Source organism: Streptomyces sp. NBC_00273 (assembly GCF_036178145.1).
Lineage (GTDB): Bacteria > Actinomycetota > Actinomycetes > Streptomycetales > Streptomycetaceae > Streptomyces.
The window spans coordinates 5,133,277-5,190,544 of the sequence record NZ_CP108067.1; the positions used below are offsets into that span (position 1 = coordinate 5,133,277).

General features: G+C 69.9%; 49 protein-coding genes, 2 tRNA genes and 2 pseudogenes (2 of these 53 running past the window's edge). 25 read left to right on the top strand and 28 right to left on the bottom strand.

What is annotated here, in order from left to right; translation table 11 throughout:
- Together OG386_RS22505 and OG386_RS22510 are read left to right on the top strand one after the other, a co-directional pair.
- Nucleotides 1-300, top strand: partial view of an ATP-grasp domain-containing protein gene (locus OG386_RS22505; RefSeq protein ID WP_328789640.1) — the end only. Its footprint begins 996 nt before the window's first position; the window shows 300 of its 1,296 coding nt (coding positions 997-1,296); the start codon falls outside the window, past its left edge; it ends in the stop codon at nt 298-300.
- A 20-nt stretch (nt 301-320) separates the two neighbouring features.
- Entirely contained in the window at nt 321-971 is a 651-nt protein-coding gene (locus OG386_RS22510) for a LysE family translocator (protein ID WP_328789641.1), read from the top strand.
- 29 nt (nt 972-1,000) lie between these two features.
- Here the strand turns inward: OG386_RS22510 and OG386_RS22515 are convergent, their stop codons facing one another.
- Nucleotides 1,001-3,187 (bottom strand): BTAD domain-containing putative transcriptional regulator, encoded by a 2,187-nt coding sequence (locus tag OG386_RS22515; RefSeq protein ID WP_328789642.1) that lies wholly within the window; start codon nt 3,185-3,187, stop codon nt 1,001-1,003.
- Nucleotides 3,188-3,667: 480 nt separating this feature from the next.
- Here OG386_RS22515 and OG386_RS22520 point away from each other — a divergent pair, with 480 nt between their 5' ends.
- Both OG386_RS22520 and OG386_RS22525 read left to right on the top strand, forming a co-directional pair.
- Nucleotides 3,668-4,318 (top strand): RNA polymerase sigma factor, encoded by a 651-nt coding sequence (locus OG386_RS22520; RefSeq protein ID WP_328789643.1) that lies wholly within the window; start codon nt 3,668-3,670, stop codon nt 4,316-4,318.
- Nucleotides 4,315-5,091 carry an MGMT family protein gene (locus OG386_RS22525; protein ID WP_328789644.1) on the top strand — a complete coding sequence of 259 codons (777 nt, stop codon included), beginning with the start codon at nt 4,315-4,317 and terminating at the stop codon, nt 5,089-5,091. Before OG386_RS22520 ends, OG386_RS22525 begins: the two co-directional genes overlap by 4 nt.
- A gap of 39 nt (nt 5,092-5,130) precedes the next feature.
- On the opposite strand, the pseudogene OG386_RS22530 reads toward OG386_RS22525, so the two are convergent.
- Nucleotides 5,131-5,334 (bottom strand): annotated as a pseudogene (locus tag OG386_RS22530) (ArsR/SmtB family transcription factor); the annotation flags it as partial.
- A gap of 9 nt (nt 5,335-5,343) precedes the next feature.
- Between OG386_RS22530 and OG386_RS22535 the strand changes: the two are divergent.
- Nucleotides 5,344-5,742: pseudogene (locus OG386_RS22535) on the top strand (MFS transporter); the annotation flags it as partial.
- A gap of 69 nt (nt 5,743-5,811) precedes the next feature.
- On the opposite strand, the gene OG386_RS22540 reads toward OG386_RS22535, so the two are convergent.
- Nucleotides 5,812-5,884: transfer RNA gene (locus OG386_RS22540), tRNA-Ala, on the bottom strand.
- A gap of 162 nt (nt 5,885-6,046) precedes the next feature.
- Here OG386_RS22540 and OG386_RS22545 point away from each other — a divergent pair.
- Together OG386_RS22545 and OG386_RS22550 are read left to right on the top strand one after the other, a co-directional pair.
- On the top strand, nt 6,047-6,595 hold the full coding sequence (locus OG386_RS22545; protein WP_030012999.1) for a helix-turn-helix domain-containing protein: 549 nt from the start codon (nt 6,047-6,049) through the stop codon (nt 6,593-6,595).
- 43 nt (nt 6,596-6,638) lie between these two features.
- Nucleotides 6,639-7,916, top strand: coding sequence for a serine/threonine-protein kinase (locus OG386_RS22550; RefSeq protein WP_328789645.1), 1,278 nt, complete (start codon nt 6,639-6,641; stop codon nt 7,914-7,916).
- On the opposite strand, the gene OG386_RS22555 is transcribed toward OG386_RS22550, so the two are convergent.
- From OG386_RS22555 to dnaA, 11 genes are all read right to left on the bottom strand, one after another.
- A complete protein-coding gene (locus OG386_RS22555) occupies nt 7,903-9,219 on the bottom strand; it encodes a hypothetical protein (RefSeq protein WP_328789646.1) in 1,317 nt (438 codons plus the stop codon). The two genes, OG386_RS22550 and OG386_RS22555, sit on opposite strands and share 14 nt — an antisense overlap.
- Nucleotides 9,220-9,341: 122 nt before the next feature.
- The gene (locus OG386_RS22560) at nt 9,342-9,476 is read right to left on the bottom strand and encodes a DLW-39 family protein (RefSeq protein ID WP_208809277.1); all 135 of its coding nucleotides are present in this window, start codon (nt 9,474-9,476) and stop codon (nt 9,342-9,344) included.
- 144 nt (nt 9,477-9,620) lie between these two features.
- Nucleotides 9,621-9,694 (bottom strand) — tRNA-Ile (locus OG386_RS22565).
- Nucleotides 9,695-9,812: 118 nt separating this feature from the next.
- Nucleotides 9,813-10,445, bottom strand: a complete 633-nt coding sequence (locus tag OG386_RS22570) for a DUF3566 domain-containing protein (RefSeq protein WP_328789647.1) — start codon at nt 10,443-10,445, stop codon at nt 9,813-9,815.
- A 3-nt stretch (nt 10,446-10,448) separates the two neighbouring features.
- A complete protein-coding gene (gyrA, locus tag OG386_RS22575) occupies nt 10,449-13,064 on the bottom strand; it encodes a DNA gyrase subunit A (RefSeq protein WP_385283513.1) in 2,616 nt (871 codons plus the stop codon).
- A gap of 43 nt (nt 13,065-13,107) precedes the next feature.
- On the bottom strand, nt 13,108-15,132 hold the full coding sequence (gene gyrB, locus OG386_RS22580; protein WP_328789648.1) for a DNA topoisomerase (ATP-hydrolyzing) subunit B: 2,025 nt from the start codon (nt 15,130-15,132) through the stop codon (nt 13,108-13,110).
- A gap of 280 nt (nt 15,133-15,412) precedes the next feature.
- Nucleotides 15,413-15,946, bottom strand: a complete 534-nt coding sequence (locus OG386_RS22585) for a DUF721 domain-containing protein (RefSeq protein ID WP_328789649.1) — start codon at nt 15,944-15,946, stop codon at nt 15,413-15,415.
- Nucleotides 15,943-17,079 (bottom strand): DNA replication/repair protein RecF, encoded by a 1,137-nt coding sequence (recF, locus tag OG386_RS22590; protein ID WP_328789650.1) that lies wholly within the window; start codon nt 17,077-17,079, stop codon nt 15,943-15,945. The genes OG386_RS22585 and recF overlap by 4 nt, the downstream gene beginning before the upstream one ends.
- An 81-nt stretch (nt 17,080-17,160) precedes the next feature.
- Complete coding sequence (gene gnd / locus OG386_RS22595; protein ID WP_033214929.1) at nt 17,161-18,036, bottom strand: phosphogluconate dehydrogenase (NAD(+)-dependent, decarboxylating); 876 nt, start codon at nt 18,034-18,036, stop codon at nt 17,161-17,163.
- Between the two features lie 246 nt (nt 18,037-18,282).
- Nucleotides 18,283-19,413 (bottom strand): DNA polymerase III subunit beta, encoded by a 1,131-nt coding sequence (dnaN, locus tag OG386_RS22600; RefSeq protein WP_030956769.1) that lies wholly within the window; start codon nt 19,411-19,413, stop codon nt 18,283-18,285.
- Nucleotides 19,414-20,289: 876 nt separating this feature from the next.
- Nucleotides 20,290-22,059 carry a chromosomal replication initiator protein DnaA gene (gene dnaA / locus OG386_RS22605; protein ID WP_328789651.1) on the bottom strand — a complete coding sequence of 590 codons (1,770 nt, stop codon included), beginning with the start codon at nt 22,057-22,059 and terminating at the stop codon, nt 20,290-20,292.
- A 355-nt stretch (nt 22,060-22,414) separates the two neighbouring features.
- Between dnaA and rpmH the strand changes: the two genes are divergently transcribed.
- The 9 genes from rpmH (at nt 22,415) to OG386_RS22650 (ending at nt 28,903) form a co-directional block, all read left to right on the top strand.
- Complete coding sequence (gene rpmH, locus OG386_RS22610) at nt 22,415-22,552, top strand: 50S ribosomal protein L34 (RefSeq protein WP_008741645.1); 138 nt, start codon at nt 22,415-22,417, stop codon at nt 22,550-22,552.
- Between the two features lie 22 nt (nt 22,553-22,574).
- Entirely contained in the window at nt 22,575-22,949 is a 375-nt protein-coding gene (gene rnpA, locus OG386_RS22615; RefSeq protein ID WP_078848045.1) for a ribonuclease P protein component, read from the top strand.
- Nucleotides 22,946-23,227 (top strand): membrane protein insertion efficiency factor YidD, encoded by a 282-nt coding sequence (gene yidD, locus OG386_RS22620; protein ID WP_076043740.1) that lies wholly within the window; start codon nt 22,946-22,948, stop codon nt 23,225-23,227. The genes rnpA and yidD overlap by 4 nt, the downstream gene beginning before the upstream one ends.
- A 3-nt stretch (nt 23,228-23,230) precedes the next feature.
- Nucleotides 23,231-24,334: a membrane protein insertase YidC gene (gene yidC, locus OG386_RS22625; RefSeq protein ID WP_327384343.1), complete on the top strand. Its 1,104-nt coding sequence runs from the start codon at nt 23,231-23,233 to the stop codon at nt 24,332-24,334.
- A gap of 15 nt (nt 24,335-24,349) precedes the next feature.
- Nucleotides 24,350-24,862, top strand: coding sequence for a Jag family protein (locus OG386_RS22630; protein WP_030008408.1), 513 nt, complete (start codon nt 24,350-24,352; stop codon nt 24,860-24,862).
- Nucleotides 24,863-24,998: 136 nt separating this feature from the next.
- Nucleotides 24,999-25,715: a 16S rRNA (guanine(527)-N(7))-methyltransferase RsmG gene (gene rsmG / locus OG386_RS22635; protein ID WP_328789652.1), complete on the top strand. Its 717-nt coding sequence runs from the start codon at nt 24,999-25,001 to the stop codon at nt 25,713-25,715.
- A 276-nt stretch (nt 25,716-25,991) separates the two neighbouring features.
- Nucleotides 25,992-27,080, top strand: coding sequence for a ParA family protein (locus OG386_RS22640; RefSeq protein ID WP_328793318.1), 1,089 nt, complete (start codon nt 25,992-25,994; stop codon nt 27,078-27,080).
- The gene (locus OG386_RS22645; RefSeq protein ID WP_328789653.1) at nt 27,077-28,183 is read left to right on the top strand and encodes a ParB/RepB/Spo0J family partition protein; all 1,107 of its coding nucleotides are present in this window, start codon (nt 27,077-27,079) and stop codon (nt 28,181-28,183) included. The genes OG386_RS22640 and OG386_RS22645 overlap by 4 nt, the downstream gene beginning before the upstream one ends.
- A gap of 102 nt (nt 28,184-28,285) precedes the next feature.
- Complete coding sequence (locus OG386_RS22650; RefSeq protein WP_328789654.1) at nt 28,286-28,903, top strand: GNAT family N-acetyltransferase; 618 nt, start codon at nt 28,286-28,288, stop codon at nt 28,901-28,903.
- Between the two features lie 67 nt (nt 28,904-28,970).
- Here OG386_RS22650 and trxA read toward each other — a convergent pair whose 3' ends face one another.
- From trxA to OG386_RS22685, 7 genes are all read right to left on the bottom strand, one after another.
- Complete coding sequence (trxA, locus tag OG386_RS22655; RefSeq protein WP_328789655.1) at nt 28,971-29,312, bottom strand: thioredoxin; 342 nt, start codon at nt 29,310-29,312, stop codon at nt 28,971-28,973.
- Between the two features lie 59 nt (nt 29,313-29,371).
- The gene (gene trxB / locus OG386_RS22660; RefSeq protein WP_033214950.1) at nt 29,372-30,331 is read right to left on the bottom strand and encodes a thioredoxin-disulfide reductase; all 960 of its coding nucleotides are present in this window, start codon (nt 30,329-30,331) and stop codon (nt 29,372-29,374) included.
- A gap of 128 nt (nt 30,332-30,459) precedes the next feature.
- Complete coding sequence (locus OG386_RS22665; RefSeq protein WP_443053317.1) at nt 30,460-31,386, bottom strand: anti-sigma factor family protein; 927 nt, start codon at nt 31,384-31,386, stop codon at nt 30,460-30,462.
- Nucleotides 31,387-31,400: 14 nt separating this feature from the next.
- Complete coding sequence (gene sigM, locus OG386_RS22670) at nt 31,401-32,102, bottom strand: RNA polymerase sigma factor SigM (RefSeq protein WP_030008400.1); 702 nt, start codon at nt 32,100-32,102, stop codon at nt 31,401-31,403.
- A 147-nt stretch (nt 32,103-32,249) separates the two neighbouring features.
- Nucleotides 32,250-33,983 (bottom strand): protein kinase family protein, encoded by a 1,734-nt coding sequence (locus OG386_RS22675; RefSeq protein WP_328789657.1) that lies wholly within the window; start codon nt 33,981-33,983, stop codon nt 32,250-32,252.
- Between the two features lie 117 nt (nt 33,984-34,100).
- Nucleotides 34,101-36,275: a murein biosynthesis integral membrane protein MurJ gene (gene murJ / locus OG386_RS22680; protein WP_327384351.1), complete on the bottom strand. Its 2,175-nt coding sequence runs from the start codon at nt 36,273-36,275 to the stop codon at nt 34,101-34,103.
- A gap of 46 nt (nt 36,276-36,321) precedes the next feature.
- On the bottom strand, nt 36,322-38,586 hold the full coding sequence (locus tag OG386_RS22685; RefSeq protein ID WP_328789658.1) for a DUF6049 family protein: 2,265 nt from the start codon (nt 38,584-38,586) through the stop codon (nt 36,322-36,324).
- Between the two features lie 186 nt (nt 38,587-38,772).
- Between OG386_RS22685 and OG386_RS22690 the strand changes: the two genes are divergently transcribed.
- Nucleotides 38,773-40,239, top strand: coding sequence for a CCA tRNA nucleotidyltransferase (locus tag OG386_RS22690; RefSeq protein WP_328789659.1), 1,467 nt, complete (start codon nt 38,773-38,775; stop codon nt 40,237-40,239).
- Between the two features lie 66 nt (nt 40,240-40,305).
- On the opposite strand, the gene OG386_RS22695 is transcribed toward OG386_RS22690, so the two are convergent.
- The 3 genes from OG386_RS22695 to OG386_RS22705 form a co-directional block, all read right to left on the bottom strand.
- Entirely contained in the window at nt 40,306-41,574 is a 1,269-nt protein-coding gene (locus OG386_RS22695) for an MFS transporter (protein ID WP_328789660.1), read from the bottom strand.
- 104 nt (nt 41,575-41,678) lie between these two features.
- Complete coding sequence (locus tag OG386_RS22700) at nt 41,679-42,761, bottom strand: inositol-3-phosphate synthase (RefSeq protein WP_328789661.1); 1,083 nt, start codon at nt 42,759-42,761, stop codon at nt 41,679-41,681.
- A gap of 49 nt (nt 42,762-42,810) precedes the next feature.
- The gene (locus OG386_RS22705) at nt 42,811-43,413 is read right to left on the bottom strand and encodes a PadR family transcriptional regulator (protein ID WP_030383938.1); all 603 of its coding nucleotides are present in this window, start codon (nt 43,411-43,413) and stop codon (nt 42,811-42,813) included.
- Between the two features lie 275 nt (nt 43,414-43,688).
- Here OG386_RS22705 and OG386_RS22710 point away from each other — a divergent pair, with 275 nt between their 5' ends.
- On the top strand, nt 43,689-46,298 hold the full coding sequence (locus OG386_RS22710; RefSeq protein ID WP_328789662.1) for a transglycosylase domain-containing protein: 2,610 nt from the start codon (nt 43,689-43,691) through the stop codon (nt 46,296-46,298).
- Nucleotides 46,299-46,391: 93 nt separating this feature from the next.
- Nucleotides 46,392-47,852, top strand: a complete 1,461-nt coding sequence (locus tag OG386_RS22715; protein WP_328789663.1) for a glycosyltransferase family 87 protein — start codon at nt 46,392-46,394, stop codon at nt 47,850-47,852.
- A gap of 10 nt (nt 47,853-47,862) precedes the next feature.
- On the opposite strand, the gene OG386_RS22720 is transcribed toward OG386_RS22715, so the two are convergent.
- The 3 genes from OG386_RS22720 to OG386_RS22730 form a co-directional block, all read right to left on the bottom strand.
- Entirely contained in the window at nt 47,863-48,894 is a 1,032-nt protein-coding gene (locus OG386_RS22720; RefSeq protein ID WP_030008390.1) for an alanine racemase, read from the bottom strand.
- 76 nt (nt 48,895-48,970) lie between these two features.
- Nucleotides 48,971-50,089 carry a lipid II:glycine glycyltransferase FemX gene (locus OG386_RS22725; RefSeq protein WP_189737947.1) on the bottom strand — a complete coding sequence of 373 codons (1,119 nt, stop codon included), beginning with the start codon at nt 50,087-50,089 and terminating at the stop codon, nt 48,971-48,973.
- Between the two features lie 141 nt (nt 50,090-50,230).
- On the bottom strand, nt 50,231-50,533 hold the full coding sequence (locus OG386_RS22730) for a hypothetical protein (RefSeq protein WP_327384359.1): 303 nt from the start codon (nt 50,531-50,533) through the stop codon (nt 50,231-50,233).
- A gap of 251 nt (nt 50,534-50,784) precedes the next feature.
- Here OG386_RS22730 and rpsF point away from each other — a divergent pair, with 251 nt between their 5' ends.
- From rpsF to rplI, 4 genes are all read left to right on the top strand, one after another.
- The gene (gene rpsF / locus OG386_RS22735) at nt 50,785-51,075 is read left to right on the top strand and encodes a 30S ribosomal protein S6 (RefSeq protein ID WP_004950685.1); all 291 of its coding nucleotides are present in this window, start codon (nt 50,785-50,787) and stop codon (nt 51,073-51,075) included.
- A gap of 72 nt (nt 51,076-51,147) precedes the next feature.
- Nucleotides 51,148-51,741 (top strand): single-stranded DNA-binding protein, encoded by a 594-nt coding sequence (locus tag OG386_RS22740; protein WP_150258234.1) that lies wholly within the window; start codon nt 51,148-51,150, stop codon nt 51,739-51,741.
- A 43-nt stretch (nt 51,742-51,784) separates the two neighbouring features.
- Nucleotides 51,785-52,021 (top strand): 30S ribosomal protein S18, encoded by a 237-nt coding sequence (gene rpsR / locus OG386_RS22745; RefSeq protein WP_005315025.1) that lies wholly within the window; start codon nt 51,785-51,787, stop codon nt 52,019-52,021.
- Nucleotides 52,022-52,039: 18 nt separating this feature from the next.
- The gene (gene rplI, locus OG386_RS22750) at nt 52,040-52,486 is read left to right on the top strand and encodes a 50S ribosomal protein L9 (RefSeq protein WP_030008386.1); all 447 of its coding nucleotides are present in this window, start codon (nt 52,040-52,042) and stop codon (nt 52,484-52,486) included.
- A gap of 131 nt (nt 52,487-52,617) precedes the next feature.
- On the opposite strand, the gene OG386_RS22755 is transcribed toward rplI, so the two are convergent.
- Nucleotides 52,618-53,955, bottom strand: a complete 1,338-nt coding sequence (locus OG386_RS22755; protein ID WP_328789664.1) for an MATE family efflux transporter — start codon at nt 53,953-53,955, stop codon at nt 52,618-52,620.
- Nucleotides 53,956-54,407: 452 nt separating this feature from the next.
- Here OG386_RS22755 and dnaB point away from each other — a divergent pair, with 452 nt between their 5' ends.
- Nucleotides 54,408-55,874 carry a replicative DNA helicase gene (gene dnaB / locus OG386_RS22760; protein ID WP_328793319.1) on the top strand — a complete coding sequence of 489 codons (1,467 nt, stop codon included), beginning with the start codon at nt 54,408-54,410 and terminating at the stop codon, nt 55,872-55,874.
- A 9-nt stretch (nt 55,875-55,883) separates the two neighbouring features.
- On the top strand, nt 55,884-57,268 hold the 5' portion of the coding sequence (locus tag OG386_RS22765; RefSeq protein WP_328789665.1) for a serine hydrolase domain-containing protein. It continues 1 nt past the right edge of the window; the window shows 1,385 of its 1,386 coding nt (coding positions 1-1,385); its start codon is at nt 55,884-55,886; its stop codon straddles the right edge of the window (only 2 of its three bases are visible, at nt 57,267-57,268).

The window sequence follows — 57,268 nt, forward strand, 5'->3', positions numbered from 1 at the left end:
TACGAGCTGCTCGTCCACCAGATGTGCGTCTTCCACATCGCGCCCCGCTCCGGAACCGTCCGCGGCACGGCCGCCCTCGACGTCGTCCGCGACCTGCCCAGCCACCACTTCTCGATCCAGAACCTGGCCGACGGCGACCAGGTCCCCGCCACCCGGGACCTGGTCGACAGCCTCAACTTCGGGTTCGTGATCCTCGCCCACCCCGACGCCGAGCAGATCCAGCGGGACTACGAGGCTGTCCGGGCCGCGGAGCGCCTGCTCTCCATCGAGGAGCAGCGATCAACACCGCCGCTTTCCTGATCAGTTCCCTGGTGGTGATCATGACGCCCGGGCCCGACCTCGTCATGATCACCAACCTGGTGCTGAACGGCTCCCTGCGGGTGGCCACCGCCGCCGCGCTCGGCATGATCACCGCGGGAGCCGTCCAGGCCGGGCTCGGGGCGGCCGGGCTGGCCGCGCTCCTCGCGGCCAGCCCGGGGCTCTTCGCGGCCTTCCGCTGGGCCGGCGCGGTCGTGCTGCTCGGCTGGGCCGTGCTCGCCCTGCGGCGGGCCACCGGCCGGGCCGGCGCCGAGGCCCCGGCGCCCCGGGCCGCGGTCGCGGTCCCCGCGCACGCGACGGGTCAGCCGCCGGCCGGCTCCCCTCCGCCCGGACCAGCGGCCGGCGACGCCGGTCCCTCGGTGCGCCAGGCCTTCGGGCAGGGCCTGTTGTGCACCGGGTCCAATCCCAAGGTGGGCATCTTCCTGATGGCCTTCCTGCCCCAGTTCGTGCCCGCGGGCATGGCCCCCGAGATCGGCGTCCCGCTGCTGGCCGCCTGTTACCTGGCCCTGGGGCTGCTCTGGCTCCTCACCTGGATGAGGCTGGTCCACCGGCTCGCCCCGCACTTGCGGTCCCCGCGGGTGCTACGGATCACCGACGGCCTCACCGCCGTCGTGTTCGGGCTCTTCGCCGTCCGACTGGCACTCGGCGGGTGACCCCGCCGCCCGCCTGCGCCCCGCTGCGGTCACACCGACCGCAGCGGGCACTGCGCGTCCTCCCCCAGCGCCAGTCTGCGCGCATAGCGCAGCAGCGGAGCGGGGAGGGAGAACCGGTTGGGCGCGCACTCCCGGAGCAGGCTCACGCCGACGAGCCGGCGCAGTGCGCGCGTCGCCTCCAGCGGGGTCGTTCCCGCCAGGTCCGCCATGGCGTAGCCGCTGACGAGCCGCCCCTCGGTCCGCGCGAACAGCCTGAACCAGCGGCGCAGGGACTCCGGCAGGGACACGTAGGAGAGTTCGAACGCCGCGTGGACCGCGGTGAACAGGTCGTCCGTCTCGACCGGCAGTTCCCGGAACGCCCCGGCCTCCTGCAACTCCACACAGAGCTGGGCGATCCCGACCCGGGGATGCTCCTCCAGACGGGCCGCGAGCAGCCGGATCGCCAGGGGCAGGCCTCCGCACTGCCGGTTCAGCGCCCGCGCGGCCAGCGGTTCGGCATCCGCCCGCCCGCTGCGCAGCAGCCGGGACAGCAGGGTGAGCGCCTCGTCCTCACCGAGCACGTTGAGGTCGAGCCGCGGCACGCCGTCCCGGGCCACCAGCCCCGGCAGGGTGTCGCGACTGGTGACGAGGACCGCACAGCCGGCCGCGCCCGGAACGAGCGGCCGGATCTGGCTCTCCTCGCGGGCGTTGTCCAGCACGATCAGCATCCGCCGGTCCGACAGCAGGGTGCGGTACAGGTTCGCGGCTTCGTCGAGGGACCGGGGGAGCTCCCCGTCGGGAACGCCCAGGGCGCGCAAGAACGAGGCGAGGGCCTCTTGCGGGTGCAGCGGCCGCCGGTCGGCGTACCCGTGCAGGTCGACGTACAGCTGCCCGTCCGGGAAACGTTCGCGCACCCGGTGCGCCCAGCGCACGGCCAGCGCCGTCTTGCCCACCCCGGGGAAACCGGTGACCAGCACGGCCGGGACCTGCCCGACCCGCTCGCCGGTGGGCAGGAGCAGCCGGTCCAGCCGTTTCAACTCGGCGGCACGGCCGACGAAGCCCGTGCTCGCCGCCGGCGTCTGGGACGGCCGGGGCCTCGGCGGGGGCGCGGCCGGCCGGACCGGGGGCGCGGCCGGCCCGTCGAACGCGGCCCACGCGGCCGCCGGTCCCGTCCGCGGCCACGGCAGCTGTTGGTGCAGGATCCGCAGGTGGGCGCGGCGCAGTTCGTCACCCGGCTGGACCCCGAGCTCCCGGTCGAGCCTGCGGGCCACCTCGGAATAGATCTTCAAGGCCTCCCGCTGCTCCCCGCAGCTCGCCAGCACCAGCATCAGCCGCGCCTGGAGCCCCTCGTGCAGCGGTTCTTCCTCCGTGGCACCGCGCAGGGCCCCCAGCACCCGCTCGGGCCGCCGCACCTGGAGGGAGAGGTCCGTGTAGAGCAGCAGGCTCTCGACCCGCTGCCGGGCGGCCGCCATGGCGGCGGGATGGTGCGGCAGCAGCGGCTCGCCGGCCAGCAGCGGGCCGCGCCAGCAGCCGTAGGCGCGTTCGGCCAGCTCGTGGGCGGCTTCCGCGTCCCCGGCCCCGTGCGCCTGCCGCGCCCGTGCCCACAGGTCCTGGAACTGGGTCAGGTCGACCTGGTCGCGCTCCAGTTCCAGCACGTAGCCCGTGTGCGTGCGCGCCAGGAACGAGGGGGCCGGTGCCCCCGCCGGGCCGCCGGGGAGCAGCAGCACCCGACGTGCCTGGCTGACGTAGGTGTGCACCAGGTTCTGGTACGAACGCGGCGGGTCCTTCGGCCACAGCGCGTGGGTGATCTCCCCCAGGCCGGCCGCCTCGGGGTACCGCAGGGCGAGCAGGGCCAGCAGGCGCCGCACCTTCGCCGCGTGGACGTGGGTCTCGACGCCGCGGTACCGGACGGACAGCGGGCCGAGGATGCCGATGTGGAGCCGCTCGCTCCCCGGCCGTACGGCCTCACGCGCGGGCGGCGCCAACTGCCGTGCGGTGTCCGCGTCGAGGCCCAGCACGCGGGCCAGCAGCCGCACGGTCCGCGTCTGGGGCCGGTGCACCCGGCCGTGCTCGATGTCCCGCAGGACCCGCACGCTCACCCCGGCGCGTTCCGCCAGCTCGCGCTGCGTCAGTCCCTCCCGTCCCCGGAACGAGAGGAGCCGTTCACCGAACGACCAACTGCCTCCGCTTAAGTCTTCGTCCGCGGTCGCCGTGCCGCGGACGGGGTTCCCCATCATGTCCGGAATGCGGGTGCGACAGAAAGGAAGGCAAAAAGAAAATGTCTTGTGAATCGTTTTTCCATTGCTGTGCGCAGAACGGTCGCCACCACGCCTCCCCCGAGACCTCGCCGGATCTTGAGCATCCGAGCCGTGAGCGATCAACCGAGCACCCACAGCTCGCTCGCAACTCTAGCTTCGCGGTGCGACCACTGGTCAAGGGGCTCGCCCCCTTTGTTCCGAACCGGTCACATCGCACCCCTTGCACCTCCGACTTTCGGAATCCCGCGCATATCGGCCAGTTGGCGAGAAATGGCCAGTCCGGCCAGGGAGCGCGGGAACACGATCTCCATCGGGCCCCGAGAAGATCACGCGGACGCGTCCGATATGCGGATGACATAAAGGGAACCGAATATCGCACCGAATGCGAATGGCAGGCAAAGTAAAAGAACTTTCGGGTGAGGTGCAACGTTCTCACTCGGCCCGGTGTTCACAAGGGGGATGGACGAGACGACTCTGCCACTGACGGAACTGCTCGCGACCGACCTGGACGACGGGTTCACCGAACTCGTGCGCACCCAGGCCGGCACCGTGCGTTCCGTCCTGCTGCGCCTCTCCGGCTCCGCGCGGGACGCCGACGACCTGGGCCAGGAAACGTTCCTGCGCGCCTACTCCGCCCTGCGCGACTACCCGCCCGAGCGCCGCGGGCAGCTCCAGCCGCGCGCCTGGCTGCTGACCATCGCCGCGAACGTGTGGCGCAACCACGTCCGCACCCTGAGCCGGCGGCCCGGAGTCGCCGACGGCATCGAAGTGACGGCCATCGAGGTCCCGGACGGCTCCCCCGGGCCGGAGCAGCGCGCGCTCGACGGGGCGCGCCGGGCCCGGCTGGTGGCCGCACTGTCCGGGCTGCCGGACCACCACCGACTGCCCGTGGTCCTGCGGCACATCGGCGAGCTGAGCTACCAGGAGGTGGCCGGGATCCTGGACTGCCCGGTCGGCACGGTGAAGGCCCAGGTGTCGCGGGGGCTCGCCGCCCTGCGCGCGGAGCCCGGCCTGGCCGCCGACCGCACGACGTACGGAGCGGCCGGGGGAACGACGGCGAAGACGGCACGCGAAGCGGCCCGGAAGGAAAGGAAGGAGGCGACGGGATGAGACTGCCGGACGAGTTGGACACGTTGCGCGAGGCGGCACCCGCGGGGTTCGCGGCGCGCGTGCTGGACCGCGTCGGCGTTCCGGCACATCGCTACGACTGCTACGTGCGGGCCGACTCCCCGGTCGGCCCCCTCTACGTCGCCCACGGGCGGGGCGCGGTGACCGGCGCCGCCGCCACGGACTGGTACGCCGACGACCGGGCGTTCGAGGACGCCTACCGGGCCCGGACCGGGCGGTCGGCGCTCTCCGGGATCAAGCCCCCGCCGGGTCTGGCGCGGGCGCTGCGCGGCCGGGACCGGACCCTGCGCTACGCGTTCGGGCCGCTCGCCGACGAAGCGCGCGCCGTCCTGCAGGCGACCCGGGCCATCCCGTTCGGGCAGCTCCGTCCGGCGGCCTGGCTGGCCCGCGAGGCCGGAATGCCGGGTCTCGCACCCGAGGCGGTCGTGGCGGCGGTCCGGGCCAATCCCGTCCCCGTGCTCGTGCCCGCCCACCGGCTGTGCACGGACGACGGGCTCCCGGCGGACTGCGGGCTGCCGGCCGGGTTCGAGCGGCGGCTGCGGGAGTGGGAGGGGGTGGACGCCGAGCGGGTGGAGCGGTTCGTACGGGCCGGCGCCCGGTTCCTGGGCAGCGGCACCACGCGGATCTTCTGCTACCCGACGTGCGCGCACGCGCGCCGCATCACCGCCCGCCACGAGGTGCCCTTCACCTCGGCCGACGAGGCGTCCGCCGCCGGGTTCCGGGGCTGCCTCAGCTGCCGGCCGGCCGTCGTCTGACCGCCGGCCGGCGAGCCGGTCCGGGCCGTCGACGCGCGCTCAGCGGTCGGCGGCGATCAGGTCGAGCAGGCCGGGGAAGCGCAGGTCCAGGTCCGCGCGGCGCAGCGTGGCCGCCCGGCTGTTGCCCCGGTCCACCTGCCGCACCAGGCCCGCCTCGCGCAGGATCCGGAAGTGGTGGGTGGTCGTCGACTTCGAGACCGGGAGGTTGGAGGAGGCGCAGGTGCGCGCCGTGCCCGCCGGCTCCCCCAGCAACTCGTCGACGGCCAGGCGCTGGAACTGGTCGACCCGGCCAGGGCGGGCATGGCGGCGGGCTTCCTCAACACCCTGCGGCTCGGCAGCGAGGCCATCGCCGTGGCGGCGTACGGATCGGTCCTCGCGACCGTGCTCCGCTCCCGCGTCGAGAACGGCATCGGCACGTACGCCGGCGCCGCGCGGGCGGACCGGGTCGCCGACCGGGCGGCGGGCGGCGACCTCGCCCGGGCCACCGAACTGTCCGGTGCGGCGGACGCCGAGGGCTTCACCCACTTCCTGGCCGGGGCCTACGACTCCGCCTTCCACAGCGTCCTGTGGGGACTCGCCGCGATCTGCGCCGTACTGTGCGCCGCGATCGCCGCCCTGCTGCGCGGCGGCCCCGCCAGGAGCGCCGCCTGACCCCCGCCGACGGGCATGAAAAATGCCCTCCGAGACTGCGTTTCCGCAGGTCGGAGGGCATTTATAAAGTGGAGCCTAGGAGATTCGAACTCCTGACATCTGCCTTGCAAAGGCAGCGCTCTACCAACTGAGCTAAGGCCCCATGGAAGTGGACGCACCCGTCCCGTGCGGGCGGTGTGGTCGTTCCGCAGAACAGAGTACCGGGTGTACCCCCTCATCTCGCAAAATGATAGGGACTCCCGCCGTGCGACCACTCTCCGTAAGATGCTCGCGAGGTTCGCACCAGCGAAGGGGAGTAGTAAGAGTGGACGCAGTACAACAAGAGGCCACGGCCAGAGCCAGAGAGCTTCAGCGCAGTTGGTACGGGGAGCCGCTGGGAGCGCTCTTCCGCCGGCTCATAGATGACCTCGGTTTGAACCAGGCCCGCCTCGCTGCCGTCCTCGGACTGTCGGCGCCCATGCTGTCCCAGCTGATGAGCGGCCAGCGCGCCAAGATCGGGAACCCGGCCGTGGTCCAGCGCGTCCAGGCCCTCCAGGATCTCGCCGGCCAGGTGGCCGACGGAAGCGTCAGCGCGGGGGAGGCCACCGACCGGATGGACGAGATCAAGAAGACCCAGGGGGGCTCCGTCCTCAGCAACAGCGGTCAGACCACCACCAGTTCCGGCGCGCCCACGGTCAAGCGGGTCGTCCGCGAGATCCAGTCGCTGCTGCGCTCGGTCTCCGCGGCCGGCGACATCATCGACGCGGCGAACACCCTCGCCCCCAGCCATCCGGAACTGGCAGAGTTCCTCCGGGTGTACGGCGCGGGCCGCACCGCCGACGCGGTCGCCCACTACGAGGCCCACCAGAACTGACACGCACGGGGCGGACGACGGGGGACGGGGGACGGGCGCAACGATGGGTGAGGTCTTCGCCGGTCGGTACGAGCTGATCGATCCGATCGGACGCGGTGGCGCGGGTGCCGTATGGCGGGCCTGGGACCACCGCCGTCGACGCTACGTGGCCGCGAAGGTCCTCCTGCAGAGCGACGCCCACACGCTCCTGCGGTTCGTACGGGAGCAGGCGCTGCGGATCGACCATCCGCACGTACTGGCTCCGGCCAGCTGGGCGGCCGACGACGACAAGGTCCTGTTCACCATGGACCTGGTCGGCGGCGGCTCGCTCGGCCATGTGATCGGGGACTACGGTCCCCTACCGCCCCGGTTCGTGTGCGGCCTGCTCGACCAGCTCCTGTCGGGGCTCGCGGCGGTGCACGCCGAGGGCGTGGTGCACCGCGACATCAAACCGGCCAACATCCTGATGGAGGCCACCGGAACCGGGCGGCCGCACCTGCGGCTGTCCGACTTCGGCATCTCCGTGCGCAAGGGCGAGCCCCGGCTGACCGAGACCGACCTCGTGGTCGGCACGCCGGGCTATTTCGCTCCCGAGCAACTACTGGGCGCCGAGCCCGACTTCCCCGCCGACCTCTTCGCCGTGGGGCTGGTCGCCCTGTACCTCCTCCAAGGCCGCAAGCCCGATTCCCGGGCGCTGGTGGAACACTTCCTCGCCCACGGCACCCCGGGCGCCCCCGAAGGCGTTCCCGCACCGCTCTGGGACGTCATCGCCGGCCTCCTGCAACCAGACCCCCAGAGCCGCTTCCGGACGGCCACAGGGGCGCGCAAGGCCCTTGTCGAGGCCGTGGAGCTGCTGCCGCCGCCCGCCCCGGACGAGGATCCGGTGGAGGTGTTCGACCAACTCGGCCCGCTGCCGCCCGGATTCGGCCCCCAGGGCCCGCCGAGCACGGCGGCCGGGGCCCCGCAGGCTCCCGCCGCCGATGCCCCGGCGCCGGCGGCCGCCGCCTCCGTGACGGTGCCCGCGGAGCCCGTCCGGACCGACCCGCGCGGTACGGCGCCGACCGCTCCGGTGGCCCTGCCCGCGCCGCCGGCCCCGTATCCGGCCGCTCCCGTCTCCCCGGGCTCCCCCGCCGTCCCGGCCCAGGTGCCCGCGTACGGGCCCTCGGAGACGGGCAGCTTCCACCTGCCGCCGCCGGCCGTGCCGGCCCCCTCGGCCCCCGCCGGGGCGCCGGTCCGGGCGGGCGGCGGGATCGCCCCGCCCCCGGCGAAGGCGGTGGCCTCCCTGCTCGCCGCGGCGCTGCTCTGCTTCGCGGTGGGCCTCTGGGCCCTCACCCAGCTGTAGGACCGCGCCCCCGCCGCCGCCCGAGCAGCGTCCAGCCGCCCAGCACCAGCAGCAGGACCGTCCCGGTGCCGAATCCGGCACCCGCCACGATCCGCATCGTGGAGTGCCGCTCGGCGGCCTCGGCGGCCTCCGGTGCGGTGAGCCCCTCCTTGGCCGCGGCCCGGTCCTCGTCGCCCACCCCGAAGCCTCCCGCGGCCGGACCCTCTTCGTACGCGGGTGCCTTGGCCGGCGTACCGGTGACGTCCAGCCGCAGGGTCAGCGGCACGGGCGCCGCGTCCTCGGTGAAATCGGCGACCTTCGCGCCCATGGTCACCACGACGTAGTACCAACCCGCGACGGAGACGGGCTGCACGCTCGATGCACCCGCGAAACGGTTCTCGTACGTGACGGGCGGGGTCTTCTCCAGGGTGATCCCGGCCTGCTTGCCGTCGTACGAGGTGTCCTTGTCGGAGATCAGGCCCCGGTAGGGGCTGTAGAGGGAGACGGCGAGCCCGCCCGACGCCGAACCGTAGTTCTTCGTCATCTTCGCGGCGGCCAGCTCGGCGCCGAGCCCCAGCTGCTGCCCCCAGTCCAGCGGGACCCGGTAGAAGCGGGTCTGCCCGGGCCGCATCTCGTCGCGCCACACACCGGCGGCCAGCGCGCGGGCGTCGTTGAAACCGGTGCCGCCGCTGCGGGGCACCGCCTCGGTACCGGGCAGCACGGGGGCGCCCGAGGGCCAGCCGCTGGGCGCGGTGGTGGGGGCGCCCGTGCCGCGGCCGGGCTCCCGCTGGACCTTGAGCTCCAGCGGCCAGGGGCTCTGGTCGTAGCCCTTGGCCGAGGTCCGCGTGACCTTGGCGTAGTACACGCCCGCGGGCGCGCAGTCCTCGTCCTCGGCGCCCCGGCGGACGCCGGCGGCACCGATCGGGTAGGGGTCGTATCCGAAGTTCGCCCGGCCACCGCTCCGGGGGCAAGAGCGCCCGGCGGTGGTCATGATCTCCACGTCGATGCCGTCGCCGCCGGAAACCTTCGCGCCCGCCGCGGGGCGGACCACGGCGGAGACGTAGACGTCGGACCCGTCCTCGGCGAGGACGAGCCGGTACACGCGTTCCCCCGGCCCGAGCGTGTCCTCGTAGACGTTCCCGGCCTCGATCTGCGGGGCGTCGGCCGTGGAGGGCTTGCCCTCGATCGACTTGGCGCCGTCCGCGGCCCGGTAGGTCGGGAGGGGTCCCGGCGCGGCCCCGTCGGCGTACGCGACCCCCGGCGATCCCGCGGCCACGACCGTGACCAGGGCCGCCGCCCACGCCGTCGTCCGTCCCCGAACCATCACGCCCACCCCGAGTTTGCTCGCGCAAGCCAAATCTTTACATAACGGAAGTTTTCGTCACAGAGCAGCACAAAGCCCCGACCGCAGCGGCAGCCGGGGCTTCATGGGATCAGCCTTGGGTCTCACACACCGGAACCAGAGGGCACGGAGTCAGTTGCCTCCGTCCACAGGTCCTGCTCGGCGCGGTCCGCCTGGATCTGGCGGTACACGAGGAGCCCGCCGATGGCGGCCAGTGCGACCAGGAGCAGCTTCTTCACCGCGCGACCTCGTCTTTCGTTGACGTAGGGGACTTCTGGCGCCCAACAATACACACCGACCGATACCGATCGGTGACCTGGCGGTCCACCAACTGGCCCAACGAAGAAGACCCCCAGGCCTTGGCCTGGGGGTCTTCGACACTGTGGGGCTAACAGGATTTGAACCTGTGGCCTCATCCTTATCAGGGATGCGCTCTAACCAACTGAGCTATAGCCCCATCCGCGCTGCGCGCTGACTCCTGAAGATTAGCGCACAGACCCGGTCAGGCCAAAATCCGTTGTCCGGGGGCGTCTGCGCAGGTCATCCGACCCGTCGCAGGCGCCCGAACAGAGGGCCTACTCGTCCTCGGCGAGGGTGAGCTCCACACCGCCGACGAAGCCCGCCGACAGGTTGTAGATGAACGCACCCAGCGTCGCCAGTGCCGTCGCCAGCACCACGTCGATCACCGCGATGACCGACGTGAAGATCAGAACGCGCGGCAGCGACAGGAACGACTGGAGGTCGAAGCCGTTGCCCTCGTTCGAACCGGTCGCCTCGCTGATCGTGCCGCCGACGGTCGAGAAGACGCCCATCGCGTCCATGACCATCCACAGCACGGCCGCCGCCACGATCGTGCAGATGCCGAGCGCGATCGACAGCAGGAAGCTGACCTTCATGACCGACCACGGGTCGGCCTTGGCCACCCGCAGCCGCGCCTTGCGCGTGCGGGGGGCCGTACGGACCCCCGTGCGCGGCTTGCGCTGCGCGCCCGCCCCCGCGCCGCCCTGCGCCGTCCCGGGGCCCGAGGGCGCCGGGTAGGCCTGCGGCGGGTGGTACGGCTGTGCGGGCTTGTCCTGGCCGGCGTCCGCGCCGACCGACGACTTCGGACCTCGAGTGTCCGTCACGGTTCCCCCCTGGGAGTCCGCGGCAGGGCCACGGGCACCGTTCGCTCCAGTCTTGGCCGGTCCGGCGCCCGTGGCTCCACTCACGACTTACTCCTCGTGCTCCCCGGCCGAGGGCTGCGTGCCCTCGGCTGCCTCGGCGACCTGTCCGTCGGCCACCTCGGTGTCGTTCTCGTCGGCCTCGACCTCGTCAGCTTCCTGACCGGCCTCGGCGTTACGGGCGATGCCGACCACGGCATCGCGCTTGCCCAGGTTGATCAGCTGAACGCCCATGGTGTCACGGCCGGTCTCCCTGACTTCGTTGACGCGCGTGCGAATCACACCACCGCCGAGCGTGATGGCGAGAATCTCGTCGCTCTCGTCGACCACGAGCGCCCCGACGAGCGATCCGCGGTCCTCCACGATCTTGGCGGCCTTGATGCCCAGACCGCCACGGCCCTGGACGCGGTACTCGTCGACCGGCGTCCGCTTGGCGTAACCGCCGTCGGTCGCGGTGAAGACGAACGTACCCGGCCTCACAACGTTCATGGAGAGCAGTTCGTCACCTTCACGGAAACTCATGCCCTTCACGCCCGAGGTGGCGCGGCCCATCGGGCGCAGCGCGTCGTCGGTCGCCGTGAAGCGGATCGACTGCGCCTTCTTGCTGATCAGCAGCAGGTCGTCCTCGGCGGACACCAGCTCCGCACCGATCAGCTCGTCGTCGCTACCATCCTCGGTCTCCCGGAGGTTGATGGCGATGACGCCGCCCGAGCGGGGCGAGTCGTAGTCCTTGAGCGCCGTCTTCTTCACCAGGCCGCCCTTGGTGGCCAGGATCAGGTAGGGCGCCGCCTCGTAGTCGCGGATCGCGAGGATCTGGGCGATCTTCTCGTCCGGCTGGAAGGCCAGCAGGTTCGCCACGTGCTGCCCGCGGGCGTCGCGGCCGGCGTCCGGCAGCTCGTACGCCTTGGACCGGTAGACCCGGCCCTTGTTCGTGAAGAAGAGCAGCCAGTGGTGCGTGGTGGACACGAAGAAGTGGTCGACCAGGTCGTCCTGCTTCAGCTTGGTGCCGCGCACGCCCTTGCCGCCGCGCTTCTGCGAGCGGTAGTCCTCGGTCTTGGTGCGCTTGACGTAGCCGCCGTGCGTGATCGTGACGACGATGTCCTCTTCGGCGATCAGGTCCTCGATGGACATGTCACCGTCGAAGGGCACCAGCTTGGAACGCCGGTCGTCACCGAACTTCTCGACGATCGCCGCCAGTTCCTCGCTGACGATGGAGCGCTGGCGCTCCTCCGAGGCCAGGATGGCGTTGTACTCGTTGATCTTGGCCTGGAGCTCGTCGTGCTCGGCGACGATCTTCTGCCGCTCCAGGGCCGCCAGGCGGCGGAGCTGCATCTCGAGGATCGCGTTCGCCTGGATCTCGTCGATCTCCAGGAGGCCCATCAGGCCCTCGCGCGCGATCTCGACCGTGTTGCTGCGCCGGATGAGGGCGATGACCTCGTCGATCGCGTCCAGCGCCTTGAGCAGACCGCGCAGGATGTGGGCGCGCTCCTCCGCCTTGCGCAGGCGGAACTTCGTGCGCCGGACGATGACCTCGATCTGGTGCGTCACCCAGTGGCGGATGAACGCGTCGATCGACAGCGTGCGCGGCACGCCGTCCACCAGCGCCAGCATGTTCGCGCCGAAGTTGGTCTGCAGCTCGGTGTGCTTGTAGAGGTTGTTCAGCACGACCTTGGCGACGGCGTCGCGCTTGAGGACGATCACCAGGCGCTGGCCGGTCCGCGACGAGGTCTCGTCACGGACGTCGGCGATGCCGCCGACCTTGCCGTCCTTGACCAGGTCGGCGATCTTCTGCGCGAGGTTGTCGGGGTTGGTCTGGTACGGGAGCTCCGTGACCACCAGGCACTGGCGGTTCTGGATCTCCTCGACCTCCACCACCGCGCGCATCGTGATGGAGCCGCGACCGGTCCGGTACGCCTCCTCGATGCCCTTGCGGCCCACGACCAGGGCGCCCGACGGGAAGTCCGGGCCCTTGATCCGCTCGATCAGCGCGTCCTGGAGCTCCTCGTGCGTGGCCTCCGGGTGCTCCAGCGCCCACTGGGCACCGGCCGCGACCTCGCGGAGGTTGTGCGGCGGGATGTTGGTCGCCATGCCGACCGCGATGCCGGCGCTGCCGTTGACCAGCAGGTTCGGGAAGCGCGCCGGAAGGACCGTCGGCTCCTGGTTGCGGCCGTCGTAGTTGTCCTGGAAGTCGACGGTCTCCTCGTCGATGTCCCGGAGCATCTCCATGGCCAGCGGCATGAGCTTGCACTCGGTGTAGCGCATCGCGGCCGCCGGGTCGTTGCCCGGGGAGCCGAAGTTGCCGTTGCTGTCCACCAGCGGCATGCGCATCGACCACGGCTGGGCCAGGCGGACCAGGGCGTCGTAGATCGAGCTGTCACCGTGCGGGTGGTAGGTGCCCATGACGTCGCCGACGACGCGGGCGCACTTGTAGAAGCCCTTCTCGGGCCGGTAGCCGCCGTCGTACATCGCGTACAGCACGCGGCGGTGCACCGGCTTGAGGCCGTCGCGCACGTCCGGCAGGGCGCGCGAGACGATGACGGACATCGCGTAGTCGAGGTAGGAGCGCTGCATCTCCGTCTCGAGCCCGACGGGCTCGATGCGCAGCACGGGCTGCTCCTCCGCAGCGTTCTCGGCGTTCTTTGCGGGTTGGGTGGTTTCGTCGGCCATTGCTGGTCAGAAATCCTTTCAGGCGGCGGTCAGCGGAGCCGACTCAGATGTCGAGGAAGCGGACGTCCTTGGCGTTGCGCTGGATGAAGGAGCGCCGCGCCTCGACGTCCTCACCCATCAGCACCGAGAACAGGTCGTCGGCCTGCGCCGCGTCGTCGAGGGTGACCTGGCCGAGGACACGGTGGTCCACGTCCATGGTGGTGACGCGCAGTTCCTCGGCGTTCATCTCGCCCAGACCCTTGAAGCGCTGGATCGAGTCTTCCTTGATCCGCTTGCCGTTCTGCTTGCCGAGCTCCACCAGCGCGTCGCGCTCGCGGTCCGAGTACGCGTACTCGAAGTCGTCCCGGCCCCACTTGATCTTGTAGAGGGGCGGGCGCGACAGGTACACGTGACCGGCCTCGACCAGCGGCCGCATGAAGCGGAAGAGGAAGGTCAGCAGCAGGGTGTTGATGTGCTGGCCGTCGACGTCGGCGTCCGCCATCAAGATGATCTTGTGATAGCGGAGCTTCTCGATGTCGAAGTCCTCGTGCACACCGGTACCGAAGGCGCTGATCAGCGCCTGGACCTCGGTGTTCTGGAGGATCTTGTCGATACGGGCCTTCTCGACGTTCAGGATCTTGCCGCGGATGGGCAGGATGGCCTGGTACATCGGGTTGCGGCCGGACTTCGCGGAGCCACCGGCCGAGTCGCCCTCGACGATGAAGATCTCGCACTTGGTCGGGTCGTTCGACTGGCAGTCGGACAGCTTGCCCGGCAGCGAGGCGCTCTCCAGCAGGCCCTTGCGACGGGTGAGGTCACGGGCCTTGCGGGCCGCGACGCGCGCCGTGGCCGCCTGGATCGACTTGCGGATGATGTCGGCCGCCTCGACCGGGTTGCGGTCGAACCAGTCGTTGAGGTGCTCGTGGACGACCTTCTGCACGAAGGTCTTGGCCTCGGTGTTGCCCAGCTTGGTCTTCGTCTGGCCCTCGAACTGGGGCTCGCCCAGCTTGACCGAGATGATCGCCGTCAGACCCTCGCGGATGTCCTCGCCGGCGAGGTTGTCGTCCTTCTCGCGCAGCAGCTTCTTGTCGCGCGCGTAACGGTTCACCAGACCCGTCAGCGCCGCACGGAAGCCCTCCTCGTGCGTACCGCCCTCGTGCGTGTGGATCGTGTTCGCGAAGGAGTAGACGCCCTCCGTGTACTGCGAGTTCCACTGCATCGCGATCTCGACCGAGAGCATCCGCTCCTTGTCCTCGGCCTCGACGTCGATGACGGTCGGGTGGATGAGCTCACCCTTGCGCGAGTTGAGGTACTTCACGAAGTCGACGATGCCGCCCTCGTAGTAGTACTTCACCGTGCGCGCCTGGGGCTCGGCCGCGTCCGCGTCCGGGTCGTCGGCGCCCGCGGTGGCCTTCGCCGACTCGCGCTCGTCGGTCAGCGACAGGGTCAGGCCCTTGTTGAGGAAGGCCATCTCCTGGAAGCGCCGCGACAGCGTCTCGAAGGAGTACTCGGTCGTCTCGAAGATGTCGCCGTCGGCCCAGAAGGTGACCGAGGTGCCGGTCTTCTCCGTCTCCTCGTTCTTGGCCAGCGGGGCCGTCGGCACGCCCAGCTTGTAGTCCTGCGTCCAGCGGTGGCCGTCCGTCTTGACCTCGACCGCGACCTTGGTCGACAGCGCGTTCACCACGGACACGCCGACGCCGTGCAGACCACCGGAGACGGCGTAGCCGCCGCCGCCGAACTTGCCGCCCGCGTGCAGGACCGTCAGGACGACCTCGACGGCCGGCTTGCCCTCGGACGGAACGATGCCGACCGGGATGCCGCGACCGTTGTCGATCACGCGCACCCCACCGTCGGCGAGGATCGTCACGTCGATGGTGTCCGCGTGTCCGGCCAGCGCCTCGTCGACCGAGTTGTCGACGACCTCGTAGACGAGGTGGTGCAGACCACGCTCACCCGTCGAGCCGATGTACATACCCGGCCGCTTGCGGACCGCGTCCAGGCCCTCGAGGACCTGGATCGCACTGGCGTCGTAATTCTTCTCGTTGGAGTCGCCGGAATCGGCCACGAAGCGCCCTTTCTGGCACAGCACAGCCCGTATCCCGGACCAGCAAGTGCGCCAGCGGGAGCGGCCGCGTCGATCTGCGTTGTCTGCGTGATCCCGCGAACCGGCGGGATTCGCTTCAGTCTACCGGTACCACGGACATGAATGGGGGTTTGCCGGTACCTGAGTCCGCATGTGCCGCCCTGAACCTCCTCTCTCCGACTCCCCACATCCGGGGAGGGGCTCAAAGAGGCTCACACGGGCATCCAGCCCTTCGGGCTGTCAACCTCCGACTACCGTGAGGGACACCACCCGCCGGACCGGCTACTCACCCGTAGGTGTCGCCCGGTCCCTTGCTGCCCGGCGCCCGCCACGGCCCGTAGCCCTTCGGCCGTCCGCCGGGCCCCTGGACCTTGATCAGGCGTACGGTGCCCTGCCCCAGATCCGCGTTCAGCCGCGCGACCAGCTGCGGGGCCAGCAGCTTCAGCTGCGCGGCCCACGCCGAGGAATCGCACCGCACGACGAGCTCACGGTCCTCGTAGCGTTCCGGTTCACAGTGGGCCGCGATCTCCGGGCCGACGATCTCCGGCCAGCGCTCCATGACGCCCGCCACCGCCATCGGCATCTCCCAGCCGCGTTCGGTGCGCAGCCGGTCCAGCGCCGCCATGAGCGGCATCGGGTCCCGGCCGTCCGCGCGGGCTCCCGAGCGCAGCCCCGGCTGCTGGCGCTTCTTCCCGCCGGCCGCGTTGCCCCGGGCCCGCGCCTGCTCGCGCGCCGCCGCGAGGGCCTGGCGCGCGAGGTCCACCCCGGAGGCCTCCGGGGTCCTGCGACCCTCCTGCGGGTCCTTGGGGTGCTCGTTCACAGCCGGGTCACCTCACCGCCGGACACCCCGAACCGCGCTCCCACCAGCACCCCCGGGACGTCGTCGTCGACCGCCGCCGTCACCAGTACCTGCTCGCCCGGGGCCACCAGCTCCGCCAGCCGCTCCCGGCGCCGCGCGTCCAGCTCGGCGAACACGTCGTCCAGGATCAGCACCGGCTCGCTGCCCTCCGAGCGCAGCAGCTCGTAGGAGGCCAGCCGGAGCGCCAGCGCGTACGACCACGACTCCCCGTGGCTCGCGTACCCCTTCGCGGGCAGCTCCCCGAGCCGCAGCACCACGTCGTCGCGGTGCGGTCCCACCAGGGTCACACCGCGCTCGATCTCCTGCTTGCGCACCTCGGCCAGCGCGGCCAGCAGCACCTCGTAGAGGGCCTCGCGGGTGCGCGCCGCGCCGCTGTCCACCGGCTCGCCGGCCGAGGACTTGTACGCCAGCCCCAGCGGGCCGCCGCCGGGCGCGAGCTGCTCGTAGGCCTTGTCCGCCAGGGGCAGCAGGGTCGCGATCAGGTCCAGCCGCTGGGCGAGCAGCTCCGCGCCGACGCGCGCGAGGTGCTGGTCCCACACGTCGAGGGTGGAGAGGTCCAGGGAACGGCCGCCGTGCCGGCGGGCCATCGCCACCGACTTCAGCAGGGTGTTGCGCTGCTTGAGCACCCGCTCGTAGTCGGAGCGGACCGCGGCCATCCGCGGCGAGCGCGCCGTGACCAGCTCGTCCAGGAACCGCCGCCGCTCGCCCGGGTCGCCCTTGACCAGGGCCAGGTCCTCCGGTGCGAACAGCACCGTCCGTATGATCCCCAGCACGTCCCGCGGCCTGACCTGCGAGGAACGGTTGATCCGGGCCCGGTTCGCCCGGCCGGGATTGAGCTCAAGCTCCACCAGCTGCTGCCGCTCGCCCTGGGTGACGGCCGCGCGGATGATGGCCCGGTCCGCGCCCATCCGCACGAGCGGGGCGTCCGAGGAGACCCGGTGGCTGCCGAGGGTCGCGAGGTAGCCGATCGCCTCGACGAGGTTGGTCTTCCCCTGGCCGTTGGGGCCCACGAAAGCGGTGACGCCCGGGTCGAGGGGAACCTCGGCCCGGGCGTACGAGCGGAAGTCGGCCAATGAGAGATGCGAAACGTGCATACGGCGCCGACCTCCCCCGGCTTCCAACTACTCGCTGTGGTGCTGTGCGGCCGTGCCGCTGTACCGCTCTGGTGCGGAGTGCTACTTCTTCTCGACCGCGTGGCCGCCGAACTGGTTGCGCAGCGCGGCGATCATCTTCATCTGCGGGGAGTCGTCCTGCCGCGAGGCGAAGCGCGCGAAGAGCGACGCGGTGATCGCGGGCAGCGGCACGGCGTTGTCGATCGCCGCCTCCACCGTCCAGCGTCCCTCGCCGGAGTCCTGGGCGAAGCCGCGCAGCTGCTCCAGGTGCTCGTCCTCGTCGAGGGCGTTCACGGCGAGGTCCAGCAGCCAGGAACGGATGACGGTGCCCTCCTGCCAGGAGCGGAAGACCTCGCGGACGTCGGTGACCGAGTCCACCTTCTCCAGGAGCTCCCAGCCCTCGGCGTAGGCCTGCATCATGGCGTACTCGATGCCGTTGTGGACCATCTTCGCGAAGTGGCCCGCGCCGACCTTGCCCGCGTGCACGGCGCCGAACTCACCCTCGGGCTTGAGGGCGTCGAAGACCGGCTGTACGCGGGCCACGTCCTCGGCGGCGCCGCCGTACATGAGCGCGTAGCCGTTCTCCAGGCCCCACACGCCGCCGGAGACACCGCAGTCGACGAAGCCGATGCCCTTGGCCTTCAGCTCCTCGGCGTGCTTCTCGTCGTCGGTCCAGCGGGAGTTCCCGCCGTCGACGACGATGTCACCGGGCGACAGCAGCTCGGCGAGCTCGTCGACGGTGGACTGGGTGGCCGCACCGGCCGGGACCATGACCCACACGACGCGGGGGGCCTGCAGGCTGTCCACAAGCTCCTGCAGGCTGTGGACATCCGCGAGGTCCGGGTTGCGGTCGTATCCGATGACGGTGTGGCCTGCGCGGCGGATGCGCTCGCGCATGTTGCCGCCCATCTTGCCGAGACCGACGAGACCAAGCTCCATCAGGTGGTTCCTTAAGCGTTGTGGCCGTCTTTGCCGGGGCTTCCCCGGCCGTGTCCTCACCGGACGCGCAGGGGGTCGCCCACCGGATCCGAGCCTACGCCGGGCCGTGGCGGCGGGCCTTGCGGGCGCTCCATGGCGGCCCGTCCGGCTTCACCGGGTTTCCCGGCGCCCTCCCCAGCCTGTGGACGACGTCGGGCCCGGTCCCGCTGCGTGCGAGACCGGGCCCGACGTCGACGAGGTGGAACGTCAGCCGGACAGGCGCACCGGCATGATCAGGTACTTGTAGGCCTCGTCGGCCTCCGCGTCGATCGCCGGGCGGCCGCTGAGCAGCGCGGGCTTCGTCGACGTGGTGAAGCTGAGCTGGGCCACCGGGGAGGCGATCGCGCTCAGGCCGTCCAGCAGGAAGGTCGGGTTGAAGGCGATCGAGATGTCGTCGCCGTCCAGCTGGGCGTCGACCCTTTCCACAGCCTGTGCGTCGTCGGAGGAGCCGGCCTCCAGGATCAGCACGCCCTTCTCGAAGCTGAGGCGGACCGGGGTGTTGCGCTCGGCCACCAGGGCCACGCGCTTGACGGCCTCGACGAAGGGTGCGGTCTCGATCACCGCGATCGAGTTGAACTCCGTCGGGAACAGCGTCCGGTACTTGGGCAGGTCGCCTTCGAGCAGCCGGGTGGTGGTGCGGCGGCCGGCGCCCTCGAAACCGATCAGGCCCTCGCCCGCACCGGAGCCGGACAGCGCCAGGGTGACCGTGTCACCGCTGGTCAGCGAGTTGGCGATCTCCTGGAGCGTCTTGGCGGGCACCAGGGCCACGGCCGACGCGTCCGGGTTCTCCGGCTTCCACAGGAACTCGCGGACCGCGAAGCGGTAGCGGTCGGTGGAGGCCAGGGTGACGCGGTCGCCCTCGATCTCGATGCGGACACCGGTCAGCACCGGCAGCGTGTCGTCACGGCCGGCGGCAGTGGCGACCTGCTTGGCGGCTGAGGCGAAGACCTCGCCGGCCACGGTGCCGGTCGCGGTCGGCATCTGCGGCAGTGCCGGGTACTCCTCCACGGGCAGGGTGTGGAGGGTGAAGCGCGAGGAGCCGCAGACCACGGTCGCCCGTACACCGTCTGTGGAAATCTCCACCGGCCGGTTGGGGAGGGCGCGGCAGATGTCGGCGAGCAGCCGGCCGGAGACCAGGACGGTGCCGTCCTCCTCGACGTCCGCCTCGACGGAGACCCGGGCCGAGACCTCGTAGTCGAAGCCGGAGAGGCTCAAAGTGCCCTCCTCGGCCTTCAGCAGCAGGCCCGCGAGAACGGGCACCGGCGGCCGGGCCGGGAGGCTACGGGCGGCCCAAGCCACCGCCTCCGCGAGTACGTCGCGCTCCACCCGGATCTTCACCGGAACCGCCTCCTGCTGTTGCTCGCTCGTCTGCCGGCCTTCGTCGTCGGCTCGTCGATGCCTCGACCGATGCCGGGGACCAGTCTGACGTACGGCGCCGACACTCGGTGCGGCTGGCGGTCAAGTCGGGAGCGAGGCGTCGGGGCGGGCGATCGACGAGTTGTGCACAGGACCCGCTTGAAAACCGAAACCGGCCTAACTCTCTATGGGGGTAGTAGTAGGGCCTGTGGAAACGGTGGATAAGCCCGTTCTCGCAGGTCAACCCCGGTTTTTTATCCACCGACCCTGTGGGTGACACCGGTGGACAACCCCCTGTCCCTGTGGAGAACGAAAAGTTCTGCACAGGCTGTCCCCAGGTGACCCCGATTACTCCACAGGTGCGTCCCCAGCTTTCCCCCGGTACTCCACAACCCAAACGTCTACATCCGTGTGACGGCTTTCACTCCGGGCGGTGAGAGGGGGTGGTGTGTTGCCGAACAGTGGACAAGGGTGTGGAGAAGCCCGCGCATCCTGTGCACAGGACGTGGAAACCTGTGGGCCGACGGTGGACAACGCCGTGGACAGGGCTGTGGACGAAATATTTGTCCACAGCCTGTGGATAGTGTTTGTGCACAATTCCACAGGGGTCTGACCAGCTCTGATGGAGCCTCACCCCGCACGTCTGTGGACAGATTGTGGGTGACGCGGCCCGTCCCCAGGGTGTGGACGGAAGAAAGTCTCCCAATCTGTGGATGAGTTGCTCCACGGGGGGCGTATTCGAACAGGTCAGGGGCGCGCGAACGAAGAAGGGCGCCCCCGTTGTGGACCGGGAGCGCCCTCTGGATGCGTTTGAAGGAGCCCTGGAGCGGCCCCGAACCGGGTGTCGGGGGGCCGCGCTCAGGCGTTCTTGATGCGGTTGGTGAGCTCGGTGACCTGGTTGTAGATGGAGCGGCGCTCGGCCATCAGAGCGCGGATCTTGCGGTCCGCGTGCATGACGGTCGTGTGGTCGCGGCCGCCGAACTGCGCCCCGATCTTGGGCAGGGAGAGGTCGGTGAGCTCCCGGCACAGGTACATGGCGATCTGCCGGGCGGTGACCAGGACCCGGCTGCGCGAGGAGCCGCACAGGTCGTCCACGGTCAGGCCGAAGTAGTCCGCGGTGGCCGCCATGATGTCGGAGGCGGTGATCTCCGGTGCGCTGTCCTCGCCGCCCGGGATCAGGTTCTTCAGGACGTCCTCGGTGAGGCCCAGGTCGACCGGCTGCCGGTTGAGGCTCGCGAAGGCCGTGACCCGGATCAGCGCCCCCTCCAGCTCGCGGATGTTGCGCGAGATGCGGGAGGCGATGAACTCCAGTACCTCCGGAGGGGCGTTGAGCTGCTCCTGGACGGCCTTCTTGCGCAGGATCGCGATGCGGGTCTCCAGCTCCGGCGGCTGGACGTCGGTGATCAGGCCCCACTCGAAGCGGTTGCGGAGCCGGTCCTCCAGGGTGACCAGCTGCTTGGGCGGCCGGTCGGAGGAGAGCACGATCTGCTTGTTCGCGTTGTGGAGCGTGTTGAAGGTGTGGAAGAACTCCTCCTGCGTCGACTCCTTGCTCGCGAGGAACTGGATGTCGTCGACGAGGAGGATGTCCATCTCGCGGTAGCGCTTGCGGAACGCGTCGCCCTTGCCGTCGCGGATGGAGTTGATGAACTCGTTCGTGAACTCCTCGGAGCTCACGTACCGCACCCGGGTGCCCGGGTAGAGGCTTCGCGCGTAGTGCCCGATGGCGTGCAGCAGGTGCGTCTTGCCGAGGCCCGACTCCCCGTAGACGAAGAGGGGGTTGTAGGCCTTCGCGGGTGCCTCGGCGACGGCCACCGCGGCGGCGTGCGCGAAGCGGTTGGAGGCGCCGATGACGAAGGTGTCGAAGAGGTACTTGGGGTTCAGCCGCGCGGTCGGCTCCAGCGGGCCCGAGGTGGAGCCGCCGGACGGGGACGGCGGCGCCGCAGGCCGGCCGGGGGCCTGGCGCGGCGCCGGCTGCTCGTACTGCTGGGGCTCGTACGGCTGCTGCTCGTATTGATGGGACTGGTGCTTCTGCTGGGCCTCGTACGCGGACTGCTCGTACTTCTGCTGCTCGTAGGAGCCCTGGTCGTAGCCGGAGGGCTCGGGCTGCTGGAGGTAGCCGGGCTGCGGGGAGGCGTACGGGTCGCGTTCGGGGAAGCCACCGAGGCGCGGCTGCTGCCAGCCGTAGTCGTCCTGTTGGCCGCCGCGGGGCCAGGCGCCGGGCTCGGGGCGCTGCTGCTGGTAGTCCGGGTAGGCCGGGCGCGCGGTGGGGAGCTGGTCGTCGCCGGGGCGCTGGCCGCCGTACGGCTCGTACCCGCCCTGCTGCTGGACGGGAGGAGCGGGGGGCGCGGGCTCGCCGGCGGAGTCGTCCACGGTGATGGCGATCCGGATGGGGCGGCCGCACTCACGGCTGAGCGCGTCGCTGATCAGCGGGGCGAGGCGGCCTTCGAGGACGCGCTTGCCCCATTCGTTGGGGACGGCCAGCAGTGCGGTGTCGGCGACGAGTGCCAGGGGCTGACACCGCTCGACCCACTGCTTGTCCTTGGGCTCGATCCCCGGCTGTCCCTCCCCGAGGAGCTTTTCGAGCACCCTTGGCCACACTGCGGCAAGATCGGCAGGTACGTCAGCCACAGAGCACGCTCTCTCACAGGGGTCCCACGAATGTGTGGTTCTTTGGGACGGTCGGGACAAAAAATCCGGGGTCAGGCAACGGTAGTCAGGCCAGCGGGTAGGGTTCAAGTCGTTGTCCACAGCCTGTGCACAGTGTGGGGCCAGGTCGGCTCGGTTTGACCGGATGGCGTAGCCGCGCGTACCGTAACCAGGTCGAGTTGTCGATGGCTGCTGCCGCCTGCCTACCGATGGGCGAAGGTCACTGATAGTGATCATTTAGCGGTGCCACTCGGGCGAACACGCGAGTTTCCTCGTGGGCGCACGGTGACAGCCAGGCGATGTCCCGCCACAACGATTCATTCTCTGGAGCCCCCGAGTGAGCAAGCGCACCTTCCAGCCGAACAACCGCCGTCGCGCCAAGACCCACGGCTTCCGCCTGCGGATGCGTACCCGTGCCGGTCGCGCCATCCTCGCGAACCGTCGTGGCAAGGGCCGCGCCGCCCTTTCCGCGTAACAACAACGCAGGTCGTGACGTCGTGCTGTCTCCCGAAAATCGGCTGAGGCGGCGCGAGGACTTCGCGAGCGCGGTACGCCGAGGTCGCCGGGCTGGTCGCCCGCTCCTCGTCGTCCATCTACGTACAAGCGGTGCAACGGACCCGCACGAGTCGGGGGAGATCGATCCCTCGTCGCGTGCGGGTTTCGTCGTCAGCAAGGCTGTCGGCAACGCCGTCATACGTAACCGGGTCAAGCGCCGTCTGCGCCATTTGGTCCGCGAGCGGCTGTCCCAGCTGCCCGCCGGTAGCCTGGTGGTGGTACGCGCGTTGCCCGGAGCGGGTGATGCCGGCCCCGACGAGCTGGCCCGGGACCTGGATGCCGCTCTGGTGCGGCTCCTGGGAGGCGTGGCTCGATGAAGTACCCGCTGCTCGCTTTGATCAAGCTGTACCAGTGGACGATCAGTCCGCTGCTCGGGCCGGTGTGCCGCTACTACCCGTCGTGTTCGCACTACGGGTACACGGCCATCGACCGGCATGGTGCGGTGAAGGGGACGGCCCTGACCGCCTGGCGGATCCTGCGGTGCAATCCGTGGTCCCCGGGTGGCGTGGACCACGTCCCACCCCGTAAACGCCCGCGTTGGCACGAGCAGCTGCGCAGTGCGTTGCGTAGATCTCGCAATGCTCAAGGAGCCTGATTAGTGGACACGATTGCCAGTCTGTTCAGCTTTATCACTTACCCCGTCTCGTGGATCATCGTCCAGTTCCACTCGCTGTACGGGGCGATCTTCGGTGAGTCGAGTGGGTTGGCCTGGGGCCTGTCCATCGTGTCCCTAGTGATCTTGATCCGTATCTGCCTGATCCCGCTCTTCGTGAAGCAGATCAAGGCGACGCGGGGTATGCAGGCGCTCCAGCCGAAGATGAAGGCGATCCAGGAGCGCTACAAGAACGACAAGCAGCGTCAGTCCGAAGAGATGATGAAGCTGTACAAGGAGACGGGTACCAACCCGCTCTCCTCGTGCCTGCCCATCCTGGCGCAGTCCCCGTTCTTCTTCGCGCTGTACCACACGCTGTCGAACATCGCCGATGGCAAGCCGGTCGGTGCGATGGACCAGCAGCTGGTCGACAGCGCCCGTGCGGCCAAGATCTTCGGTGCGCCGATCGCCGCGAAGTTCATGGACAGCCCGGAGAAGGTCGCCGCCCTCGGCGCGACGCTGACGGACGTCCGGATCGTGACCGCCGTCATGATCATCATGATGTCGCTGTCGCAGTTCTACACCCAGCGTCAGCTGATGCAGAAGAACGTCGACCTCTCGGTCAAGACGCCGTTCATGCAGCAGCAGAAGATGCTGATGTACATCTTCCCGGTGATCTTCGCGGTCATGGGCATCAACTTCCCCGTCGGTGTTCTCGTCTACTGGCTGACCACGAACGTGTGGACCATGGGCCAGCAGATGTACGTGATCAACCAGAACCCGACGCCGGGCAGCAAGGCGCAGGACCAGTACCTGACCCGCCTGCTGAAGCAGATCAGCTCGCACGGTGAGCTCAAGGGCCGGGGCAAGAAGCGGGTCGTCGCGGCGATCGTCGCCAAGGGCCCGGACCGCAATGACAACGAGCGCAAGTTCATCGCCGCCCTCACCAAGCAGGGCATGGCCGCGCAGCCCGACGGCTCCGTGATCAAGAGCGTTGAGGCCACGGCGGACTCCGATGCGGCGAGCGGCGGTGCCGCGAAGCGGCAGCAGCCGAAGCGCCAGTCGAAGGCGCAGCGTCAGACCCCCAGCAAGCCCGCTCCCAAGAAGTAAGAAGGAGTCCCTCCCGTGACGGAAGGCACCACCACCGCCGCCGCTGAGAGTGGCGACACCCTGACCCGCCTCGAGCAGGAGGGTGAGATCGCGGCCGACTACCTCGAGGGTCTGCTGGACATCGCCGACCTGGACGGCGACATCGACATGGACGTCGAGGCCGACCGGGCCGCGGTGTCGATCGTCAGTGACTCGGCCAGCCGCGATCTGCAGAAGCTCGTGGGCCGCGACGGTGAGGTTCTGGAGGCTCTGCAGGAGCTGACCCGACTCGCCGTGCACCGGGAGACCGGGGATCGCAGCCGGTTGATGCTGGACATCGCCGGGTTCCGCGCGAAGAAGCGCGAGGAGCTGGCGGCGCTGGGCGCCCAGGCCGCGGCGGACGTGAAGGCGTCCGGCGAGCCGCTGAAGCTGGCTCCGATGACCCCGTTCGAGCGAAAGGTCGTCCACGACGCCGTGGCGGCCGCCGGTCTGCGGAGCGAGTCCGAGGGCGAGGAGCCGCAGCGCTTCGTCGTTGTGCTCCCGGCCTGATCGTCAGCACGAGTTGTTCGGCCCCGTCTGTGTCGCAGGCGGGGCCGATGTTTGTCAGCCTGGCCTGACAGGTGAACGACGCCTCATCTTGAAGACGTGGTTTTCAGAAACCATGCGGTACGGAAGGACGGTCCCCGTGACGGAGGCAGCTGAGCTTCCCCCGGCGCCTGAAGAGGCGCGTGCGGTGTTCGGTGAGTTTTTCCCGGAAGCTGTGCGGTATGCGGAGCTGCTGGCGGACGCAGGAGTCAAGCGGGGCCTCATCGGGCCGCGTGAGGTGCCGCGCCTGTGGGAGCGGCACCTGCTGAACTGCGCTGTGCTGTCGGAGGTGGTGCCCCAGAGCGTCACCGTGTGCGACGTGGGCTCGGGTGCGGGTCTGCCCGGCATTCCGCTCGCTCTGGTGCGACGGGATCTCAAGATCACGTTGCTCGAACCGCTGCTGCGGCGTACGACCTTCCTCCAGGAAGCCGTAGAGCTGCTGGGCCTGGACCACGTCACGGTGGTGCGCGGGCGGGCCGAGGAGGTCCTGGGCAAGCTGCAGCCGGTGCACGTGGTGACGGCGCGGGCGGTGGCTCCGCTGGACCGGCTGGCAGGCTGGGGTGTGCCCCTGCTGCGGCCGTACGGCGAGATGCTGGCGCTGAAGGGCGACACCGCGGACGAGGAGCTGGTGTCGGCGAAGACGGCGCTGGCGAAGCTGGGTGTGGTGAAGACCTCAGTGCTGCACGTGGGCGAGGGTCTGGTGGACCCGCTGTCGACGGTGGTGCGGGTTGAGGTCGGAGAGAGCCCTGGAGGGGTGAGGTTCGCGGCCAAGCGGGCTAAGGCGGCCCGGGTGGGGCGTACCCGCCGCCGCCGGTAGTTCACCGCGGATTCGCTGGCGGCCGGGGCCCGCACGGGAGATTTCATCCGTGTTGGGCCCTATAGGTATGGATTTCGGAGTGTCGTAGCGGCGGGGAGACTCCCTCCGGGCATCGTGTTTCACGTGAAACGTCGCTCTCTGCTGCACGGAATCATCAGCCGCGGTCGTGCGGCTGCGTCTCCCCTCCAGCGCAAGGAGGCAAGGGGGACAGAGTTGTCCACATCGGTGGATTCATCCACAGGAGTACGGGCCCCGCTGGTTCGCGACCCGGGTGACATGGGAGGCTCTGTTCATCGCGAGCCTGATGTCGAGGAGAGTGACACCGTGCGGTCCGACGCCAACCTCGCGGGGCCCATGGCCGATCCGGTCCCCGGGCCCCGCTCTGAACCGGCGGGTGAGGATGTTTCACGTGAAACATTGCCTCCGCCTCTTGTAGACAACGACACCCCCATCGGCCGAGCCGCCCAGCAGGCGATCGAGGCAATGGGGCGCGCCGGTGAGAGGCTGCCCCGGCCGAATCAGACCCGGGTCATCGTGGTCGCCAACCAGAAGGGCGGCGTGGGCAAGACCACGACGACCGTGAACCTGGCGGCGTCACTCGCGCTGCACGGTGCACGCGTCCTGGTGGTCGACCTCGACCCGCAGGGCAACGCGTCCACGGCGCTGGGCATCGACCACCACGCCGACGTGCCGTCCATCTACGACGTGCTCGTGGACAGCCGGCCGCTGCTGGAGGTCGTCCAGCCGGTGGTGGACGTGGAGGGGCTCTTCTGTGCCCCGGCCACGATCGACCTGGCGGGTGCCGAGATCGAGCTGGTATCGCTCGTGGCGCGGGAGAGCCGCCTCCAGCGGGCGATCCAGGCGTACGACCAGCCCCTCGACTACATCCTGATCGACTGCCCGCCCTCGCTCGGCCTGCTGACGGTGAACGCACTGGTGGCCGGCGCGGAGGTGCTGATCCCGATCCAGTGCGAGTACTACGCCCTGGAAGGCCTGGGTCAGCTGCTGCGCAATGTCGATCTGGTGCGGGCCCACCTCAACCCGACGCTCCACGTGTCCACCATCCTGCTGACGATGTACGACGGCAGGACACGGCTGGCCTCGCAGGTGGCGGAGGAGGTGCGCAGCCACTTCGGCAAGGAAGTGCTGCGGACGAGCATCCCCCGGTCGGTGCGCATTTCCGAGGCGCCGAGCTATGGGCAGACGGTGCTCACGTACGACCCGGGTTCCAGTGGTTCCCTCTCCTATCTGGAGGCAGCGCGAGAGATCGCGTATCGGGGGGTCGGCATTCAGTACGACGCTCGGCACGCCCATCTGGGCCCGGGCAGCAACAGCACGCAGAGTGTGGCGGAGGGGATCCAGTGAGTGAGCGACGTAGGGGTCTGGGGCGGGGGCTCGGTGCGCTGATCCCCGCGGCTCCGCAGGAGAAGACGCCGCCGGTGATCAGCGCCGGTTCGGCGTCCCCGTCGGCGGTGCCGACGATGGCTTCGGAGCGGGGGGTCGCGGCGGCGAAGCTCGCTGCGCTCGTACAGGCTGATGTTTCACGTGAAACATCGCTTGCGGTCGTCCCGGTGGCCGAGCCCGAGCCCGAGCTCGAGCCGCAGCCCGAGACCGAGAGCAATGTGGTGGCGGGGGCGACGTTCGCCGAGCTCCCGATGGACGCGATCACGCCGAACCCGCGCCAGCCGCGCGAGGTGTTCGACGAGGACGCGCTCGCCGAGCTGGTGACCTCCATCCAGGAGGTGGGCCTGCTCCAGCCGGTGGTGGTGCGGCAGGCGGCTCCCGGTCGCTATGAGCTGATCATGGGTGAGCGGCGCTGGCGTGCCTGCCGCGAGGCCGGGCTGGAGGCCATTCCGGCGATCATCCGGGCGACGGACGACGAGAAGCTGCTGCTGGACGCGCTGCTGGAGAACCTGCACCGGGCTCAGCTGAACCCGCTGGAAGAAGCCGCGGCCTACGACCAGCTGCTCAAGGACTTCAACTGCACCCACGACCAGCTGGCCGACCGGATCGGGCGCTCGCGTCCCCAGGTGTCGAACACGCTGCGGCTGCTCAAGCTGTCCCCTTCGGTGCAGCGCCGGGTGGCCGCGGGCGTGCTGTCGGCCGGACACGCGCGTGCGCTGCTCTCGGTGGAGGACTCCGAGGAGCAGGACAAGCTGGCGCACCGGATCGTGGCCGAGGGCCTGTCCGTGCGTGCGGTCGAGGAGATCGTGACGCTGATGGCCTCGGAGCCGTCGAGCGCGGTGAAGCCGAAGGGTCCGCGTGCGGGTGCCCGGGTGGCTCCGGCGCTCAGCGAGCTGGCGACGCGGCTGTCGGACCGGTTCGAGACGCGGGTGAAGGTGGATCTAGGTCAGAAGAAGGGCAAGATCACCGTCGAGTTCGCCTCGATGGAGGATCTGGAGCGGATTCTGGGAACGTTGGCGCCGGGCGAGGGCCGGGTGCTGGATCAGGGTCTTGCCGCGGAGTGATCCCCGAGCTGCTTGGGGGCGGACCGCAACGGTGTGAACCGGTGCGGTCCGCCCCTTCGCTTTGCTGTCGAAGAACGATGGACCAGTGGATACGATGCGGTCATGGGTCGTCGGCTGGTACCGCTCACGCTGGACAACCTCCAGGACCTGCCCCGTCGTTGCCGGTCCTGTGTGTTCTGGGAGCTGGACCCGGTCAGTGGTGAGGCCGCGGTGAAGGCGGGTACGCCGGCCCAGGAGAAGGAGGCGTGGATCTCCGCCGTCCTGTTGGAGTGGGGGTCCTGCGGCCGAGTGGTCTATGTGGACGAGGTCCCGGTGGGCTTCGTCCTCTACGCGCCGCCGGCGTACGTGCCGCGGGCCACGGCCTTTCCGACCAGCCCGGTCTCACCCGATGCCGTGCAGCTGATCACCGCCTGGATCATGCCGGGGTACCAGGGCCAGGGGCTGGGGCGGGTCATGGTCCAGACGGTGGCCAAGGACCTGCTGCGGCGGGGGTTCCGGGCGATCGAGGCGTTCGGGGACGCGCACTGGGAGGGCCTGGCGTGCCTGCTGCCGGCCGACCACCTGCTGGCGGTGGGCTTCAAGACGGTCCGTCCCCATCCGGTGCATCCGCGGCTGCGGCTGGAGCTCCGCTCGACGCTGTCGTGGAAGGAAGACGTGGAGCTGGCGCTGGACCGGTTGCTGGGGGCGGCGCGCAAGGAGCCGGCGCTCCGGCCGCTGTGAGCGCGAGACGCGGAACGGGGCCGCCCCAAGGAGGGGCGGCCCCGTTTCACGTGAAACATCGAGCGCGTCAGGCGGTCTTGACCTCGACGAACTCGGAGAGGTCGCGCAGGATGGCGGCCTTCGGCTTCGCACCGACGATGGTCTTGGCGACCTCGCCGTCCTTGTAGACGTTCAGGGTCGGGATGGACATCACGCCGTACTTGGCGGCCGTGGCCGGGTTCTCGTCGATGTTGAGCTTGACGATCTCGATCTGCTCGCCGTACTCGGCGGCGATGGCCTCGAGGGACGGCGCGATCTGGCGGCAGGGTCCGCACCAGGCGGCCCAGAAGTCCACCAGTACGGGCTTGTCGCTCTCGAGGACCTGTACGTCGAAGTCAGCGTCGGTCACGTTCTTGAGGGTGCCGGCCACAGCGGCCTCCTTCTTCTTCCTGCGGGGTGTGGGGTGGGGCGGTGTAGGGGTCGGGCCGGTCAGACCGCTGCGTGGACCTTCTCGGCGTCCGCGAGCGCGGCGAGGAAGCGCTCGGCGTCGAGGGCGGCGGAGCAGCCGGTGCCCGCGGCGGTGATGGCCTGACGGTAGGTGTGGTCCACGACGTCACCGGCGCCGAACACGCCGGTGGCGCTGGTCCGGGTGGAGGGGGCCTCGACCTTGAGGTAGCCCTCCTCGTCGAGGTCGAGCTGGCCCTTGAAGAGCTCGGTGCGCGGGTCGTGGCCGACGGCGATGAAGAGGCCGGTCACGGGCAGCTCGGAGGTCTCACCGGTCTTGGTGTTGCGCAGGGTGAGGCCGGAGAGCTTCTGGTCGCCGTGGATCTCGGCGACCTCGCTGTCCCAGGCGAACTTGATCTTCGGGTCGGCGAAGGCGCGGTCCTGCATGGCCTTCGAGGCGCGCAGGCTGTCACGGCGGTGGACGATCGTGACGGACTTGGCGAAGCGCGAGAGGAAGGTGGCCTCCTCGATCGCGGTGTCGCCGCCGCCGACGACGGCGATGTCGTGGTCCTTGAAGAAGAACCCGTCGCAGGTGGCGCACCAGGAGACACCGCGGCCGGAGAGAGCGTCCTCGTTGGGCAGGCCGAGCTTGCGGTGCTGGGAACCGGTGGTGACGATAACGGCCTTGGCGCGGTGCACGGTGCCGGCGGTGTCGGTGACGGTCTTGATCTCACCGCTGAGGTCCACGGCCACGACGTCGTCCGAGATCAGCTCGGCGCCGAAGCGCTCGGCCTGAGCACGCATGTTGTCCATCAGGTCGGGGCCCATGATGCCGTCCTGGAAGCCCGGGAAGTTCTCCACCTCGGTGGTGTTCATCAGGGCGCCACCCGCGGTGACGGCACCTTCGAAGACCAGCGGCTTGAGCGAAGCGCGTGCGGTGTACAGGGCGGCGGTGTAACCGGCCGGCCCGGAGCCGATGATGATCACGTTTCGGACGTCGCTCACGGGTTTCTTCCTCGTCTCTGCGGACTGCGTACTGCCTACCGGGGGCCGGTGCGGACTCTCACCCCACCCAACGGATCCTACGGCGCATGCATTCCCCACCGGCCCCACCACGGCCCCGAACGCCTCGGCTACCGCGGATAGGTGCTCGTCAGAAGGACCTTTCCGGGGTCTGCCGAACCGGTCCGCTCGCACGCCGTGTCGACGAGGTAGGCGTCGACGCGGGCGGAGTCGGCCGGGTGCGGCAGGACGAGGAGGTAGACGGGGGTGCCCTGGTAGCTGCCACGTTCGGCGGCGAGCGGGGTGTCAGGGCGACCGGTGGCTTGCTGGACGCAGAGGGGGACGGCAGGCGCTGCCCGCTTGTCTCCGGGGGCGGGGGCGGTGTTCTCCAGCCCGAGGGTGTTGTTCTGCTCCTGGGGAACGTTCTTGGCGCCCTGGCCGCCCGCGATGAGCTGCCTGACGCTGTCTTGGAGTCCCTGAGCGGTGTAGCTGCCCTCGCCCGTGGCGGCGGACGGCCGCGCCGCGGAATCGGATGCCTCGCCACTGGCGGCGATTCCATGGGGGGGCGTGCCCGAGAAGTCGCCGAACAGGAAGATGCCCAGGGCGCAGGCGGCGGCTCCGGCCAGACCGGCGAGGACGGCAATCCGGCGGCGCGCGCGGCGTCGCCCGGGGCCGGTTGGGCCGGTCGGGTGACCGGCGGGCCGGGGGTACCTTCCAGCGGTAGCTGGGGGCGTTCCACGTGAAACATCGCGGTCCGGTGTGCGGGGCCTGTCGGCCGGTACGACCTGGGCCTGCGGTTGGGTGGCGTCGAGAAGGGCCTCCGCGGCGAGGGCCGCGTCGATGCGACCGGCGATGTCGCCGGGCATCCGGGCCGGCCCCGGCAGGGTGCCGAGGAGGGAGCGGATCTCCTCCAGGGAGGTGCGGACATCGGCGCACAGGGCGCAGTCGCCGAGATGGCGGCGGATTTCGGCGGTACGGGACGGGGAGAGGAGACCCTCGGTCAGGTCGGAGATCTCCGAGACGTCCGGGTGCCGGATCGTGCCGGTCGTGCCGGACATGCCAGTGGGCGGGGTCACGGTCGTCCACCTCCGCCCTTCACAGCGTCTGGGTCTGGATGCCTGGGTTCTGCCGCTGGTGGGACGGGTGGGCCCGGCGTCCGGTTCCTTCCCCGCTCGGTGGCGGTGTTATCCCCGGCATTCGTGCGCAGATGAGTGAGGAGCGGCACGAGTTTCGCCCGGCCGCGTGCGCACCGGCTCTTCACGGTGCCGGTGGGGACGTCGAGGATCCGGGCGGCCTCGGCGACGGGGTACCCCTGCATGTCGACGAGGACCAGCGCGGCCCGCTGATCTGCCGGGAGGGTGCTCAGAGCGGCCAGGAGCTGGCGATGGAGGTCCTGGCGCTCCGCAGGGGCCTCCGCGGACTCATGGGGCTCCAGGAGGCGCTCCAGACGGTCCGTGTCGTCGAGGGGCGCGGTCCGGCGGGAGGCGGCCTTGCGGGCGCGGTCGAGGCAGGCATTGACGGTGATGCGGTGCAGCCAGGTGGTGACGGCGGATTCCCCGCGGAAGGTGTGCGCGGCCCGGTAGGCGGACACCAGTGCGTCCTGCACGGCGTCGGCGGCCTCCTCGCGGTCCCCGAGGGTCCGCAGCGCCACGGCCCACAGCCGGTCCCGGTGCCGCCGCACGATCTCCCCGAAGGCCTCGGGATCCCCGGCGACGTGCCGGGCCAGGAGCTCCTGGTCCGAGGCGGGGGCGGGGCCGTCAGGCGCAGGCCTCATGATTCCCCTCCTGTTGGAAGCCGAGCACGTGTCGATCCGGGTTCGTCCCGGAGCGGACCCGCACGGCCGGACACCCCGGGAGGTCTGCGGGAAGACCCTTCCCGCAGACCCCTTGCCCGAACCGGGCCGCGCACAGCGCGGGAAGCGCTAGGAGATCCGGGAGAAGACGACGTTCGAGATGCCCTGCTTGAAGCCGGCCCCGCTGAAATCCGAAGCGGGTCCCTTAGGCATGGCCGTGAGCCACAGCACCACGTAGCGCGTCTTGACCGGAGTCTCGGTGGCGAGCTCCAGCTGCTTCTCCTTCGTGGTCCCCGTGGCGATCTGCTTCATGCTCTTGATCGGAGTCGACGACGACAGGCTCGGCGCGGCGTAGAGCGTCGCGGTGGTGTGGTCTCCCTCGTACTTGAGCGCTATCGAGGCCGCACTCACCTCTTGTTCTTCGCCCAGGTCGAAGACGAGGCCGAGCCCCTCTTTGAAGGCCCCCATGTCAGGGCCGTCGTCGAACCGGTAGGTCCGCCAGAACGAGTTCGAGTCGTTGTCGTAGGCCTTGGAGACCCCGTCGAGATCTTGGGGCTTCTCGTCCGGGTAGTACTCCGCCGCCCCCTTGATGGCCAGCTCGGTCCGCTCCGGCTGCTTCGGGTTGTCGTCGGTGCCGGGCTTGGTGTTGTTGCTGGTGCCGCTGTTGCCCTGCTGGCTGGTGCGGCCCAGGAGGGTGTCGGCCAACTGCCAGCTGCCCAGGCCGAGCGCGGCGATGAGCAGGGCGGCGACACCCCACTTCAGTGCCCGGCCGGTACGGCTCTGCAGCGGGGGCGGCGGCGGGACGACGGGCCGGATCTGGGCGGTGTTCACGCCGGGCGGCGTGGGACGGCCGTAGTTGCCCTGCTGGTAGGTGGTGTGCTGGTACTCCGGCGGGGCCGTGAAGGCGGGCTCCGGCGGCCGGATGCGGGGCATCGCGGCCACGGCCTTGGCCAGCTCGTCAGGGGTGGTGCAGGCGGGTTCCTGTCGCGAGGCGGTGGCCCCGTCGTTGGCGAGCGCGCGCATGGCGAGTTCGCCCAGGCCCCGGTGGACGCCGGCGCGTACCTGGTCGGGGGCGATCAGGCCCACGCCCTTGGGCAGGCCGGCGAGGCCGTACGCGTCGCTCTCGTACGGCCAGCGCTGGGTGAGGGCGGCGTACAGGAGCGCGCCGATGGCCTCGGTGTCGGCCCGCTGCGGGGTCTCGCTGGTGATGCCGCGCAGGGCGGCGTTCACGGCGAGGCCGCGGATGCGGTACTGGCCCGTGGAGGTGCGCAGTATCGCGCTGGGCGTCAGCCGCAGATGGGCGAGACCCTCGCGGTGCGCGGCTGCCATGGCCTGGGAGACCTGGCTGACGAGCTGGTAGGCCTCGTGGGCCTCCAGCGGGCCCGCGGCGAGGAGCGCGGTGAGTTCGGTGGCGTCGGGCAGCCACTCGTGGACGACGTAGACGACGTCGTTCTCCTCCACGGCGTCCAGGACCTGGACGAACCGTGGGTCGCCGAGCAGGGCGGAGGACCGGGCGGCGGCCAGGACGGAGCGAGCGCGCGCGTGGTCGGCGGGCATCAGGTGCACGCCTACAGCACGGCGCAGCTTCTCGTCCATCGCGCGCCAACTGCTGAATCCGTCCACACGGGTGACGCACTCTTCCAGCCGATAGCGTCTGGCGAGCTTGTGTCCGCTGTGCAGTTCCGGTGCGGCCGCAGGGGCCGCGTTGGTGCGTTCGCCGTCCTTGTCGGGCATGGGTCCGTCCGCGGCTCGTCCGTTCTGGGTGTCCACCCCGTCGGACGTGGCCTGTGCCGCCTGAGCGGTCAGCGGCTCATCGCCGCTGTTGTCGGCCACGTCGACGGCAGCCGTGCTACGTTCCGCCACCGTCGTTCCTGCCTCCCCATCCGTTGCGCGCTGTCAGCCAGTCTGCGAAGCCATGCCAATTGTGCCCACAGTCCGACGCTAAGCACGACACACGAAAGGGGGCGACGGTTGTGCGCATCAGCGCCCCAAACGTCCGCGGACCATTCCGACCATCGCGTTGAGCTCTTCGATCCGCATCCGCTTGGCGGCGATGAGGAACACCGCGACCAGGGCGATCCCGCCGGTGAGGAGGGCGGTGACGGAGCCGGTGACTCCGCTGCCCAGCCACTGGGTGACCCCGAAAGCGGCCGCGCCGGCCACGGCGGCGGCCGGGATGCAGGCGCCGGTGAGACGGGCGTAGGTGCGCATGACGTGCGCCCCGTCGAGGTCGCCACCGAGCCGGGTGCGCAGGCGACGCCAGGCGACGCCGACGCCGACGGCGTAGCCGAGCCCGTAGGCGGCGGCCATGCCGACCACCGCCCACCGGGCGGGGAGCACGAAGAAGGAGACCGCCGAGCCTGCCGCGTTGACGGCGGCGACGATGACGGTGTTGTAGAAGGGCGTCCGGGTGTCCTCGTAGGCGTAGAAGCCGCGCAGGACCACGTACTGGACGGAGTACGGGATCAGGCCGAGGCCGAACGCCATCAGGATGTAGCCGATGTTCTGCGCGCCCGAACCCGAGCCGGCGTACAGCAGGGTGGCCATCGGGACACCGAGGGCGAGGAACGCGAAGGCGCAGGGCACGATCGCGACGGCCGAGGTGCGCAGCCCGTAGGAGATGTCGTCGCGGACCGCGGCGGCGTCGCCGTCGTGCGCGGAGCGGGAGATGCGGGGCAGGACGGCCGTCATGACGGAGACGGTGATGATCGCCTGCGGCATCTGCCACAGCAGCAGCGCGTAGTTGTAGGCGGTGATGCCGGTGCCCGGGTGGCCCTGCCCCTCGGCGACGGATCCGGCCCAGGTGGCGAGCTGGGTGACGACCACGAGGCCGACCTGGTTGGCGAGGACGAAGAAGAACGTCCACTTGGCCAGGCGGGCGGCCTTGCCGAGGCCGTGGCCGCGCCAGTCGAAGCGCAGGCGCGGCTTGAAGCCCGCGTCGCGCAGGTACGGCAGCATCGCGAGGGCCTGGACGGTCAGGCCGAGCAGGGTGCCCAGGCCCAGCAGGCGCACGCCCTCGGGGGTGACGGTGGCGGCGTTGACGCCGGAGGTGGTGAAGCCGCCGAAGGCCCAGATGAAGGCGCCGAAGGTGGCGATGACCACGATGTTGTTGAGGACCGGGGTCCACATCATCGCGCCGAAGCGGCCGCGGGCGTTGAGGATCTGACCCAGGACCACGTGCACGCCCATGAAGAACATGGTGGGCAGGCAGTAGCGGGCGAAGGCGACCGCGACGTCCATCTGCTGCGGGTCGGAGGCGATCTTCGGCGACATCATCGTGATGAACACCGGTGCGGCCAGGACGCAGATGGTGGTGACGGCGGCCAGCAGCACCACGACGAGGGTCAGCAGCCGGTTGGCGTACGCCTGTCCGCCGTCGTCGTCGTTCTTCATGGCCCGGACCAGCTGCGGGATGAAGACGGCGTTCAGGGCGCCACCGCCGACCAGCACGTAGATCATCGTGGGCAGGGTGTTGGCGATCTGGTACGTGTCGTTGAACGTGCCGACGCCGATGGCACCCGCGATCGCCAGGGTCTTCAGGAAGCCGGTGAGGCGGGAGACGATCGTGCCCGCGGCCATCAGCGCGCTGGACTTGAGCAGGGTCGCTGCCCGTCCGGCGGGCTTGCTCGGCGCCGGTGCGGCGACGGGCGCCTCCTCGACGGGGGTGCGGGGCGCCGCCTCCTGGTCCCGGTACAAGTGCGCGAAGGCATCCGGTTCGGGCTGCGCGTCCGAGGCATTGGTGACGAGGGAGTCCACGCCGACGAACTGGGTGGTGGTGGCGTGGTCGCCGTACGGCAGGTGGCGCGAGGGGCCGTCCGGCTCGGGCGGCGGGGTCTGGGCCCAGACGCGCGGGTCGGGGGAGTACGAGGGTGCGGTCGGCGCGGCGTAGAGCGGGCCGGGCTCCTGGTAGGTCCCGGGCGGCGGCGGCGGGTGCGAGGCGCGGTCGTAGAGCACCTCGGCGACCGGATCCTGGGCCGACAGGTCGTGGGACCGGTACGGGTCGTGGCCGTAGGCGTCTTGGACGTACGGGTCACGTTCCAGCGCGGGCGCAGGCGCGGGAACCTGCCCGGGCACCGGGGTGCCCGGGGCAGCGCCCTGGGAGGGCGCAGGCCCACCAGTGCCCTGCGCGCGGTCACCGTCGTACGGCGCGTTCATCGAAACCCCACCTCATCGTCCCCAGGCCGACCGGCCACGGCGTCAATCAACGGTCCACTGTCTCACTCGCGCCGGACCCCTCGGTGCTTTGCGCTCCGGTGTCAGGGGACTCGTCACTCGGCTGCGTGCTCTCCTCGGCGGCCGCGCGTGCTGCGACGCGCTTGCGACTGGCGTACATCTTGATGCCTGCCAGGACCAGGAGGAGCACACCGCCGGCGATGACGAGCATCACGGTGGGCGTGATCTCGGTGGCCTCGACGGTGAACTTGCGTTCCTTGCCGTAGGGGACGCCGTCCTTGGTGAACAGCTGAGCCGTGACCTCGACGGGGCCGCTCGCGGTGGCGTTGGCGGTGAACTTGACCGTCTGGGTGTGGTCGCCCTGGACGGTGACCTGCTGCTCGGCCTGCCCGCTCTTGCCGAACATCAGGCGGGTCGGGTTGGCGGACTTCACCCGCAGCACGAGGTCGTGAACATCCTGGACCAGGCTGTTCTGGACGCTGACCGGGATGGTGGCGCTGTGTCCGGACAAGGTGGCGTCGGACTTGGGGATGACCTTGACCTTCTCGGTGAGGCCGATCAGGTAGTCCTGCACCTGGTCCCGGTAGAGGCCGGCCTCTTCGGGACGGCCGCGCCAGGAGGTGGACATCTCGCGGTTGGTGGTGTTGCCGAAGGGGATCTCCACGCGGTCGGGCGCGGCGAGGATCACCTTGAAGCGGTCGAGGGTGCTCTGCGTGGTGCGGATCTTCTCGAAGGCCGACACCGGTAGCTCCTGCTTGCGCAGGGACTCGGGGTACTGGCCGGCGCCCGGCACCTGGGTGGTGGCTCCGGGGTCGGGCTTGGCGGCGGCCGCGGCCTCGAGGTCCGCGGGCTGGGTCCAGCGGCCCGCCTGGAGGCCGCGTACGGCTTCGGCCATCGACTGGACCTGGCTGACGCTGGGCATCCGCTGCGGGGCGACGACGAAGCTGCGCGGCTCGTCGGTCTTCTGCAGGTTCAGGGCGAGGGTGTGGGCGAGGAAACGCTGCACGGCGAGCGTGGAGGTCCCGGCGTCCAGCATGTCGCCCTCGAAGGCGGTGGACAGGTCGGCGTCGGCCACGACGGCGGTGGTGCCGGCGCCGATGGGCCGGGCGGCCGAGGGCGTGTAGCCGAGGGCGCCGCTCTCCACGAGGCTGTCGCTGCGGGTGAGGACGTTGTGGGCGCCGGCGGACGTGGCGACATTGACGATCGAGGGATCGATGGCGCCGTTCACGGGCCAGGAGAAGTCCGTGGACGCGGGAACGTGCAGGACCGTCTCGACGGCCTGCTTCGCCTTGTCCGTGGCGGGGCGCAGCTGGCCCAGGGTGCCCGAGACGTCCTTGCCGTGGTGGGCGAGGGAGGCGAGGTCGGGGTCGGCGAACGGCAGGGCGACGACCTTCTTGCCCTGGACGGCCGCTTCCAGGGAGCTCAGCCACTGCTCGGCGACGGCCTTGCTCTTGCCCTGGACGGGCTTGCCGCCAGGGCTGCGGACCCGGTAGCCCTTGGTCATCGCGTCGACCGTGTAGAGCAGGTCGGGGTCGATGACCCAGGTGATCGGCAGGTCCTTGCCGAGGGTGACCATCTGTTCCAGGCGCCCGCCCGGCCTGAGCTCGTCGGCGAGGGAGTCGTCGAGGAAGACGGGGGTCTGGAGCTCGTCGGAGCCGGTCTCCGCCGTCACGCGCGTGGTGGAGATCAGCGGCCAGGCGTAGGTGAGCTGGGAGCGCTTGGCGGCGGCCTCCGGCTGCCAGGGCAGGAAGGTCCGCTTGATGCCCATCACCTGCTCGGACGGCCTGCTGTCGGTCACCCCGGACAGGGAGACGCCGAGCTGGTAGACACCGTCCTTGTCCAGCTCCAGCTTGTTCACCGGGACGGTGAGCGTGAACTCCTGGCTGATCTTCGACGGCAGGGAAGCGATCTTCACCGCGAAGGCCGGGTCGATCTCGCCCGGATCGGTGCCGGCCCGGAAGCCGGTGCGCTCCGCCGCCTCGTCGATGGACGAGCGGTCCGCGAGCGCGGGCCCGACCCGTAGACCGACATGTGCGTCGGTGATCGTCTCGGCACCGGTGTTGAGCACGGTGCCCCGGATGGTGAGGGTGTCGTTCTTGACCGGTGCCGAGGGGGCCATGGAGGTCAGCTGGACGTCCACGGCCGAGGCCTGCGCGGCCTCGGCCCGGGGGGCGGGAGAGTAGATCAGCGCGGCCAGTACGGGCGTCCCGGCGAGCAGGACGATCGCCCGCCGCAGCCACCGGCGCTGGGCAGGAGCGGGGGACGCCCCCTGGTTGTCAGCCGCCTCGGCCACGCGCTAGCCCGTCCCTCGAAGTGTCAGTGGTCGTCTTTTGTGCGTCCACGCATGGTAACGAGGCCCGCTGTGTGCGAGTGCCGCGCCTTGCTCCACATGATCGGCTCAGGACCCCGGGGGCCGCGTACCGGGGTGGCCGCAAAACGGGGCGGCTCCTGGGGGGCCGGGCACGTACCCTTTTCTGTTGTGCCGAACGCCAACGAAGACAACCCCAGTGCCCTGAGTCAGGTGCAGCGCCGCGCGGTCAGTGAACTGCTGCGGGTCGCTCCTGTCGCCGACGAGCTCGGCCGCCGTTTCCAGGAGGCGGGCTTCCGCCTCGCCCTGGTCGGTGGGTCCGTCCGCGACGCGCTGCTGGGGCGTCTCGGCAACGATCTCGACTTCACCACCGATGCCCGCCCCGAGGACGTTCTGAAGATCGTCCGGCCGTGGGCGGACTCGGTGTGGGACGTCGGCATCGCCTTCGGCACCGTCGGGGCTCAGAAGAGCGCTCGCGTCGGGGACGCCGTACGGAATTTCCAGATCGAGGTGACGACGTACCGCTCGGAGGCCTACGACCGTACGTCGCGCAAGCCCGAGGTCTCCTACGGCGACTCGATCGACGAGGACCTGGTCCGGCGTGACTTCACGGTCAACGCCATGGCCCTGGCCCTGCCCGAGCAGGAGTTCATCGACCCGCACGGCGGTCTGGAGGACCTGGCCGCCGGTGTGCTGCGCACGCCCGGAACCCCGGAGGAGTCCTTCTCCGACGACCCGCTGCGGATGCTGCGGGCGGCGCGGTTCGCCGCCCAGCTGGACTTCGAGGTCGCCCCGGAGGTCGTCGCGGCCATGAAGGCGATGTCCGAGCGGATCGAGATCGTTTCCGCGGAGCGGGTCCAGGGCGAGCTGAACAAGCTGATCCTGTCCGCCCACCCGCGCAAGGGTCTGGGACTGCTGGTGGACACGGGGCTGGCCGACCGGGTGCTTCCCGAGCTGCCCGCGCTGAGGCTGGAGAGTGATGAGCACCACCGGCACAAGGACGTCTACGACCACTCGCTGATCGTGCTGGAGCAGGCGATCGCGCTGGAGGAGGACGGCCCGGACCTCGTCCTGCGGCTCGCGGCCCTGCTGCACGACATCGGCAAGCCCCGCACCCGCCGGTTCGAGAGCGACGGCCGGGTCTCCTTCCACCACCACGAGGTGGTGGGCGCGAAGATGACCAAGAAGCGGCTCACCGCCCTGAAGTACTCCAACGACATGATCAAGGACGTGTCCCGGCTGGTGGAGCTGCACCTGCGCTTCCACGGCTACGGCGACGGGGAGTGGACCGACTCCGCGGTCAGGCGCTACGTCCGCGACGCCGGTCCCCTGCTGGAGCGTCTGCACAAGCTGACCCGGTCCGACTGCACCACGCGCAACAAGCGCAAGGCCAATGCCCTCTCCCGGACCTACGACGGGCTGGAGCAGCGCATCGCGCAGCTCCAGGAGCAGGAGGAGCTGGACGCGATCCGGCCCGACCTGGACGGCAACGAGATCATGCAGGTGCTCGACGTGCGCCCCGGTCCGGTGATCGGCAAGGCCTACGCCTTCCTGCTGGAGCTGCGGCTGGAGAACGGCCCGATGGGCCGTGACGCCGCTGTCGTCGCGCTGAAGGAGTGGTGGGCCGCACAGGCCTGACGTACGAACGACGGGGGCGATGTTTCACGTGAAACATCGCCCCCGTCGTTCTTCAGAGCTGATGTTTCACGTGAAACGTCGCTCCCCCCGGGCCAGGAGCACGGCGGTCGCGGCGTAGAGCGCGGACACGATGAGGATCAAGGCCACGGACCGCCCGTCGGTGGGGAGCATCAGGGAGGCCACCGCCGCGGCGCCGACGAACGCGACGTTGAACAGCACGTCGTAGACGGAGAAGACGCGGCCGCGGTAGTCGTCGTCCACCAGGGACTGCACTTCGGTGTCGGTGGCGATCTTGGCGCCTTGGGTGGCGAGGCCGAGTACGAAAGCGGTGGCCAGCATCGGTCCCGGGGCGAAGAACAGGCCGAGGGCCGGTACCAGGACGGCGGCGCCCGCGGAGCACGCGGTGATCCAGCCGAGCGGGCCCAGCTGGCCCACCAGCCAGGGGGTCACCACGGCGGCGGCGAAGAACCCGGCCCCGGAGGCGCCGACCGCGATGCCCAGCAGCGCCAGTCCGTCGGATTCGTTGTTCGACCAGGAGTAGCGGCAGAGCATCAGCAGCATCACGAACAGGGCCCCGTAGCAGAACCGCATCATGGTCATTGCGGCGAGCGCCCGGGCCGCCTCGCGCCGGGAGGCGAGGTGGCGCAGGCCCTCGGCCATCCCGCGCACCGTGAGGGCGACCCCCTCGACGACCGAGGGATGGGCCCGGCCGGCGGGGTGGTCCGGCCCGAGGAGGCCGATGGCCAGTTGCAGGGAGACTAGGGCCGCGCACAGGTAGAGCCCGGCGCCCAGGAGCACGACGAGGGCGTTGGAGTCGGAGGCCAGCAGCCGGACGAGGAAGGCCAGCCCTCCGCCCGCCACCGCTGCGAGGGTTCCGGCGGTGGGGGAGAGCGCGTTCGCGGTGACCAGCTGATCGGGTCCGACGACGTGGGGCAGCGAGGCGGCGAGTCCGGACAGCACGAAGCGGTTGACGGCGGTCACGGACAGGGCGGAGGCGTAGAACAGCCAGTCGGGCACCTGCGCGACGATCAGCATCCCGGTGACGCAGGCGAGGAAGGCCCGCAGGAGATTGCCGTAGAGGAAGACCTGGCGGCGGCGCCAGCGGTCGAGCAGGACCCCGGCGAACGGGCCGATCGCCGAATAGGGCAGCAGTAGTACCGCCATGGCGGAGGCGATGGCCGCCGGGGAGGTCTGCTTCTCCGGGGAGAAGATGACGTAGGTGGCGAGTGCGACCTGGTAGACGCCGTCCGCGGCCTGGGAGAGCAGCCGAACGGCGAGCAGGTTGCGGAAATCCCTCAGGCGCAGGAGTACGCGCAGATCACGTACGACAGGCATGAGGGCAAGGGTCACATACGCGGAGGGTCCCCGGGCACATTGCCCGGGGACCCTCCGCGGAAGAACTGCCGAAGTCCAGGTGTCGTGACGACCCTTGGGTTCGGTTAGCGCTCGACCTCGCCCTTGATGAACTTCTCGACGTTGGCCAGGGCCTCGTCGTCGAAGTACTGCACCGGCGGGGACTTCATGAAGTAGCTGGACGCCGACAGGATCGGGCCGCCGATGCCGCGGTCCTTGGCGATCTTCGCGGCGCGCAGGGCGTCGATGATGACACCGGCCGAGTTCGGGGAGTCCCACACTTCGAGCTTGTACTCGAGGTTCAGCGGGACGTCGCCGAAGGCGCGACCCTCGAGGCGGACGTAGGCCCACTTGCGGTCGTCGAGCCACGCGACGTAGTCGGACGGGCCGATGTGGACGTTCTTCTCGCCCATCTCACGGTCGGGGATCTGCGAGGTGACGGCCTGCGTCTTCGAGATCTTCTTCGACTCGAGGCGGTCGCGCTCCAGCATGTTCTTGAAGTCCATGTTGCCGCCGACGTTGAGCTGCATGGTGCGCTCAAGACGGACACCGCGGTCCTCGAACAGCTTCGCCATCACGCGGTGCGTGATGGTGGCGCCGACCTGCGACTTGATGTCGTCGCCGACGATCGGGACACCGGCCTCGGTGAACTTGTCCGCCCACTCCTTGGTGCCGGCGATGAAGACCGGGAGGGCGTTGACGAAGGCGACCTTGGCGTCGATGGCGCACTGGGCGTAGAACTTCGCCGCGTCCTCGGAACCGACGGGCAGGTAGCAGATCAGGACGTCGACCTCGCGGTCCTTGAGGACCTGGACCACGTCGACCGGAGCCTCGGCGGACTCCTCGATCGTCATGCGGTAGTACTTGCCCAGGCCGTCGTAGGTGTGGCCGCGCTGGACGGTCACACCGGCGTTCGGGACGTCGCAGATCTTGATGGTGTTGTTCTCGCTGGCGCCGATGGCGTCCGAGAGGTCGAGGCCGACCTTCTTCGCGTCGACGTCGAACGCGGCGACGAACTCGATGTCACGCACGTGGTAGTCGCCGAACTGGACGTGCATCAGACCGGGGACCTTGGCCGCCGGGTCGGCGTCCTTGTAGTACTCGACGCCCTGCACCAGCGAGGCGGCGCAGTTGCCTACGCCGACGATGGCTACGCGAACCGAACCCATTCCGGTTGCTCCCTGTTTGTTCTCGGACGAGGCCTGCGAGGTGCAGGCCTCATTTTTCAGTTTCGTCGGACGGACCGGTTCGTCTCCGATCCCGTCCCGCCCGCTCACTCTCGATGAGCTCGTTCAGCCAGCGCACTTCGCGCTCCACGGATTCCATGCCGTGCCGCTGCAGCTCGAGCGTGTAGTCGTCGAGGCGCTCCCGCGTCCGGGCGATCGAGGCGCGCATCTTCTCCAGGCGCTCCTCCAGCCGGCTGCGGCGGCCCTCCAGTACCCGCATGCGGACGTCTCGTTCGGTCTGGCCGAAGAAGGCGAAGCGGGCGGCGAAGGACTCGTCCTCCCAGGTGTCGGGGCCCGTGTGGGAGAGCAATTCCTCGAAATGCTCCTTACCCGCGGCCGTCAACCGGTAGACGATCTTGGCGCGGCGCCCTGCGAGTGAAGCGGCGAGAGCGTCCTCCGGGGCGTTGCCCGGCTCTTCGATCAACCAGCCGTTGGCGACCAGCGTCTTGAGGCAGGGGTAGAGCGTCCCGTAGCTGAAGGCTCTGAACACCCCCAGTGAGGTGTTGAGCCGCTTGCGCAGCTCATAGCCGTGCATGGGGGATTCGCGAAGCAGGCCGAGGACGGCGAACTCGAGGATGCCTGAGCGTCTGCTCATCCGCCTGCCTCTCCTCCGCCCCTGAGTCTTTATGTCGAGCTGATGTATCGACTCGATACATCCAGACGATAGAACGGGCCGCTCTGATCGACAAGGGGAGACATGGTGACCGGTGTCACATCACCAATTCGCACCAGGCAGGTTGCCTGATTTGGGGTGAACTTCGGCACTGGGCGCGTTTTGAGCGTGCGTAGTCTGTGCGCCATGACACCGGGGGGTACCGGAACTAATCTGCCGCTTCCAGGCCACTCGCCTGCCCGAGGAGTAGTCGTTCGATGAGCGAGCACCGTCGCAAACTGCCGCAGCCCGAAGGCGGTGGGCGCGCCTCAGCCCGCCGCGCCGCCCAGCCGCGCCCTGGAAGAGGCGCGGCCGGCCGTGACGTCTCCACGGCGTCACACAGCGGCCCGTACGCACCGCAGCCCGCCCAGGGCAACCGTGCCGATGCCCGCCGGGCCGCCCAGAGAGGCAACGGCCGCGGGAGAGGAGCCGGCGCCGCCACGCGCGACAAGCGGCTCATCAACTACCCGCGGTCCGACAGAGACGGCTGGAAGCGCTTCGTGCCGTCCTGGAAGTTCGTCGCCGGCACGGCGCTGGGCTTCTTCGCGGTCATCACGGCCGGTACCGGCATCGGTATCGCCATGGTGAGCACGCCGGACCCGAACAAGGCGGCGGAGGCGCAGAACAACGTCTTCTACTGGGCCGACGGCAGCCAGATGGTGGCGACCGGCGGTTCGATGAACCGGCAGATCGTGCCCATCTCCAGCATCCCCCGGTCGATGAGGGACGCCGTGATCTCGGCGGAGAACGAGTCGTTCGAGACGGACAAGGGCGTGGACCCGATGGGTGTCGGCCGCGCCGTGTGGAACATGGCCACGGGCGGCTCCACCCAGGGCGGCTCGACCATCACCCAGCAGTACGTGAAGAACACCTACCTGGACTCCGACCAGACGCTCAAGCGGAAGGCCACCGAGCTCTTCATCGCGATAAGGCTGGGTGTCACCGAGGAGAAGGACAAGGTCCTCGCCGGCTACCTGAACACCGCCTACTACGGGCGGGACGCCTACGGGATCCAGGCCGCGGCCCGCGCCTACTTCGGCAAGGACAGCCAGGACCTGAACCCCTCCGAGTGCGCCTTCCTGGCCGCCGTGCTGAAGGGTCCCAACCTCTACAACCCGGACGGCGGCATCGGCGCCGCGGCCACCCCCGCCCTCAACGAGAAGCGGGCCCGGGAGCGCTGGAGCTGGGTGCTGGACCGTGAGGTCGAGGTCGGCCGGATGGACAAGGCCGAGCGGGCGAAGTTCACGGACGCGGACTTCCCCCCGCGGGTCGAGTCGGAGCAGGCCCGCGGCATGACCGGCCAGATCGGCTACCTGGTCGACACGGCCAAGGCCTACGTGATGAAGACCAAGGGCATCACCCCCGAGCAGATGGCCATGGGCGGCTACCGGATCAAGACCACCTTCCAGAAGCCGAGGGTGGACGCCCTGGTCAAGGCGGTCGAGGACACCCGTAACGGGTTCATCGACGAGAAGGGCCGCCCCGAGACGGACACCTTCGTACAGTTCGGCTCGGCCTCGGTGGACGTGAAGACCGGGGCACTCGTCGCCCTATACGGCGGCCCGGGCTGGGACCACAAGTACTTCAGCAACAACGCCAACTCCAGCGGTGTGCCGGTCGGCTCGACCTGGAAGCCGTACGTGCTGGCGGCGGCGATGGAGTACGGCACCCAGAACTCCAAGGGCAAGGGCATCTCGGCCGACAGCAAGTACATGGCCAACGACCTCACCGTGATCAACAACCGTGAGGGCAAGCCCCTGCGCGACGCGTCGGGCGCGCCGTTCAAGCAGAAGAACGAGAGCCCCACCTCCTTCGGGTACGTGACCCTCAACGAGGCGATGGAGAAGTCCATCAACGTCCCGTTCGCCCAGCTCGTCTTCGATGTCGGCCACGACAAGGTCAGGGCTGTGGCCAAGGCCACGGGCATCCTGGAGGAGTCGGTCAACCCGAACAACGACGCCTCCTTCGCCCTCGGTACCTCCACCCCGAGCGCCATCCGCATGGCCGACTCGTACGCGACCTTCGCCGCCTCCGGCACGCACCGCGAGCCGTTCTCCGTGACCGAGGTCGAGAAGGACGGCGAGAAGCTGACGGGCTTCGAGGCCCCCAAGGCCCAGCGGGCCATGGACAGCGACGTGGCCGACAACATCACCAAGGTGCTGGAGAACGTCGTCGAGAACGGCACCGGCAAGAAGGTCCAGAAGCTGGGCCGGCCCGCTGCAGGCAAGACCGGTACCACGGACGAGAACAAGTCGGCGTGGTTCGTCGGCTACACCCCGGAGCTGTCCACCTCGGTGGTCCTCTTCCGCACCGACCCGAACTCGCCGGACAAGAAGCTGATCTCCATGAAGGGCGTGGGTGACATCCCCTCCCTCCACGGTGGTGATATCCCGGCCGAGATCTGGACCGAGTACATGGGCGAAGCGCTCAAGGGTCTCCCGGTCAAGCAGTTCCCGGAGGCCGAGGACATCGGCGTGACCGCCGACTCCGCCGGCGCCCCCTCCCCCACCCCCTCGGCCGTCGTCCCGGCGTCCCCTTCCCCGTCGACGCAGCCGCCGAGCTCCCCGCCGGCGTCTCCCTCCCCGTCCAAGGGCGGCCGGCCGACCTGCCCGCCGTGGAAGCTGTACTGCGACCCGGACACCACGCGCGGGAACAACAACGGCGGCGCCAACACCGGCACCAGCACCGGCGCCAACTCCGGCAACACGTCCGGTACCAGCACCGGGGTGATCGGCGGATCCACCGGATCACCGTCCCCGACGCAGACCGGCAGACCGGGCCGCCCGGGCGGCATCACCGGCGGGGTGAACGACTCCGTCCCCGAGTGACCCGAACCGCCGCTCCGTGAGCCGAGGAAGGCCGTCGCACCCCCCGTGCGACGGCCTTCCCCCATGTCCGGTCCGGTACGGCAGGATGAGCCCATGACCAAGGTGCACGAGGACAGCCCCGTACTGCCGACGCAGCAGGACGAGGTCGCCGCAGCCGGCAGTGAGCTCATCGGCGGCCCGCTCGGCCGCTATGCCCGGCTCGGCGGGCACTGGCTGGGGCCGGTCCGGGTCGTGGCGCTCATCGCCATCGGCATGTTCGCGCTCGGCATGGTCCAGAAGCTGCCCTGCTACGACTGGGCGTGGTTCCGGGGGGCGGGCTCGCAGTACACCCACGCCTGCTACTCCGACATCCCGCACCTGTACGCGGTACGGGGCTTCGCCGACAACCTGACGCCCTACTTCGACCGGCTGCCCGGCGACATGGAGTACCTGGAGTATCCGGTGCTCACCGGGCTCTTCATGGAGATCGCCTCCTGGCTGACCCCCGGCAGCGGCTCCATGCAGCACCGCGAACAGATGTACTGGATGGTCAACGCGGGCATGCTGATGGCCTGCGCGGCCGTCATCGCCGTGTGCGTCGCACGCACCCACCGCCGCCGCCCCTGGGACGGCCTGCTCTTCGCCCTGGCGCCGGCCTTCGCCCTGACGGCGACGATCAACTGGGACCTGCTGGCCATCGCCCTGACCGCCGCCGGGATGCTGATGTGGTCCCGCGGCCGGACGGTTCTCTGTGGCGTCCTCATCGGCCTGGCCACCGCGGCCAAGCTCTACCCCGTACTGCTGCTCGGGGCGCTGTTCGTGCTCTGCTGGCGGGCCGGGAAGTGGCGTGCCTTCGGCGCCGCCGTGCTCGGCGCGGCCGGAGCCTGGCTGGCGGTCAACCTGCCGGTCATGCTCTTCGCGTGGGACGGCTGGACGAAGTTCTACACCTTCAGCCAGGAACGGCCCATCGACTACGGCTCGGTGTGGCTGCTGATCTCCCAGCGCACGGGCAACTCGCTGGAGGGCGCCAACACCTACGCGACCGGGCTGACGCTCCTGCTGTGCGGTGCCGTCGGACTGCTCACCCTGACCGCCCCGCGCCGGCCCCGCTTCGCACAGCTGGCCTTCCTCGTCGTCGCCGCCTTCATCCTGTGCAACAAGGTCTACTCGCCGCAGTACGTGCTGTGGCTCATCCCGCTCGCCACGCTGGCCCGGCCGCGCTGGCGGGACTTCCTGATCTGGCAGGCCGGCGAGGTCGTGTACTTCCTCGGGATCTGGTTCTACCTCGCGTACACGGCCAGCGCCGACAAGCACCAGGGCCTGCCGGTGGAGGGCTACCAGCTGGCGATCACCGCCCACCTGCTGACCACCCTGTACCTGTGCGCGGTCATCGTCCGGGACGTCCTGATGCCCGAGCGGGACGTCGTGCGCCGGGACGGCTCGGACGACCCCTCCGGTGGCGTCCTGGACGGCGCGGAGGACGTGTTCGTGCTGTCGGACGCGGCGAGGGCGCCGCAGTACGCGACGCCCTCGGATGGACAGCGGGTCGCCTGGGGCGCGAGCTCCCAGGACTGACCGGTCGGACTCAGGCGTCGAGCACCCGGTCGAACTGCGTGGTGGTGTGGCGCAGGTGCGCCACCAGCTCGTCGCCGACCTTCGGCTCGGTCGCGTCCGAGGGCACGAACAGGATCGACACCTGCATGTGCGGCGGCTCGGCGAACCAGCGCTGCTTGCCCGCCCACACGAAGGGCGAAAGGTTCCGGTTGACCGTGGCCAGACCCGCCCGGGCGACGCCCTTGGCGCGCGGCATCACGCCGTGGAGCGCCTTCGGGGCTTCCAGGCCCACCCCGTGCGAGGTACCGCCGGCGACCACGACCAGCCAGCCGTCGGACGCCGCCTTCTGCTGCCGGTAGCCGAACCGGTCGCCCTTGGCCACGCGCGTGACGTCGAGGACCGCGCCGCGGTACTCGGTGGCCTCGTGGTCGCCCAGCCACAGCCGGGTGCCGATCCGGGCCCGGAAGCGGGTCTGCGGGAACTGCTGCTGCAACCGCGCGAGCTCCGCGGCCCGCAGGTGGCTGACGAACATGGTGTGCAGCGGCAGCCGGGCCGCGCGCAGCCGGTCCATCCAGCCGATGACCTCCTCGACGGCGTCCGAGCCGTCCGGGCGGTCCAGGGGCAGGTGCAGGGCGAAGCCCTCCAGCCGGACGTCCTCGATGGCGGCGTGCAGCTGGCCGAGGTCCTGCTCGGAGATGCCGTGGCGGCGCATCGAGCTCATGCACTCGATGACCACCCTGGCCCCCACCAGACCGCGCACCCCGTCCAGCGACGCGACCGAACGGATGACCCGGTCGGGCAGCGGCACCGGGTCCTCGCCCCGCCGGAACGGGGTGAGGACGAGCAGGTCGCCGCCGAACCAGTCCTTGATGCTGGAGGCCTCGTACGTCGTTCCCACGGCCAGGATGTCGGCGCCCATGCGGGTCGCCTCCTCGCAGAGCCGCTCGTGGCCGAAGCCGTAGCCGTTGCCCTTGCAGACCGGGATCAGCCCGGGGAACTGGTCCTGGATCTGCTTCTGGTGCGCACGCCAGCGCGCGGTGTCGACGTAGAGCGTGAGCGCCATGCCCGTCCGGAACCTCTCCTGAGAAGCTGCGTGGTGCAGCGGTGCTGTGTGTACGTGTGGGGCGGGGTGGAGCCGGTCAGCGGCGCGACATGTAGATGTCGAGGGCCTTGTGCAGCATCTTGTTGAGCGGGAAGTCCCACTCGCCGACGTACTCCACGGCCTCGCCGCCCGTACCGACCTTGAACTGGATCAGACCGAACAGGTGATCGTTCTCGTCCAGCGTGTCAGAGATGCCGCGCAGGTCATACACGCTTGCGCCGAGCGCGTACGAGTCGCGCAGCATGCGCCACTGCATCGCGTTCGAGGGGCGGACCTCGCGCTTGTGGTTGGCGGAGGCGCCGTACGAGTACCAGACGTGCTGGCCGACGGTGAGCATCGTGGCGGCGGCCAGCGGCTCTCCCTCGTGCGTGGCGATGTAGAGGCGCATCCGGTTGGGGTCCTCGGAGTTGAGGGCCGTCCACTGGCGCTGGAAGTAGCTGAGCGGACGCGGGCGGAACTTGTCGCGCTCCGCCGTGATCTCGTACAGGTGCTGCCAGGTCGGCAGGTCGTCGTAGCCGCCCTGGACGACCTCGACACCGGCCTTCTCGGCCTTCTTGATGTTGCGGCGCCACAGCTGGTTGAAGCCCTTGAGGACGTCGTCCAGCGAGCGGTTGGCCAGCGGTACCTGGAAGACGTAGCGCGGCTGGACGTCACCGAAGCCGGCGCCGCCGTCCTCGGCCTGCTGCCATCCCATGCGGCGCAGCTTGTCCGACACCTCGAAGGCGCGGGGCTCGATGACCGAGGCCTCCACGTCGCGCAGGCGCTTCACGTTCGGGTCCTGGATACCGGCCTTGATGGCGGTCGAGTTCCAGCGGCGGATGACGACGGGCGGGCCCATCTTCACGGTGAAGGCGCCCTGCTGCTTGAGGTGGGCCAGCATCGGCTGGAGCCATTCCTCCAGGTTCGGGGCGTACCAGTTGATGACAGGACCCTCGGGCAGGTACGCGAGGTACCGCTTCACCTTGGGCAGCTGCCGGTACAGCACAAGGGCTGCTCCGACGAGTTCGTCGGACTCGTTGAACCATCCGAGGTTCTCGGAACGCCACTCGTTCTTCACGTCGGCCCACGCCGGGACCTGGCAGTGGCTAGCCGAGGGCAGGCTCTGGAGGTAACCCAGATGCTGCTCTCGGCTGATGGTCCTCAGGGACAGGCTCATGCGGGGCGTCTCCTCCGGCGGCTTCGCTGCTATGGCGCGAAGCCTACTGCGACGGGGGCGCCACCCTTCTGGGGGACGGGCCGTGGGCCCGGGCCGGTGCGTGGCCGGCGCCCTGCCGCGGAGGTGTCCCGGTCGGCCCGGTCAGCCCCCGAAGAGGCCGCCGTGGAACATGCCGAGGTAGAAGCCGATGGCAGACGCGCCAAGGCCGATGATCAGCGCGAAGCGCTCGCGTGTCGTGACGGAGACGAACTGTCCGTACGCGCCGGTGAGGATTCCGATCAGCCCGGCCCACGAGCTGATCAGGTGAAGGTTGTGGAAGAAGGCCGTGACGAACGCCACGGCGCCAAGGGCCAGAGTGACCGCCATCAGGGTGTCCTGCAGCGGATGGGGCTTGCCGTCGGTGGAGAGCAGCGAGATCTGAGGGGGCCGCATTGCCTGTGCCATCGGAAGGGCACCTCCTGGCTGAAGCTGGCGGTGCTGCGGGCTGCCTCCGGCAAGGGGCCGAGGGCATAGCACCGAGCACACCCGATGGATACAGATTGTGGCCCTCTCTCGCCGGATTTCAACCGGAAGGACGCGAGCAGGTAGTCTGTACAGCTGCGCGGTGTCTGCTCTGCGGATGCCGTGCTCACGCATCACGACCCTCCTGCCACGGAACGACCGTGGCCGCTGAGTCCAAAGGAGGTGGGTTCCACATGCGTCACTACGAAGTGATGGTCATCCTCGACCCCGATCTCGAGGAGCGCGCTGTCTCCCCGCTGATCGAGAACTTCCTCTCCGTCGTCCGTGAGGGCAACGGAAAGGTCGAGAAGGTCGACACCTGGGGCCGTCGTCGTCTCGCTTACGAGATCAAGAAGAAGCCCGAGGGCATCTACTCGGTCATCGACCTTCAGGCCGAGCCTGCGGTCGTCAAGGAGCTTGACCGACAGATGAACCTGAACGAGTCGGTTCTCCGGACCAAGGTCCTTCGCCCCGAGACCCACTGAACTTCGGTTCAGCGGTAATCGGGATCGAGTAGCACAGCAGCCCAGCAGCAATCCCCGCCGAGAGGTTCATCCATGGCAGGCGAGACCGTCATCACGGTCGTCGGCAATCTCGTCGACGACCCCGAGCTGCGCTTCACCCCCTCGGGTGCGGCGGTCGCGAAGTTCCGTGTCGCGTCCACCCCCCGCACCTTCGACCGCCAGACCAATGAGTGGAAGGACGGCGAGAGCCTGTTCCTGACCTGCTCGGTGTGGCGGCAGGCGGCGGAGAACGTCGCCGAGTCCCTCCAGCGAGGCATGCGCGTCATCGTGCAGGGCCGGCTGAGGCAGCGGTCGTACGAGGACCGTGAGGGTGTTAAGCGCACGGTCTACGAGCTGGACGTCGAGGAAGTCGGCCCCAGCCTGAAGAACGCCACGGCCAAGGTCGCCAAGACCACGGGTCGCGGTGGCCAGGGTGGGTACGGCGGCGGCGGTCAGCAGCAGGGCGGCGGCGGTGGCAACTGGGGCGGAGCCCCCGGTGGCCAGCAGCAGGGCGGCGGAGCTCCCTCCGACGACCCGTGGGCGTCCAGCGCGCCGGCCGGCGGCCAGCAGCAGGGCGGCGGCGGGGGCGGTTGGGGCGGAAGCTCCGGCGGCTCCGGCGGTGGCTACTCGGACGAGCCGCCCTTCTAGGGCAGCTCGCATCCCCACTTCTTGATCACACAGGAGAGACACAATGGCGAAGCCGCCTGTGCGCAAGCCTAAGAAGAAGGTCTGCGCATTCTGCAAGGACAAGACCGCGTACGTGGACTACAAGGACACGAACATGCTGCGGAAGTTCATTTCCGACCGCGGCAAGATCCGTGCCCGCCGCGTTACCGGCAACTGCACGCAGCACCAGCGTGACGTCGCCACGGCCGTCAAGAACAGCCGTGAGATGGCGCTGCTGCCCTACACGTCCACCGCGCGATAAGGAAAGGGTGACCGACTAATGAAGATCATCCTGACCCACGAGGTTTCTGGCCTCGGTGCCGCCGGCGATGTCGTCGACGTCAAGGACGGTTACGCTCGCAACTACCTGGTCCCGCGTGGTTTCGCGATCCGCTGGACCAAGGGTGGCGAGAAGGACGTGGCGCAGATCCGCCGCGCCCGCAAGATCCACGAGATCGCGACCATCGAGCAGGCCAACGAGGTCAAGGCCAAGCTCGAGGGCGTGAAGGTCCGTCTGGCCACCCGCGCGGGTGACGCCGGTCGCCTCTTCGGTTCCGTGACCCCGGCCGACATCGCCACGGCGATCGAGTCCTCGGGTGGCCCGAAGGTCGACAAGCGCCGCGTGGAGCTCGGCTCCCCGATCAAGACCCTCGGTTCGTACCAGGTCTCCGTGCGTCTGCACGCTGACGTGGCCGCGAACGTGGGCATCGAGGTCGTCGCCGCCTAAGGGCTGCGCTCGAAGGGCCGCACCCCCCTGGGGTGCGGCCCTTCGTCGTTGCTCGGCGGTGTTTCACGTGAAACATGCCGGCTCCGGCTCACGATGTTTCACGTGAAACACCGCGGGGGTCCGGCTGCCTGCTAGCGGGTGGCTCCCGAGATCAGCCACCGCCCCGAGCCGGCACGCAGCCGGAGAGTGATCATTCGGACCACCATCATCAGCGTCATGGCCCACCAGAGCGCCGTGACGCCGCCTCCGAGGATCGGCACGAGCAGTGCGGCCGGGGCGAAGGCCGCCAACGTCAGGAGCATGGCCCGGGCCAGGTAGCGGCCGTCTCCGGCGCCCATCAGGACCCCGTCGAGCACGAAGACGATGCCGGAGACGGGCTGGGAGAGGGCCACGACCAGGAGGGCCGGCAGGAGAGCCGCCTCGACGGCCGGATCACTGGTGAACAGCGGGATGAACACCGGGCGGGCCAGAACGACCAGCAGGCCGAGTACGACGCCCGAGGTGATCCCCCAATGCACCATGCGGCGGCAGACGGCCTTGGCGCCGTCGGTGTCGCCCGCGCCCAGGTAGCGCCCGATGATCGCCTGCCCGGCGATCGCAATGGCGTCCAGGGCGAAGGCGAGCAGGCTCCACAGGGAGAGCAGGATCTGGTGGGCGGCTATGTCGGCGTCGCCGAGCCGGGCGGCCACGGCGGTGGCGATCATCAGGATCGCGCGCAGCGACAAGGTGCGGACCAGCAGCGGAGCGCCCGCCTGGGCACAGGCCCGGATGCCTGCGAAGTCGGGGCGCAGCGAGGCACCGTGGCGCCGGGCGCCGCGGACGACCACGACGAGGTAGGCGACGGCCATGGCGAACTGGGCGATGACCGTGCCCCAGGCGGAGCCGGCGATGCCGAGCCCCGCACCGTAGACCAGGGCGACGTTCAGGCCCGCGTTGAGGGCGAAGCCGCCGATGGCGACGTAGAGCGGCGTACGGGTGTCCTGGAGGCCGCGGATGACCCCGGTGGCGGCCAGGACCATCAGCATGGCCGGGATGCCGAGGGCGGAGATCCGCAGATAGGTGATCGCGTAGGGGGCGACCGCGTCGGATGCCCCGAAGAGCGAGACCAGTGAGGGGGTCGCGGGAAGCACGACGGCGACGACGGCCGCGCCCAGCAGGAGGGCGAGCCAGATGCCGTCGATCCCCTGCCGGATGGCTGCCTGGAGGTCTCCTGCGCCGACGCGGCGGGAGACGGCCGCGGTGGTGGCGTAGGCCAGGAAGACGAAGACGCTCACGGCAGTGGTGAGCACCGCGGCGGCGATGCCGAGACCGGCCAGCTGGGGGGTGCCGAGGTGGCCCACGATGGCGCTGTCGGCCATCACGAAGAGGGGCTCGGCGACGAGTGCGCCGAAGGCAGGGAGAGCGAGTGCGAAGATCTCTCGGTCGTGCCGTCCCGGCCCTGCCTTGGGTGCTGCGACAGCCTGTGTCATGCGCTCAATCTAATCTTCCACAGGTAATGGATGCAACTGCCTTTGGATCCTTACTGACGCGTTGACTTGGGCGTTCCTCACACCTCGTTGGAGGCGATCTTGAGACAGTGTCCAAGAATTTTCTCCACCGCCGGCTCTGAGAGGAGAAAGTCCAGGTCAGATGGGGTAACTAGGTGGTGCGGGTGATTTTGTCCACAGCGTCGTCCCCCGGTCCGTACACAGCTTCCGGCGAGTTACCCACAGCATTGGCGCCGTCATCCACATGTCATCCACACAGCCTGTGGATAACAAGATTGGCTGACGCCGCTCTCGGGCCTACCGTGGTTCGTTGCCCGACTCGCCGACTGCGGATTCGGGTGCCCCAAATGTCAGAGCCGTGTCGTAGAAAGAGTGGCACGGCGAGGTCCGCGTTGCGGACGGGAGGAGGCGGCCCGGTGAGCATGCCCGAGCCCATGGACGACCCCTGGGCCGACAGCGGTCCGGGAGACCGTCTGCCCGCCCGTTCGCGCCGTAACAGCGGAGGCCGTGGCCGCGGGGACGAACAGCACGACCGGGGCCGCGAGGGCGGCTCCTGGGACTCCGACGGTGGTGGCGGCTTCGAGCGCGTCCCTCCCCAGGACCTCGACGCCGAGCAGTCCGTGCTCGGCGGCATGCTGCTCTCCAAGGACGCCATCGCCGATGTCGTCGAGGTCCTCAAGGGCCACGACTTCTACCGGCCCTCGCACGAGACGATCTACCAGGCCATCCTCGACCTGTACGCCAAGGGCGAGCCGGCCGACCCGATCACCGTCGGCGCCGAGCTGACCCGGCGCGGCGAGATCAGCAAGGTGGGCGGGGCCTCGTACCTGCACACCCTGGTCCAGTCCGTGCCGACCGCGGCGAATGCCGAGTACTACGCGGAGATCGTCCACGAGCGGGCCGTCCTGCGTCGCCTGGTCGCCGCCGGTACGAAGATCACGCAGATGGGCTACGCGGCCGACGGCGACGTCGACGAGATCGTCAACAGCGCCCAGGCCGAGATCTACGCCGTCACCGAGCAGCGGACCTCCGAGGACTACCTGCCGCTCGGCGACATCATGGAGGGCGCCCTCGACGAGATCGAGGCGATCGGCTCCCGCAGCGGCCAGATGTCGGGCGTTCCCACCGGCTTCACGGACCTGGACTCGCTGACCAACGGCCTGCACCCGGGCCAGATGATCGTCATTGCCGCCCGACCCGCCATGGGTAAGTCCACGCTCGCCCTGGACTTCGCCCGGGCCTGCTCCATCAAGAGCAACCTGCCCAGCGTGATCTTCTCCCTCGAGATGGGGCGCAACGAGATCGCCATGCGCCTGCTCTCGGCGGAGGCCCGGGTCGCGCTCCACCACATGCGCTCGGGCACGATGACGGACGACGACTGGACCCGGCTCGCCCGCCGGATGCCCGACGTCTCCGCGGCCCCGCTCTACATCGACGACTCCCCCAACCTGTCGATGATGGAGATCCGGGCCAAGTGCCGCCGGCTCAAGCAGCGCAACGACCTCTCGCTCGTGGTCATCGACTACCTCCAGCTGATGCAGTCGGGCGGCTCGCGCCGTCCCGAGAGCCGTCAGCAGGAGGTCTCGGACATGTCCCGAAACCTCAAGCTGCTGGCGAAGGAGCTGGAGGTCCCCGTGATCGCGCTCTCCCAGCTGAACCGTGGTCCGGAACAGCGCACCGACAAGAAGCCGATGGTCTCCGACCTGCGTGAGTCGGGTTCCATCGAGCAGGACGCGGACATGGTGATCCTGCTGCACCGCGAGGACGCGTACGAGAAGGAGTCCCCCCGCGCCGGCGAGGCGGACCTGATCGTGGCGAAGCACCGTAACGGCCCCACGGCCACGATCACGGTGGCCTTCCAGGGCCACTACTCGCGCTTCGTGGACATGGCCAACACGTAGCATCCGATCATGGATGAGCTTGCTGAGGACCTGGAACTTCTCCCTGCCACCCGGCGCGCGCTGAGGCACCGGATCGCCGTCGCGCAGAGCGAAGGGCGGGCGCCGTCCGTGGTGGCGGCCGTCCTGCGGGGCGGGGAGGTGGTCTGGGAGGGCTCCCGGACTTCGGTGGAGGGACACGGTCCGGACGGCGACGTGCAGTACCGGATCGGTTCGATCACCAAGACGTTCACGGCGGTTCTCGTGATGCGGCTGCGGGACGAGGGTCTGATCTCCCTCGCCGATCCGCTGGAGAAGCACCTGCCGGGGACCGGAGCCGGGCAGGTGACCATCGCGCAATTGCTCTCCCACACCGGCGGGTTGGCGGCGGAGACGCCCGGCGAGTGGTGGGAGCGCACCCCCGGCGAGCAGCGGCCCGAGCTCGGCGACGTGCTGGGGGAGGAGCCCTTCAAACTGGCACCGGGAACCAGGCACCACTACTCCAACCCCGGCTACACCCTGCTGGGTTCGCTGGTGGAGGCGGTGCGCGGAAGGTCTTGGGAAGAGGCGCTGCGGATCGAGGTGCTGGAGCCGCTGGGGCTGGAGCGCACGAGCGGACAGCCGCAGGCTCCGCACGCCGGCGGCTGGGCGGTGCATCCCTGGGCGGACGTGATGATGCCCGAACCGCTGGAGGACCTGGGACTGATGGCCGCGGCCGGCCGGCTGTGGTCCACGACTCGGGACCTGGCGCGCTTCGCCGATTTCCTGCTGCGCGGTGACGAGCGGGTCCTGCGCGCCGAGTCCGTACGGGAGATGCGCACGGCGGCCGCGCCCCCGGAGCCCGGTCTCGCCGAGCTGGGCTACGGGCTGGGCATGCAGCTGATGGCCGTCGGTGCACGCAGGCTCGCGGGGCACAGCGGATCGCTGCCGGGCTTCGTCGCGGGGCTGTGGCTGAGCGAGGCGGACGACGTGGCGGCGGTGGTGCTGGCGAACTGCACCTCTGGCCTTCCGGCCTCGACGGTGGCCGCGGATCTCGTGGGGATCGTGGCGGACGCCGAACCGTGCTTCCCGCGGCCGTGGCGGCCGTTCCTGGAGTCGGACCACGTGCCGCTCGAACTGTGCGGCCCCTGGTACTGGGGGACTTCGGCCCAGGTGGTGCGCCTGACCGCGGACGGACTCCTGGAGCTGGGGCCGGTGGGTGGGAGCGGGCGCACGGCCCGTTTCCGGGCGGAGCCGGACGGCAGCTGGACCGGGCTCTTCGGCTACTACGCCGGTGAGACGTTGCGGGCGGTGCGCCGTGCGGACGGCTCGGTGAGCCATCTCGACCTGGCGTCCTTCGTGTTCACCCGGGAGCCGTACGACGCCGACGCCCCGGTGCCCGGCGGGGTGGACCCGCAGGGCTGGCGGGGCATCGGCTG

Coding starts and splice junctions, on each gene's coding strand:
- OG386_RS22510 (WP_328789641.1), top strand. CDS start 321: ATGACGCCCGGGCCCGACCTCGTCATGATCACCAACCTGGTGCTGAAC.
- OG386_RS22515 (WP_328789642.1), bottom strand. CDS start 3,187: ATGATGGGGAACCCCGTCCGCGGCACGGCGACCGCGGACGAAGACTTA.
- OG386_RS22520 (WP_328789643.1), top strand. CDS start 3,668: ATGGACGAGACGACTCTGCCACTGACGGAACTGCTCGCGACCGACCTG.
- OG386_RS22525 (WP_328789644.1), top strand. CDS start 4,315: ATGAGACTGCCGGACGAGTTGGACACGTTGCGCGAGGCGGCACCCGCG.
- OG386_RS22550 (WP_328789645.1), top strand. CDS start 6,639: ATGGGTGAGGTCTTCGCCGGTCGGTACGAGCTGATCGATCCGATCGGA.
- OG386_RS22555 (WP_328789646.1), bottom strand. CDS start 9,219: ATGGTTCGGGGACGGACGACGGCGTGGGCGGCGGCCCTGGTCACGGTC.
- gyrA (WP_385283513.1), bottom strand. CDS start 13,064: ATGGCCGACGAAACCACCCAACCCGCAAAGAACGCCGAGAACGCTGCG.
- recF (WP_328789650.1), bottom strand. CDS start 17,079: ATGCACGTTTCGCATCTCTCATTGGCCGACTTCCGCTCGTACGCCCGG.
- gnd (WP_033214929.1), bottom strand. CDS start 18,036: ATGGAGCTTGGTCTCGTCGGTCTCGGCAAGATGGGCGGCAACATGCGC.
- yidD (WP_076043740.1), top strand. CDS start 22,946: ATGAAGTACCCGCTGCTCGCTTTGATCAAGCTGTACCAGTGGACGATC.
- OG386_RS22640 (WP_328793318.1), top strand. CDS start 25,992: ATGGGAGGCTCTGTTCATCGCGAGCCTGATGTCGAGGAGAGTGACACC.
- OG386_RS22650 (WP_328789654.1), top strand. CDS start 28,286: ATGGGTCGTCGGCTGGTACCGCTCACGCTGGACAACCTCCAGGACCTG.
- OG386_RS22665 (WP_443053317.1), bottom strand. CDS start 31,386: ATGTCCGGCACGACCGGCACGATCCGGCACCCGGACGTCTCGGAGATC.
- sigM (WP_030008400.1), bottom strand. CDS start 32,102: ATGAGGCCTGCGCCTGACGGCCCCGCCCCCGCCTCGGACCAGGAGCTC.
- murJ (WP_327384351.1), bottom strand. CDS start 36,275: ATGAACGCGCCGTACGACGGTGACCGCGCGCAGGGCACTGGTGGGCCT.
- OG386_RS22695 (WP_328789660.1), bottom strand. CDS start 41,574: ATGCCTGTCGTACGTGATCTGCGCGTACTCCTGCGCCTGAGGGATTTC.
- OG386_RS22700 (WP_328789661.1), bottom strand. CDS start 42,761: ATGGGTTCGGTTCGCGTAGCCATCGTCGGCGTAGGCAACTGCGCCGCC.
- OG386_RS22705 (WP_030383938.1), bottom strand. CDS start 43,413: ATGAGCAGACGCTCAGGCATCCTCGAGTTCGCCGTCCTCGGCCTGCTT.
- OG386_RS22710 (WP_328789662.1), top strand. CDS start 43,689: ATGAGCGAGCACCGTCGCAAACTGCCGCAGCCCGAAGGCGGTGGGCGC.
- OG386_RS22715 (WP_328789663.1), top strand. CDS start 46,392: ATGACCAAGGTGCACGAGGACAGCCCCGTACTGCCGACGCAGCAGGAC.
- OG386_RS22720 (WP_030008390.1), bottom strand. CDS start 48,894: ATGGCGCTCACGCTCTACGTCGACACCGCGCGCTGGCGTGCGCACCAG.
- OG386_RS22725 (WP_189737947.1), bottom strand. CDS start 50,089: ATGAGCCTGTCCCTGAGGACCATCAGCCGAGAGCAGCATCTGGGTTAC.
- OG386_RS22730 (WP_327384359.1), bottom strand. CDS start 50,533: ATGGCACAGGCAATGCGGCCCCCTCAGATCTCGCTGCTCTCCACCGAC.
- rpsF (WP_004950685.1), top strand. CDS start 50,785: ATGCGTCACTACGAAGTGATGGTCATCCTCGACCCCGATCTCGAGGAG.
- OG386_RS22740 (WP_150258234.1), top strand. CDS start 51,148: ATGGCAGGCGAGACCGTCATCACGGTCGTCGGCAATCTCGTCGACGAC.
- rpsR (WP_005315025.1), top strand. CDS start 51,785: ATGGCGAAGCCGCCTGTGCGCAAGCCTAAGAAGAAGGTCTGCGCATTC.
- rplI (WP_030008386.1), top strand. CDS start 52,040: ATGAAGATCATCCTGACCCACGAGGTTTCTGGCCTCGGTGCCGCCGGC.
- OG386_RS22755 (WP_328789664.1), bottom strand. CDS start 53,955: ATGACACAGGCTGTCGCAGCACCCAAGGCAGGGCCGGGACGGCACGAC.
- dnaB (WP_328793319.1), top strand. CDS start 54,408: ATGGACGACCCCTGGGCCGACAGCGGTCCGGGAGACCGTCTGCCCGCC.